This window comes from Limnobacter olei (assembly GCF_029087225.1).
GTDB classification, from domain to species: Bacteria; Pseudomonadota; Gammaproteobacteria; order Burkholderiales; family Burkholderiaceae_B; genus Limnobacter; species Limnobacter olei.
Genome location: NZ_JARFJD010000012.1, coordinates 1 through 57,671, shown reverse-complemented (window position 1 = coordinate 57,671; position 57,671 = coordinate 1). Strand labels below are relative to the sequence as shown.

The following is a 57,671-nucleotide window of genomic DNA, read 5'->3' as shown; positions in this document are numbered from 1 at the left end:
ATGATTCCGGTGTAGGGAGCATGCAACATTTGCTTCGGTGATCTGTGACCGACTGTGTTGCATGCCATTTCCAGAAAGTTCATTTGTTGGAGGGTAATTTGAATGAGTTATGCGTTTGCCTCAAACCACTTGCATATTGTGTCCAAGCCGCCATGGTTGATGCAAAAATCTGTTTTCTCCTGCACCACTGGCTTGGCATGAAAAGCCACGCTGGCACCTGAAATTTCCATCATTTTCAAATCGTTCGATCCATCGCCCACCACAATGGCGCGTGAGGGCTCACAGCCCAATATTGTGCAGGTTTCCAACACGGTTTCGCGTTTTACTTCTGCATCCACAATGGTGCCCAGCACACGGCCTGTCAAATGCCCATCTACAATTTCAAGTGTGTTGGAGCGGGTGTAATCCAGCCCCAATACTTCTTTCATTTTGTCTGTGAAAAATGTGAAGCCACCACTGACCAACAATGTTTTCCAATTGTGGGCTTTTGCGTAGGCGATCAACTGTTCAGCGCCTGGTGACAAACGCAGGCGTTCTTCAAATACGGATTGCAGACAGCTTTCCGGCACGCCCTTGAGCAAGGCCACGCGGCGGTTCAAGCTTTCCGAAAAATCTTTGATCTCGCCGCGCATGGCAGCTTCAGTAATTTCGGATACTTCTTTTTTCTTGCCTGCGAAGTCGGCGATCTCGTCAATGCATTCAATGGTAATCAAGGTGCTGTCCATGTCCATGGCCAACAGCTTGAACTCATTGGCCTGAAACTCGGCTTCCAGAATTGCAAAGTCAAATTGATGTGCACGGCTTAATGGTCGCAAGGTGTCGGTAATTGCAGCTTTGGGCAGGGTGTAGGCTTCTGGAATTTCAATGCAGGCTTGTTGGTTTAGCGTTTCTACACCAAGCGTAGGCAGGTTCAGTGCATCCAGGGCTGTGTGTACTTGTGCTGTGCTTAATGTTTGCGAGGAAAAGAATAGTCGGCTCATGGTGTGCTCTCCGTGGGTTGCGCGGATTCTACCTTGTCAGTTGCAGGAATGTTGCCGGCGGGCTCTTGAAGTTGTGCCAAGAGTTCAATCGAGGGTTTGTGGCCCCGTTGCGCCGCAAGGTTTAACCATTGTAACCCCAGGGACTTGTTGACAGGAAATCGTGTTCCTTCGTAAAGCAGGTTGCCTAGCAGGTGCATGGATTCAAGCACTCCTTGTTGTGCGGCTGTGTTGAGCAGGGCCAGCACGGCAGGGTCTTCGGGTTGCAGGGGCACTTCATTTTTCAATACCAACTCGGCCAATTCATGGCTGGCTTTCGGGTGATTCAAGCGCGCAGCACGCCGCACCCAAAACATGCGGTCTTCACCTTCAAATTTGCTCAACCGGTAGCGCGCGTTGGCGTCGCCTGCATTGGCCAATGTGTAAAGCAGGCGTTTTTTCTGTTCGCAGAATTCGTTGTTGGGGCAGTAAACCTCTTCCTTGCCTTGGTCGAGTCGCTTTAAGGCGTACTGTGTACAGGGAACGTATATTTCTGCGCAGGAAGCAAGATGCTGCTGGGCTTCAATTTTGCTGTGTCCGAACGGGCTCTCCAATTGGCTTTCAAGCACAGTTTGTGAATACAGCAATTGCGATGGGTTGTGTTGGTCTCGCGATGCGCGGCGTAACCAACCCATACCCTCGGTCAACTGTTTGTTCAAATCGCTTTGCTTGGCGTTGAACACATCAAGCAGCAGTAACTGGCCCAAATAATATTGAGCGGGGGTGTGGTTCTGAAGGGCTGCTTTACCCAGCCATACGCGTGCAACTTTCAGGTCGCGTTCTACTACATCGCCGCGTAAGCGCATCAAGCCCAGTGTGGTTTGTACTTCTGCGTCGCCTGCCTCGGCCTTCGGTAAAAGCGCTTTGTACACGGCCATTCCAGCATCGCCAGCCGTCGGGCTTTCCGCTGCTTTGGCGGTGGCTGCATTGAGAAATGCGCAACCAATAAGGGCTGCGCCCAACAAGTGCAACCAAATGTTGTATTTGCCAGCGTTGTGGGTCATGAATTCAAGCCAGTTGTTTGATCAAACCTTTGAGAAACTGTACACGGTCGCTGACTTTCGGGAAACTGCGCGTGATGCGCAAGCGTTCAGCACCAGCCAGTTTCATGTCTTTTTCTTTTTGAATCATCAAGATAATTTTGCCAGCATCCACATTGGGTTGGGCATCAAACTGCACCACTGTTGCGTCGGTTGAACTGTCTATTTTTGCAATGCCCAGTGGTTTGGCCAGAATGCGCAAACGGTGCGTTTCCAATAGTGCTGTTGCTGCATCAGGCAATTTGCCGAAGCGGTCAATCAATTCCTCTTGCACCTCTGAAACAAAGTCCATTTCTTCGGTGCTGGCAAGGCGCTTGTATAGCGTGAGGCGTTCATGCACATCGGGGCAGTAATCTTCGGGTAGCAAGGCAGGCGTATGCAGGTTAATTTCTACCGTGGCGTTCAGTGGTGCGGTTAAATCGGGTTCTTTGCCAGCACGCAAACTGCGCACGGCGTGGTTCAGCATGTCGGTGTACATTTGAAAACCCACCTCGTGCACATTGCCGCTTTGGTTGGCGCCCAGCACTTCACCGGCGCCACGAATTTCAAGGTCGTGCATGGCCAGGTAAAAACCGCTGCCCAGGTCTTCCATCATGGTAATAGCCTCGAGGCGACGCTCTGCGTTTTTACTCAAGCCTTCTTCGTTGTTCACCATCATGTAGGCATAGGCCTGGTGGTGGCTTCGCCCAACCCGGCCGCGCAGCTGGTGCAATTGGGCCAAGCCGAATTTATCTGCACGGTGAATGACAATGGTGTTGGCGGTGGGTACATCAATACCGGTTTCAATGATGGTGGTGCACAACAACACGTTGAAGCGCTGTTGATAAAAATCGCGCATCACACGTTCAAGGTCACGTTCGTTCATTTGCCCGTGGGCAATCCCGATTCGTGCTTCAGGCAATATTTTCTCAAGCGCTTCTCGGCGATTTTCAATGGTGTCCACTTCATTGTGTAGGTAGTACACCTGCCCGCCACGTTTCAATTCACGCAGCACAGCTTCACGAATCACGCTGTCGGTTTCGCGACGCACAAAGGTTTTAATCGACAGGCGGCGTTGCGGTGCAGTGGCAATCACCGAAAAATCGCGAATGCCTTCCATGCTCATGGCCAGGGTGCGTGGAATGGGTGTTGCCGTCAGCGTAAGCACGTCTACTTCAGCACGCAGGTTTTTCAGCGCTTCTTTTTGGCGCACACCAAAACGATGTTCTTCATCAATAATCACCAAGCCAAGGCGTGAAAACTCCACCTCGGAACTCAGCACCTTGTGGGTACCAATAATGATGTCGGCACGCCCACTGTTGATTAATTCAACTGCGTCACGAATTTCTTTGGGCGATTTGAAACGCGACAATTCAACCACCTTCACAGGCCAATCCGAGAAGCGGTCTGAGAATGTTTGAAAATGCTGTTCGGCCAGCAACGTAGTGGGGGCCAGTAGCACAACCTGTTTGCCATCCATTACGCTGACGAAAGCAGCACGCAAGGCCACTTCGGTTTTTCCAAAACCCACGTCGCCGCACACCAGGCGGTCCATGGGGCGGGGGGAAGTCATGTCGGCAATGACAGCGCGAATGGCTGCGGCCTGGTCCGCGGTTTCTTCAAAGCCGAATTTTTCAACAAAGGCTTCGTAGTCTCCAATGCTTAACTTGAATTCATGGCCTTTACGCAGCGCGCGGCGGGCATACAGGTTGAGCAATTCGGCTGCGGTGTCGCGCACCATTTTTGCCGCTTTCTTTTTTGCCTTTTCCCATTGGCCTGAACCCAGGGCATGTACTGGCGCGTTTTCCGGGTCAGCGCCGCTGTAGCGGGCAATCACATGCAGTTGGGCAACCGGCACAAACAGGTTCGAACCATTGGCATATTCAAGGTGCAGGAATTCAGATGCGCCTTCACCAAGGTCCATGCTGATCAGGCCTTTGTAGCGGCCTATGCCATGCTGCTGGTGCACTACCGGGTCGCCAATTTTCAGTTCCGACAAATCGCGAATCATGGATTCAACGTTGCTTTGCCTTTCCTGTTGCCTGCGTGCGCCGCGGCGGCGGGGTGAAAGCGAGAATAATTCTGCTTCCGTGACGAACGCAACTTGCGCTTCCAGCCCGCGGTGTACGCCAAATCCTTGGTCGAGCACTGCGGTGCACAGTACAAAACGTTCGCCACTTTCCAGTGCACCTTGCAGTGTTTCTGTTTGGTGGGGCTTTAGTTTGTGTTCCAGAAAATACTGATTCAGGGTTTCGCGGCGACCATCGCTTGGGGCCACCATGATGACTTGTTTGTAGCTTCCAGCACCCGTTCGTTCGATCAGGTTGCGGAACTTGAAAATTGGGTCGTCAGCTTTGCGATCTGCAGCCAGATCGGGCAGCAGCGCGCCGCTGTATTCCGGTACCAAGGCATTTTTGGATGCCGACAAATTCACGCGTGCAGCATTCTCGAAACTGCTGAAAAATTCAGTGGCATTCAGGTAAATTTCGGAAGGTCGCAGAATTGGGCGTTGAATGTCTTTCGATAGAAAATCGAAACGGCTTTGGGTATCTGCCCAAAATGTTTGCAAGGCTTGGTCGACGTCGCCATGTTGAATAAACACCAGTTCTTTTTTGGGCAGGTAATCAACGAGGCTGGCGGTGTTCTCAAAAAACAGGGGCAGATAATACTCAATGCCTGCGCTGGCCACGCCTGTGCCCATGTCGCGGTATATGGAAATTTTCGAGGGGTCGCCCTCAAACCGTTCACGCCATTTGCTGCGAAACTGCGCGCGGCTTTGTTCATCCATGGGGTATTCGCGGCCAGGCAGCAGGCGCATTTCCCGCACAGGGTACAGGCTGCGTTGGGTGTCTACATCGAATGTTTTGATGGATTCAATTTCATCATCAAACAAATCAATTCGAAACGGCAACGCAGTGCCGGTTGCAAACAAGTCGATAATGCCGCCGCGAATACAGTATTCACCGGGTGTCATGACCTGTGAAACATGGTTATAGCCTGCAATCGTCAGTTGTTCACGCAACTTCTTTTCATTCAGTTTGTCGCCAGTTTTGAAGTAGAAGGTGCTGCCGGCCAAAAATGAAGGGGGTGCCAGCTTCTGGATGGCCGTGCTGGCTGCTGTGATCAGCACGTCCAGATCACCCCGCTGGGTTTGGTAAAGCGTGGCAAGTCGTTCGGATACCAAGTCCTGGTGGGCTGACAAACTGTCGTAGGGCAGGGTTTCCCAGTCTGGCAGGTAATGCACCTTCAGGGTGGGGGCAAACAGGGTGATTTCTTCTTGCAGGCGAGTGGCATCGTGCGGGTTGGCGCAGGTGATCAGGCAAAGCTTGTTTTGCTGCTGGGCCTGTGTGCACAATTGCGCCAGCAAAAAAGCGTCGGCACTTCCGGGCGGGTGCGCCAAGCTGAGCCTGTGGCCGCCGGTTAGCTGAAAAGAAGAAGTAAAATATGAAAGCATAAAGTTCGCCCGCTTGGATACTGCAACCATGCTGGTTTTCCAGTGGGCGTCAAGTTCGGGTTTTGGGTCGGTGAATCAAGGCCCGTATTATACGGCGGCAAGTGCCCGCATAGGAACAGGCTTTCATGGCAAGAATTGCCAAGTACATTGGTTTGGTGCCCGCAGGTGGTGCGGGGCGTCGTTTTGGCGGAAGTCTCCCAAAGCAATACGCCATGCTGGGCGCAAAAACCGTGCTGGAGCGCAGCGTTGAGGCCTTGTTGGCCGATCCACGTGTGGAACGGGTATTTGTGGTGGTGGCCAGTGACGACTCGACCGCCACAGCGCTGTTTCGAGGCAACCCACGGGTGGAATGCTTGCCATTGGGTGGGCAGGAGCGTGTGAACAGCGTTCTCAATGGCCTGAACCATTTGCTTGAAAATTTTCTGGTTAGTGAAACCGATTGGGTTTTAGTGCACGATGCTGCCCGCCCTGGTTTAAGTGCTGCAGCTTTGAAAAGTCTGATTGACCAAGGCAGTGAACACATTGCGGGCGCGTTGTTGGCTGTGCCTGTGGCGGATACCTTGAAGAAAACCAGCTTGGCCCAAGAAGGCGAGGTGATTGCCCAACACACTGTACCCAGAGACCACTTGTGGGCGGCGCAGACGCCGCAAATGTTTCGGGCACAAGCGCTTAGCATGGCTATTTCCGAGTGCTTGTACAAAGGTGCCCAGTTAACCGACGATGCCAGTGCGATTGAAACCCTGGGCATTGGTCCCCTAATCGTTCCGGGGCATGTGGAAAACATGAAAATTACCCAAGCTGAAGATTTGCGGACAGTGGCCAGATTGCTTGGTTTGCATCAGGAGAATTTTGAATGAGTGAAATTGGCCGCTTGAGAGTGGGGCAGGGGTATGACGTACATCGCCTGGTCGAAGGGCGTCGGCTGATTTTGGGAGGAGTACACATTCCTTCCGAGCTCGGTTTGCTGGGTCATTCCGATGCAGATGCCTTGTTGCACGCTATTACTGATGCAATTTTGGGGGCCTGCGCCATGGGCGACATTGGCACCCACTTTTCTGACACGGACCCCCAGTTTGAAGGGGCTGACAGTGGCGTGCTGTTAAAAAACGTGATCGAGAAAGCCAGGCGTAAGGGGTTTACCTTGATTAATATCGATTCCACTTTGATTTGCCAAAGCCCAAAACTTGCCCCCCACATGGCAGCAATGCACTCAAGTTTGAGCAGCCTTTGTGGCTTGCCACTGGATGCAGTCAACATCAAAGCCAAAACCAACGAAAAACTGGGTTACCTTGGGCGCAAGGAAGCCATTGAGGCGCAAGCTGTGGTGTTGATGGTGAAGGGCGAGTGATGGTTTCCCGTTTTATTTTGGCGATTAGTACCAGTTCAGGCGTAGCCAAGGTGGCTGCAGCCACTGAGCCTCTTGAATTAAATGCGCATGCGGCGGACTTGTTCAACTTTGAAATTACTGATTACAAAAGCCAGTCTGCCCAACTATTGCCCTTGATTCAGCATCACCTTGAACTCGGCAATTTAAAGCCTGCCCAGTGTGTAGCAATTGCTGTAGATATTGGCCCTGGTGGTTTTACCAGCTTGCGCACAGCTTGCGGTATTGCCCAAGGCCTGGCTGTGGCCTGGCAAGTGCCCACTGTGCCGTTGAGCAGCTTTGAATGCTTGTTGCCTGCTTGGCAGCAAGAGCTGCCAGTTACGGTTTTGATGGATGCACGTTTGCATGAAATTTACGCAGCCTGCATTCAGCGAACTGCACAGGGCACAGCATGGGTCAAGCCACCCCATTTGTTGGCAATGCACGAATTGCAAAAAATTCAGGGGCCGGCTGTGTGCGATGCACATTTGTATGCGCACCTACACAACCCAGGCCCAGACGTGTTGCTGGGGGCCGTGTGCGCAATTCGCCTGGCACAATTGGCATGGCAAGAATTCCTGGCAGGTCGAGTGGCTGCACCGTTTGATTGTCAGCCTTTGTATGTTCGCGACAAGGTCGCCCAAACCACCACTGAACGATTGGCGTTGAAGCATGGCGCTGTTTAGTATTCGACCCATGACAGAGGCTGATGTGCCTGCTGTAATTCTGGTTGAGAACCAGATTTACGAGTTTCCCTGGACAGACCGGAATTTTCTGGACTCTTTGCGGGCGGGTTATCACATGCACTGCATGTGGTTGGATGAGCAACTTGCAGGTTACATTGTCATGATGCATGTGGTGGATGAATACCACTTGCTGAACATATCTATTCGTGCCGATTTGCAAGGTTTGGGGCACGGTAAGCACTTGTTGCAATGGGGCATTGGCCAGGCCAAACTGGCCAATGCAACCGGCATGTTGCTGGAGGTCAGGCCCAGCAACGTGACTGCAAAAAACCTGTATGAGAAAGAGGGGTTCAAATTGATTGGGGCCCGCAAGAATTATTACCCGTCTCAACTGGGCCGCGAAGACGCCTTGGTGATGTTCAAACGATTTACAGGTTGACCGGAATGACAAGCACTCGAAGTAAAGCCGACTTGTTCAATGCCATGGGTATCGGCCCTGTTTGGGAATTGCGCAACCAAGAAAGCGAGTCAAAGCCGGACACGATCGCAAGTAGCGTGGGGACCAATGCAATTTTGCCGGCAGCACTCACGCTTGAATCATTGCGAGAAAGTGTAGCCACCTGCAAACAATGCGGCTTGTGCGAAACCCGCAAGCAAACCGTATTTGCCGATGGCATACCGCATGCACCCCTGATGGTGGTGGGAGAAGGGCCGGGCGTGGAAGAAGATGCGACAGGCCTGCCATTTGTGGGCAAGTCAGGGCAATTGTTGGATCGCATGTTGAAAGCGATTGGCGCAAGCCGTACAAACAACACCTATATTGCCAATGTGGTGAAGTGCCACCCACCGGGTAATCGCAATCCCGAGCAGGCAGAAATTGACCAATGTTCTCCCTACCTGGTTCAGCAAATCAAGGCCAGTGGGCCCAAAGTGTTGTTGCTGGTTGGGCGCTTTGCAATTCAAACCCTTCTGAACACCAAAAAGCCAGTGGGCGAATTGCGGGGATTGGTTCACCAAGTTAGCCTGGATGGTCTTGATATTCCTGCAGTGGTTACTTACCACCCAGCGTACCTGTTGCGCAGGCCGGAGGAAAAATCAAAAGCGTGGGACGATTTGTTGTTGTTGAAACAGCAAGGTTTAATTTAAGCCGTCTGTCACAGAGGCACGCCCACAGGGCGGTCCTCTCCTATTCGGGCTTCCACGTTGTACAGGCGCTGGTTGCGGCGGTGCCACAGAATTACCATCAGCATGGTGGCCATCACAAAGCCGCCGAACATCAGAATCACATTGTTCACATGCACATCAAAACTGATCAAGATGGCGTAAATGGCAAGCATGGTCAGCACTGAAATATTTTCATTGAAATTTTGAATGGCAATCGATCGGCCAGCGCTCATCAGCACATGGCCCCGGTGTTGCAGCAAAGCGTTCATGGGTACCACGAAAAATCCGCTCAGTGCGCCGATCACGGTAATTAGCAGGTAGGCCATGCCCTGATTGTTCACCAGCACCATGGTCATGCAAACAATGCCCATTAATATACCCATGGGCAGCACCAACATTGATTTTTTCAGCGGGATCATTTTGGCCGCGGCCACAGCACCGGCCGCCACGCCGAATGCGCAAACGCCTTGCAGAATTGCGCCTTTGTCCAAAGGCAGGCCCAAGGCACTTTCTGCCCATTTCAGCACGATAAATTGAAGCGTGGCCCCAGCACCCCAGAACAGCGTGGTAACGGCCAGTGAAATTTGTCCCAGTTTGTCGTTCCACAGTTGCTTTACACAGCCGTAAAACTTGCGGGTCATGATGATTGGGTGATTCAACTGTGGCTCGTATCGAGCGCCTGTGTCTGGGATCTTGAAGTTGAAAATAGCCGCGATCAAATAGCCTGAAGTAATCACAAAGATGGCAGCCTCTGCAGGCGTGTCCATATTGTCGGTCACGCCTGGAATGTGCAGCTGCATCAGGTACTGGCTAGTGCTTGGCGCAATCAATATGCCACCAAGTACGGTGCCCAGAATAATCGATAGCACTGTAAGTCCTTCGATCCAGCCATTGGCCTCTACAAGCCTGTCATGTGGTAACAGCTCGGTCAGGATGCCATATTTCGCGGGTGAGTAGGCTGCAGCGCCCAACCCAACCACCGCGTAAGAAAGCAGGGGGTGTACGCCAAAGAACATCATCAGGCAACCCACAATTTTAATGGAGTTGGTGATCAACATGACCCTGCCTTTCGGCAATGTGTCTGCAAACCCGCCAACGAAGGGGGCCAGCACCACGTACGACACCACGAAGAACAGTTTCAGCAATGGGGTCATCCAGTCAGGCGACTGGATCTGAAACAGCAATGCGATTGCCGCAATCAAAAGTGCATTGTCTGCAAGCGACGAGAAAAACTGCGCCGCCATGATGGTGTAAAAGCCGGGTTTCATTCAACTGTGAATTGAGCGAAATCCATTTAGTGCGATTTCGCCGTTTCGCTGCTCGTTCAACGGTGTTGAGGCGTTATATCATATCCAGACGCTTCGCGTATTAAGCAATGCCTTTTTTATAAAGTTCGAGCCAACCCCTAAACCACCAATTGCCAGCCCATGCCGCGACCCATACGTGCAGTGGTCAGACCCGCCGCCATCTCTGCCAATATCAATAGAATCAAGGAATTGCTGGGCAATGTCGCGGTGATGCCAGTGGTGAAAGCCAATGGCTATGGGCATGGTTTGGAAAGAATTATTGATGGCCTGCGCGAGGCTGACGCCTTGGCCATTTTGGAAATTGAGGGCGCGACCCGCTTGCGCCACCTGGGTTGGAACAAGCCAATTGTGTTACTCGAAGGCTGTTTTGACCAGGCCGATCTGCTCAAGGCCTTGGAGTTACGTTGTGATTGGGTGGTCCACAATGACCAGCAGTTGGATGATCTGGAGGTTCTTGCGAAGCAGGCACCGGCACACAAGCCCAGAATTTTCTTGAAGTTGAACACCGGCATGAATCGCTTGGGGTTTCAGTCTGCTCAAGCGCAAGCTGCCATTCAGCGGCTGGATGAGTTCACCCTGAAATATCAATGGCCCACACCAGTTTTGATGACGCACTTTGCCAATGCAGATGAAGCGGAGCCGCGGGTCCGCTTGCCTTTTGCGCAACATCAGCATCAAGCCTTGATGGGACTGAAGCCTGCCCATTGGCAAAGCAGCCTGGCCAATTCAGCCGGTAGTTTGAATTTTCCGATGTTGGCCGGTGACATTGCCCGCCCTGGCATCGCTATTTATGGCGCCACCCCTGGTCCCGATGCAGCGGCCAACTATGGCCTGAAGCCAGCAATGATTTTCAGCAGCGAAATTATTGCAATTCAAGAGGTAAAACAAGGTGACAGAGTGGGTTATGGTTCGCGTTGGGAAGCGAGCAACAGTGGGCGTATCGCGGTGGTGGCTTGCGGTTACGCCGATGGTTACCCGCGCCACGCACCGGACGGAACGCCCACGTATGTTGAAGGGCATGTTGCGCCAGTCGCAGGCCGCGTGTCGATGGACATGATGACCATCGACGTCAGCCACATCCCGAATGCCAATGTTGGCAGCACAGTTGAATTGTGGGGTGGGCACATTCCTGTCGATGTCGTGGCTGACCGTTGCGGCACCATTGGCTATGAACTGTTGTGCGCAATTGCGCCCCGCGTGCCATTTTTTAAAGCCTAGACCTAAAAGGGACACGCCATTTTGGCCAAAATTAAAAGTCAATATCAGTGCACTGAATGCGGTGCCGTGTTCGCCAAATGGCAGGGGCAATGTACCGATTGCAGCAGCTGGAACACGCTGGTTGAATCGACCGTGAGCACGGCAGCTCCGCCCAAGCACAGTCGCTTTGCGGCTCTGGCTGCGCAAAGCAGCAGTGTAATCAAGCTTTCCGAAATTCAAGCGCAAGACCACCCGCGTTTCAGCAGTGGTGTACCCGAATTTGACCGTGTGCTGGGAGGTGGAATGGTGCCCGGCATGGTGGTGTTGCTGGGTGGCGATCCTGGCATTGGTAAATCCACCTTGCTCTTGCAGTCTATGGTCACCTTGGCCAAAACCACATCGGCTCTGTATGTTAGCGGTGAAGAATCTGCCGGGCAGATTGCCTTGCGCGCCCAACGGCTCGGGTTGGAACATACCAACCTGAATGTACTGACAGAAATTCAGCTGGAGCAAATTGTTGCCCAGCTTGAAACACACAAACCTCAAGTGTTGGTGATTGACTCCATTCAAACCCTTTACACCAGCGAGTTAAGCGCTGCGCCGGGATCGGTCAGCCAGGTGCGCGAATGTGCAAGTCAGCTGACACGGCTTGCAAAGGCCATGGGGATCACCACCATTTTGGTGGGCCATGTCACCAAAGAAGGCACACTGGCCGGGCCACGTGTGCTTGAACACATTGTGGACACGGTGCTGTATTTCGAAGGGGATTCACAATCTTCATTCCGTTTGGTGCGCGCATTTAAAAACCGGTTTGGTGCAGTGAATGAGCTGGGTGTGTTTGCCATGACTGACCGTGGTTTGAAAGGTGTCAACAACCCCTCGGCCCTGTTTTTGTCGCAGACGGCTGAATGGGTGGCTGGTTCCTGTGTAATGTGCACGCAAGAAGGTGCCAGGCCATTGTTGGTTGAAATCCAGGCTTTGGTGGATTCCTCGCATTCACCTTCACCGCGCAGGTTATCGGTTGGGCTTGAACAAAACCGCTTGGCCATGTTGTTGGCGGTGATGCATCGCCACGCGGGCCTTCAGTTTTTTGATCAAGATATTTTTATCAATGCGGTGGGCGGCGTACGAATTTCAGAACCTGCGGCCGACCTCGCGATTGTTTTGGCCATGGTGTCCTCGTTGCGCAACAAACGCTTGCCCAAAGAGTTGGTAGTGTTTGGCGAAATCGGTTTGTCTGGTGAGTTGCGCCCAGCACCGCGTGGGCAGGAAAGGCTGCGAGAAGCTGCAAAACTCGGCTTTACCCATGCGATTGTGCCGGCCAGCAACGCACCCAAGCAGCCGATAGACGGAATTGAAGTGATTGGCGTGGATCGCGTGGAGAAGGCGCTTGCCGCGCTGAGAGACAAGCTGGATTGCTTTTGACTCAATTTTGACTTGACCTGTGATTGATACGACAATTGCGCAGATAACAATAAATTCACTCTACTGAGCGATCCATGTCCAAAAGCCGTTTGTTTTTGCCTGTTGTTTGGGCCGCCGTGGGCTCACTCCTGCTTGCCGCCTGTTCCCGCCCCGAAATTGACACCACTGAAGTCATTCGACCAGTTCGTGTGATTGAGCTGCAAGCCGGTGACAGCACTTTTGAAGAAAGTTTTCCCGGGCAAATTGAACCCCGTTTTCAAGCAAAACTCAGCTTTCAGGTCAGCGGGAAATTGACGGCACGCCTGGTGGACGTTGGAGACAAGGTTACGAAAGGCCAGGTACTTGCAAAAATTGATCCCCGGGATTTGAGTCTTGCCTTGCAGGCGGCCCAGGCGCAATTCGATGCTGCAGCCACTGAGCATGCTCAGTTGAAAACCGATCTGGATCGCGCCAAAACCCTGAAACAACAAAATTTTATCAGCCAGGCCGAGCTGGATCGTCGACAGTTGGCCTTCGATGCCGCGGGCAGTCGTTTGAGTCAGGCTCGCGCCCAGTTGAGCACCCAGGCCAATCAGCGGCAATATGGCGACCTGCGTGCTCCGGGCAGTGGTGTCATTTCCAGCGTGTATGCCGAAGCAGGGCAGGTGTTGGCACCAGGTCAGGCTGTGGTCCAGTGGGCTGATGAGAATGATGTGCAGGTTAGCATGGCTGTGCCCGAGAGCCGGGTCAGTCAGATCAAGCCGGGTCAGGATGCGCGCGTACTGCTCTGGTCTGGTAAACAGTCTTTGGATGCGAAAGTGCGGGAAGTTTCTCCGGTGGCAGACCCGGTAACACGCACGTTTGCGGTGTTACTGGATGTCAACGATCCAACTGCAATTTCCCGTTTTGGAATGAGCGCGACAGTGCAGTTTTCAACTGCCGCCAAGTCGACCGCATTCAAGCTTCCAATTTCAGCCCTGGTGGCCGAACACACTGGTGCTTTTGTGTGGGTATTTGATGAAAAGCAGGGTGTGGTCAACAAACGGGTTGTTCAACCCCATGACGTCTCTGAAAGCGATTTTCTGGTCAAAGACGGCCTAAACAATGGCGAGTTGATTGTCACTGCCGGCACCCATGTTCTGAACGAAGGCCAAAAGGTTCGTCGCTTCATTGAAACAAGCGATCTTTCCAAATGAGAAAAATCAACCTGTCGCGCTGGGCGCTCGAAAACCAGCCATTGGTTCGTTATCTCTTGGCGGTGTTCATTTTCGCCGGAGTCGCAGCATTTTTCTCCTTGGGTCAAGAAGAGGATCCGCCCTTTGTGTTTCGAGGCATGGTGGTGCGTGCTTACTGGCCAGGTGCGACCGCCATGCAAATGGGTCAACAGGTGGCCGACCCGATCGAAAAGGTGATTCAGGAAATTCCTTACGCCTATAAAATTCGCTCGTATTCCAAGCCTGGTGAAACCGTTATTTTTCTTCAACTGGATGACAGCGCACCGCCCAGGCAAGTGGCCGACATTTGGTACACCACTCGAAAACGGGTCAGCGACATGGCTGGAACACTACCGCGTGGAGTAGTGGGGCCATTTTTCAACGATGAGTTTGGCGACACCTTTGGGGTGTTGCTCGCATTCTCTGCAGATGGATTCAAGTACGCTGAGCTAAAGGACTTCGTGACACAGGTACGTCAGGAAATGCTCAAAGTGCCCGATGTGGCCAAGGTGCAGCTATTTGGCGTTCAACCCGAGAAAGTGTTTATCGACATCTCGCATTACAAAATCGCGCAATTGGGTATTTCTGCGCAAGACATCTTCAATCAAATCAACAGCCAGAATGCCGTGACCTCTCAGGGTGTTTTGAGCCTGGATGAACAAAAAGTGTGGTCTAGGGTACAGGGGCAGTTTGAGTCCATTGAAGACCTTGCCAACCTGCCGATTCGGGCGGGAAAAAACACTCTCCTGCTCAAAGACATTGCCCACGTTCATCGCGGCTATCAAGACCCGCCGGTGTCCAAAATGCGCTTCAATGGCAAAGAGGTAATTGGCTTGGGGATTTCCATGGTCAATGGTGGCGACATCATCCGCCTGGGCCAAGAGTTGGAAAAAGTTGAGCGGCGTATACTCGCTGAACTCCCCGTGGGCATTGAGCTTCAGCGCGTTGCGGATCAGCCCAAATCAGTCAGTACCTCGGTCAATGAGTTTGTGAAAGTACTGATTGAAGCGATTGTGATTGTGTTGGCGGTCAGCTTTTTGAGTTTGGGGCTGCACAGCAAACCGTTTCGAATTGATACCCGACCGGGCTTGGTCGTTGCGCTGACCATTCCTCTTGTGTTGGCGCTTACCTTTTTGGCCATGTCGTTTTTCAACATTAACCTGCACAAAATTTCGCTGGGCGCGTTGATTATCGCCCTGGGTTTACTGGTTGACGATGCAATCATTGCGGTTGAAATGATGGTTCGCAAGCTTGAAGAGGGTTATTCGCGCTTCGATGCAGCTATTTTTGCTTACGACTCCACCGCGATTCCCATGCTGACCGGCACCTTGATTACAGCGGCGGGCTTTTTGCCCATTGCCCTAGCGCAGTCGGCGGCTGGTGAATACACCTATTCAATTTTTGCGGTGACTGCCATTGCCTTGGTGTTGTCTTGGTTTGTCGCAGTTATTTTTGTGCCTTACATTGGCTATTGGTTGCTCAAAAAGCCCAAAGAAGGGCAAGGCCACACGGAGGTATTCGACACGCCGTTCTACCAGCGTTTTCGCCGCTGGATTGAGGTGTGCGTTAACCACCGCTGGATCACGATATCGGTCACCGTGCTGGCTTTTATCGGTGGCGGCTATTCTTTCAAATTCATTGAACAGCAGTTTTTCCCCGATTCTAACCGTCTCGAAATCATGGTGAATTTGTGGTTGCCCGAAGGCACCGCATTTGAGGAAACTGAAAAACAGGCGATCAAGCTTGAGCAGTGGTTGGCCAAGCAACCCGAAGTGCAGGGCTATGCCAGTTTTGTGGGTGATGGCGCACCGCGTTTTTACCTGTCGCTGGATCAAAAATTTGTGCAAAGCAATTTGACCGAGCTGATTGTCATTCCCAAAACATTCGAAGACCGGGAAATACTTCGAGGCAAATTGAAAGCGCATCTGGAAGGCAACTTTCCCGACATTCGCCCACGAATTACCCTGTTGCCCAATGGCCCGCCCGTCACTTATCCAGTGCAGTTTGTGGTGCAGGGCCCGGATCCCCGCGTGGTGCGCGTGGTGGCCGACAAGGTGAAAGAGGCGGTTGCCGCCAGCGAATATACCCGTGGCACGCATGACAACTGGAATGAAAACATCAAGGTCATGAAAGTGGAGGTGGACCAGGCTCGCGCCCGTGCCTTGGGAGTCAGCAGCCAAAGCATTGCCGAGTCCTCGCATGTCATATTGTCGGGCGCAACCATTGGGCAGTACCGGGAGAACAATCGCCTGATCGATATTGTGTTTCGCAATCCTGAAAGCGAACGCGACACGCTGGCTGAACTCATGAATGCCAACGTTCCCACGGCAAGCGGTGCTTATGTGCCTTTGTCTCAGGTTGGCAAGGTGAATATGACATTTGAGCCCGGTGTAATCTGGCGCGAAGGCGGCGAATTTGCCATTACAGTGAAAGCCGATGTGGTCTCCGGCATTCAGGGCACCACTGTGGCCTTGGCCATGAACAAGGCACTGGACCCACTTCGTGCTGAATTACCGCTGGGTGTATCAGTGAATCTGGATGGCCTTGCCGCTGATTCTGGCAAGGCCCAGCAGTCGATCATGGCCAATGTGCCTTTGATGCTGTTTATCGTGCTTACCTTGCTGATGTTGCAACTGAAAAGCTTTGGGCGAACCTTGCTGGTTTACTTCACCGGCCCGCTGGGCATTATCGGTGCCGCTTTGGCCTTGATCGTCACCGCACGCCCGTTTGGTTTTGTAGCGCAACTGGGCGTGATTGCCTTGTTCGGCATGATTATTCGAAATTCGGTAATCTTGGTGGACCAAATCGAGCAAGACAGGGCGGCTGGCGTAGATCCCTATGAGGCCATCATTGGTTCGACCATTCGGCGCTCTAGGCCAATTTTACTGACTGCAGCGGCCGCAGTACTGGCCATGATTCCATTGATGCGTTCGCAGTTCTGGGGGCCCATGGCGGTGGCGATTATGGGTGGGTTGATTGTGGCTACCCTGTTAACCCTGTTTTTCCTGCCAGCCCTATACGCGGCGGCTTATCGAATTCGCAAACCCAAGTTGTAAACTGGGGTCGGAAATTACCGCCTCAGTACTTGTGTTGTCCATGCAATGCTGAATTTCTTGAATGGGGTGATGATTTTTTGCTCAGTCAATAAACGGTAACCAGCCGCTTGGTGCACTTTCAGTTCGGCAGCACGCATGCGGAATAGTGCCCGCAGTGGCCTTAAGACAAGGCGCTGGTCTGCAGGCATGTTCCTCCAGGCTGCGTTGGCTTTTTCAAGCAAATGCTCACCTACCTCACTGAACAGGGTTGTACTGGCCTCGCTGTGTTCCCTGCGTTTGATTTGTTCTGCCGTTACCCCATGTTTGGCGAGCAATTCAACAGGCAAGGGCTGAAACCCCTGGTCCAGGTACTTCGCCAGCCTGAGCAACTGGCAAAGGCGGGTGGCTGAAGTCCAGAATTCCAGCAACTGTGTGCAATCCGTGTTTTGATACCCAAAACGGGCCTGAAGCAAGTGGACCCAGGGCTTGGTTTCCAACAGTACGTCGTTGTGCCAATCCGCCATGCTGTTGTAGCGCTTTGGCTCGCATCCGCTGGCCACCCGGTTAATCAATTCGCCCCAGTGCTCTGCCGGTAGTGTGGCAATCACCGGTTGTGATATCGCGGTAATGACCGGGTGAGGGTTGCTGTTGCCCCCGGCGTTGGCGAGGGCGTTTTGCCACCAGCCCAGTTTGACCTGTGTCAAGCCAGCCTCCAGTTGCTTCAGGCAAGCCTGCCGCAACTCGTGGTTCAAGGTAAAGCAGCCAAGCCAAAATGCCTTCAGTTCCTCGGTTTGAAACAGGGTTGCGTAGTGCAGGGAGGCGGTTTCCCCGCTTACTTTCTCGCGGCAGTAGGCAAGCGGGTTTTCTAGAGATACGGCCATGTCACCTTCTAATTGGGGGTAATGCAGTCAATAAATGACATTGTAAGGGCTTCAAAGTTAAAATCGGGCTATAATGCGCGCCTGCATGCGGATGTGGCGAAATTGGTAGACGCACCAGATTTAGGTTCTGGCGTAGCAATACGTGAAGGTTCGAGTCCTTTCATCCGCACCACCCCTCTTGTGCCCCGGGTATATCGCTTCTGGGGCGGTCCAGTTTTACCAAGCCCCCGCCAAAGCAGCTTCATACTTGTGTAAGATATCGGCAATTGTAGAGCCTTTACGCCCATTAACCTCCTCCTTGGTCAACCTTGCCAAGGCAACTAGTTCAAGAGTTCCAAATGACTGAAACAACCACCACTGCCAGCACACTCGAGAAAACCATTTCCTTGAAGCTGTCGGTTGAAAAAATCAATGCTGAAGTTGAGAAGCGCCTGAAAAAGGTTGCTCGTACAGCTCGCATGCCCGGTTTTCGCCCAGGTAAAGTACCCATGAAAATGGTGGTACAGAACTACGGCCCCCAAGTACATTCTGAAGTGTTGAACGATGAAATCGGTCGTACTTTCAGCGAAGAAGTTCAAAAGCAGGATCTGCGAGTGGCTGGTCAGCCCCGCATCGAAGCCGCCAAGGACGCCGCTGACGACGCTTTTGAGTTCAACGCCATTTTTGAAGTGTTCCCCGAAGTGAAGTTTGGTGACTTCGCTACATTGGAAATCGAGAAAACAGTGGTTGAAGTGTCTGACTCTGAAGTGGACAAAACCATTGAAATTCTGCGCAAGCAGCGTGCCAGTTTTGCTGAAGTAGATCGTGGCTCCGCTGAAGAAGACAAGGTTACCCTCGACTTCGTGGGCAAGATCGATGATGTCGCATTCGACGGTGGTACAGCCGAAGACTTCTCGTTTGTAATCGGCAAGGGTCAAATGCTGCCTGAATTTGAAGCTGCGGCAAAAGGCTTGAAAAAAGGCGAAGAGAAAACATTCGACCTGGCTTTCCCGGCCGATTACCACGGCAAGGACGTTGCAGGTAAAACTGCCCAGTTCACAATCACTATCAAGAAAGTGGAAGGCCCCCAGTTGCCCGAACTGAACGAAGAGTTCGCCAAGGCCATGGGCATCGCTGACGGTTCCCTGGAAAAGTTGCGTGAAGACGTGCGCGTGAACCTGAGCCGCGAAGTCAGCAACCGCACCAAAGCGCAAACCAAAGAAGCAGTCATGAATGCACTGTTGAAAGTGACTGAATTCGATGTGCCAAAAGCTCTGATTCAATCTGAAACCACCGAATTGGCCTCCCGTGCACGCCAGGACCTGAAGGCCCGTGGCATGCAAAACGTGGAAGAAATTCAGCTGCCCGAAGACATTTTTGCTGCACAAGCCGAGCGCCGTGTTCGCTTGGGCCTGATCGTGTCAGACTTGGTAAAAGAGAACAGCTTGCAAGCCAAACCCGAGCAGGTGCGTGCCTTCATCGAAGAGCAGGCACAAAGCTACGAAAACCCTGCAGAAGTCATGCAGTGGTATTTCCAGGATCGCGCCCGTTTGGCGGATGTGGAAGCGGTTATTCTGGAAGACAATGTGGTTGAATTCGCTTTGAGCAAATCCAAAGTGGTTGAAAAGAAATTGTCCTTTGACGAACTGATGGGAAATAAATAAATGATGTGGAACCCTCGCTCTATGACTAACAACATGAACAATTCTGGTGCGCTTGAAACCCAGGGCAATATGTACGTGCCCATGGTGATTGAGCAAAGTGGTCGGGGCGAGCGGGCCTATGACATTTATTCGCGCTTGCTAAAAGAGCGCGTTATTTTCCTGGTGGGGCCGATCAACGACCAAATGGCCAACGTCATCGTGGCGCAAATGTTGTTCCTCGAAAGCGAAAACCCCGACAAAGACATCGCGCTGTATATCAACAGCCCCGGTGGTTCTGTGTCAGCGGGCATGGCCATTTACGACACCATGCAGTTCATCAAACCCGATGTTTCAACTCTTTGTACAGGCTTGGCGGCCAGTATGGGCGCGTTCTTGTTGTCTTCTGGTACCAAGGGCAAGCGTTTTTCGCTGCCCAACAGCCGAATCATGATTCACCAGCCTTTGGGTGGCGTGCAGGGTCAGGCATCCGACATTGAAATTCACGCCAAGGAAATCTTGTATCTGCGTGAGAAATTGAACGGAATACTGGCTGAGAACACAGGTAAGACCATCGAAGAGATTGCGCGCGACACAGATCGTGATAACTTTATGGGTGCAGACTCTGCCAAAGAGTATGGCTTGATTGACGACGTGTTGAAGCACCGTGTGCCACCGGCCGACAAGAAGTAACTGCAGTAACATTAAAACCTTGATTTCTTGATTGCCCCTGCGGGGGCTTTCCAGAGGATAAAAGATGTCAGAAAAGAAAGGCTCAAGCGAAAAGCTGCTGTATTGCTCCTTCTGCGGCAAAAGCCAGCATGAGGTAAAAAAATTGATCGCAGGGCCCTCTGTGTTCATCTGTGATGAATGCATTGAGTTGTGCAACGACATCATTCGTGATGAAGCAGCGGAGGCTACGGCCACAGGTGGCGGCGACAAGCTACCCACCCCTCAAGAAATTCGTTCCATTCTCGACCAGTATGTGATTGGGCAGGACAAAGCCAAGCGTGTGCTGGCTGTAGCGGTGTACAACCACTACAAACGCCTGCGCCACATGAGCAAGAAAGACGACATTGAATTGACGAAAAGCAATATTTTGCTGGTTGGTCCAACGGGCTCGGGTAAAACGCTGTTGGCCCAAACCCTGGCCCGTTTGTTGAATGTACCTTTCGTCATTGCCGATGCCACTACGCTGACCGAAGCCGGTTACGTGGGCGAAGATGTGGAAAACATCATTCAGAAACTGCTGCAAAGCTGCAACTATGAAGTGGAAAAAGCGCAGCGCGGCATTGTTTATATTGACGAAATCGACAAGATTTCCCGCAAGTCGGACAACCCGTCCATTACACGCGATGTGTCGGGCGAGGGTGTACAACAAGCCTTGCTGAAATTGATTGAGGGCACTGTGGCCTCTGTTCCTCCACAGGGCGGCCGCAAACACCCCAACCAGGATTTCGTTCAAATTGACACCACCAACGTGCTATTTATCGTGGGTGGTGCATTTGAAGGTTTGGACAAGGTGATTCGTAACCGTTCCGAGCGTTCGGGTATTGGCTTTGGTGCAACCGTGAAAAGCAAGGAAGAGGGCAATGTGGGCACCCTGCTGGCAGAAGTTGAGCCAGAAGACTTGATCAAGTTCGGTATCATTCCTGAATTGGTGGGTCGTTTGCCTGTAATTGCCACCCTCGAAGAACTGGATGAACCCGCTCTGATCGAGATTTTGACCAAGCCGAAAAATGCCATGGTCAAGCAGTTCGAAAAGCTGCTTGAGATGGACGGTGCTGAACTCGAAGTTCGTCCGTCGGCACTTAGCGCAATTGCCAAGAAAGCGATTCAGCGCAAAACAGGTGCGCGTGGTTTGAGAACCATTCTTGAACAGGCTTTGCTCGGCATTATGTATGATCTGCCCGGCGACACCAATGTCAAGAAAGTGGTGATCGATGAAAATACAATCAACGGCACAGGCCAGCCTTTACTGATCTACGAAGACCAGCCCAAAGTGGCCAGCAGCAAGGACAAATCCTGATGCTGAAAACCACACCAAAACAGATTGCAAAATGATTAAAAAAGCCCAACTCCACGGTTGGGCTTTTTCTTTTCAGTGGTATTGTTAAATTGGTCGTGAAATAAAGCTTGAATAAGCGCGTTTTAACCCCACTGTAGGGTTATGCATTTAATAGGTGATTCATATGTCAGCAACTAACGTGCTTCCGGAACAACCCATCGAATTGTCGTTGCTTCCATTGCGAGATGTAGTCGTGTTCCCGCACATGGTCATTCCGCTTTTTGTGGGCCGTCCAAAATCCATCAAAGCGTTGGAAATCGCGATGGAAACAGGCAAGAGTATTCTTCTGGTGGCGCAAAAATCTGCCACCAAAGATGAACCCAGCGACAAAGACATTTACAACATCGGCTGTGTCGCCAATGTACTCCAAATGCTGAAGCTGCCGGACGGCACCGTAAAGGTGTTGGTGGAGGGTGTGCAGCGTGCACGCTTGACCAAGGTAACGGATGAAGGAACACACTTCGCGGCCACGGCTTTGCCCTTGCTGCCCGATCCTTCACAAAGCCCGGAAACCGAGGCCATGAAGCGTGCCGTGATGGCGCAGTTTGATTCCTACGTGAAATTGAACAAGAAAATTCCGCCAGAGATTTTGACATCGCTGGCCAGCATTGAAGACATCGGCCGCTTGGCAGATACCATTGTTAGCCACTTGCCATTGAAGCTGGAGCAGAAGCAATCCATTTTGGAAACTTTCAGCATTGCCCAGCGCTTGGAAGCGTTGCTGTCCCAACTAGAAACCGAGATCGATATTCTTCAGGTTGAAAAGCGCATCCGTGGTCGTGTAAAGCGCCAAATGGAAAAAAGCCAGCGCGAGTACTATTTGAACGAGCAGGTGAAAGCCATTCAGAAAGAACTGGGTGAGGGCGAAGATGGTGCGGACATGGAGGAGCTTGAAAAGCGAATCAAGGCTGCCCGCATGCCCAAGGAAGCCCTGAAAAAAGCTGAAGCCGAGTTGAAAAAGCTGAAGTTGATGTCGCCGATGTCTGCTGAAGCCACAGTGATTCGCAATTACATCGACGTGCTGGTAGGTTTGCCCTGGAAGAAGAAAACCAAAATCAACAACGACCTTGCCAATGCCGAAAAGGTATTGGACGAAGATCATTATGGTTTGGAGAAAGTGAAAGAGCGCATTGTGGAGTACCTCGCGGTGCAGCAGCGCGTCGACAAACTGAAGGCACCAATTCTCTGTTTGGTGGGCCCCCCCGGAGTTGGTAAAACATCACTTGGACAATCTGTGGCCAAGGCAACGAACCGCAAGTTTGTTCGCATGGCCTTGGGTGGCGTGCGTGATGAAGCTGAAATTCGTGGTCACCGCAAAACCTACATTGGTTCCATGCCGGGCAAGGTACTGAACAGCATTACGAAAGTAGGTGTTCGCAATCCGCTGTTTTTGCTGGATGAGATCGACAAGATGGGCCAGGATTTCCGTGGTGACCCAGCGTCGGCTTTGCTGGAGGTGCTTGATCCCGAGCAGAACAGCACCTTTGTAGACCACTACGTGGAAGTGGAATACGACTTGAGCGACGTGATGTTTGTCGCCACTGCGAACTCCTTGAACATTCCTCATGCGCTGCTTGACCGGATGGAAGTGATTCGCCTGAGCGGCTATACCGAAGACGAGAAGGTGAATATCACGCAAAAGTATTTGCTGCCCAAGCAGTTGAAAAACAATGGCGTGAAAGACGAAGAGTTGAGTGTTTCCGAAGCAGCCATTCGCGATGTGATTCGCTTTTACACCCGCGAGGCAGGTGTGCGTGGTCTTGAGCGTGAAATGTCCAAAATTTGCCGCAAGGTTGTGCGCCAAATGGTGCTGGGCAAAAACGAAAAGAAAGTGCAGGTTACACCCAAGAACCTCGATAAGTTTTTGGGTGTTCGTCGCTTCAATTTCGGCATGGCTGAGAAAGAAAACCAGGTCGGTCAAGTCACCGGTTTGGCCTGGACGGAAGTGGGTGGTGAATTACTCACCATTGAAACTGTTTCGATGCCAGGCAAGGGCAATGTCATTCGCACAGGTTCTCTCGGTGATGTGATGAAAGAATCGGTGGAGGCTGCCCGTTCAGTGGTGCGCGCACGCGCGAATCGATTGGGAATTCGCAACGATGCTTTCGAGAAGCGCGACATTCACGTGCATGTACCTGAAGGCGCGACACCGAAAGATGGGCCCTCAGCCGGTATTGCAATGACCACTGCATTGGTGTCGACTTTGACGAACATGCCAGTGCGTTCTGACGTTGCAATGACTGGTGAAATTACTCTTCGTGGCGAAGTTTTGGGTATCGGTGGCTTGAAAGAGAAGCTGCTTGCTGCTCACCGCGGTGGCATTAAAACAGTGCTGATTCCCGAAGAAAACGTGAAGGATTTGGCAGAAATTCCAGCCAATGTGAAGAATAGTTTGGAGATTATTCCGGTGAAATGGATTGATCAAGTGCTGCAACATGCCTTGGAATCGCTACCAGAGCCAGTCTCCGAGCCGGCTGAGGTAATTGCGGGCAAAACGGATGAGGCTACTGCAAACCCAAGTGTAAAGCACTGATATCAATCGGTATTTTGAACAAGCCTCCGCACGAAAATGCGGAGGTTTTTTTTTGTGCATCGCGGAAACCCGCACCAGGCCTTAAAAATAAGGGTTATCCGCCCGCAAAATGTGTTGACAGCTAGGTTTCAGCCATGTCTAAATTAAGAACTGGAAGCAACGTGGTGCCTGTTTTTGGGCACTTTTTATTTGTCACCATGAGGGGGCTTTTTACATGAATAAAACCGAACTGATCGATCAAATTGCTGAGTCAGCAGAAATCTCCAAAGCGGCTGCTGGTCGTGCATTGGATGCAATGATTGCTGCTGTTAAAACTACCTTGAAAAAAGGTGGTTCAGTAACTTTGGTTGGTTTTGGAACCTTTGCCGTTGGCAAGCGTGCTGCACGCAGCGGCCGTAACCCACGCACTGGCGCAACGATCAAAATCAAGGCAGCCAAGGTGCCCAAGTTCCGTCCTGGCAAAGCTCTGAAAGACGCAGTAAATTAAATTTAAATTTTTTTTGACGAAAGGTATTGCAGGCCGAGTTAATTTGTATATAATTGCGGTCTTGGCTGATTCGCAGCAAGACAAACACTAGTAAAACAGTGAGCGTCGGGTGCTTAGCTCAGTTGGTAGAGCGGAGCCCTTACAAGGCTTAGGTCGGGAGTTCGAGCCTCTCAGCACCCACCAATATTGCGAAACAGCAACCAACTCTGGAGTGGTAGTTCAGTTGGTTAGAATACCGGCCTGTCACGCCGGGGGTCGCGGGTTCGAGCCCCGTCCACTCCGCCAAACAAAAAAGGGAATCTTCGGATTCCCTTTTTTCATTTTCACACTCTCATTCATTTCCAACCCCGGCCGCGCCCCACACGGTTTTCCGGTGTTTACCTTCAGGTATAGTATTCGCTTGTTGTTCAACACTAAATCCACCTATAAAACATGTTTGAATTCATCCGAAACAATCAGAAGATCATGCAGTTTGTGCTGCTGCTGTTTATTGCACCCGCATTTGCCTTGTTTGGTCTTGAGGGATATAACACTGTTAGTGCTGACGCAAACGCGTTGGCGATTGTGGGCGATCATCCAATTACCCAGGAAGAGTTCGATCAGGTTAAGCGTGAGCGTATTGAAGAAGCACGTGCACAGTCAGGCGACAACTTTGATCCAAAGGTGTTTGAATCACCAGAAATCAATCGCCAGTTGTTGGATACATTGGTGCTTCAATATTTGCTTCAACAGTCTGTGCAGAAGCAATATTTGACGGCTTCAGACAAAGCCTTGGCTGAAGACATTGCTCGCACTCCCTTGTTTCAGGTGGATGGCAAATTCGATCTTGAAACCTACAAGCGCGAATTGGCTGCACGTGGTTTAACGCCTGCGCAACACGAGGCAAATGTGCGTTTTGGCTTGGCGAGAAACCAGGTGCTCGACCCGGTGCTGCGCGCTTCTTTTTTCACGGAAACACTGAAAACTCAGCTGGATGATGTGCAGTTGGCCGGTCGAGTGGTGCGCGTCAAAAATATTGACTTGGCCCCATACCTGGCCAACGTCAGTATTACGGATGAACAAGTGGCTGCATTTTATGAAGCGAACAAAACCCAATTCATGGCACCTCAAAAAGCCGATGTGGAATATGTGGTGTTGTCGCCTGACACCATCAAATCCAAGATTGCAGTGAGCGATGCAGACATTGCAGCCTACTATGAACAAAACAAGGCCCGTTTTTCTACGCCTGAAGAACGCCGTGCCCGCCACATTTTGCTGAGTGCCGAGAAAGAGGGCGCCTCTGCCGATGAGCTAAAGGCCGCAGCGGAAAAAGTACTGGCCGAGTTGAAAGCCAACCCATCGAAGTTTGCCGAACTTGCCAAGCAATACTCAATTGATCCGGGTTCAGCAAGCCAGGGAGGCGATCTCGGATTCTTCGGCAAAGGCGCGATGGTTCCCGAGTTTGAGCAAGCCGTTTTTTCCCAGAAGAAAGGCGAACTCAGTGGCTTGGTGAAGAGCCAGTTTGGTTATCACATTGTTGAAGTAACCGACATTCGTGGTGGTGCGGTTCAAGCACTTGAAGAAGTGAAAACTCAAATTGCGGATGAAATCAAAAATCAAAAGATGACTGCGCAGTATGCCGATGCACAAGGGCGCTTCGCCGAGTTGGTGTATGAAGGTGGGCAGTCGTTTGAGAACGCCATCAAGGCACTTGGTGTACAGGCACAAACGTTCAATGGTTTGACGCAAGGTGCGGCCAATGCGCCAGAGGTATTGAAAGACGCGAAAGTGATGGCAGAAATTTTTTCGTCAGACTCGATTGAAAATAAGAACAATACCAAGGCGGTGCAAGTGGGTGAATCCATGGTGTCTGCGCGCATTGTGAACTACACGGCCGCAGCAGCACGCCCCTTGGAGGAAATGAAGCCTGTGATTCAGGCTCGCCTGAAGCAGGAGGAAGCTGCAAAAGCTGCATTGAAAGACGCAGATGCTTTGGCTGCCAAGCTGGACAGCGAAAAGCCACAGGCTGGTTCCGATTTATTGACTGGTTTTGCGGATGCAAGAACTGTGTCTGCTTTGAGTGCTGAGGGTTTGCCTGGTTTGGTGGCTCAGTCTGTGCTGAATACAGGTGTGTCTGAACTACCCAAAGCGAAGGTGGTTGGATTGGGCAACAACGGCTACGCCGTGGCTTGGGTTGAAAGCAGCGCACCGTCTTCGGAAGTCAAATCGAAAGCAGACCCGCAGGTGGTTCAGTACTACGAGAATATTGCAGGGCAGGTGTATCAGGAAGCCTTGTTGCTGGCTGCACGCGATGCCATGAAAAAGCGTGTTGAGGTCGAGATCAAGAAGACGTTTTAATCTTGCAGGTATAGTGGATGCTGATGTGGTCGATTTGCAGCGCATCGCACCTCATCCACGATTGGCATGGTTGTAGTCGATTTGCAGCGCGTCACTCATTCTGCCTTGATCAAGTCGAATTCCCCTTTTTGAATCTGGCTCAGGGCATGCGAAACGCGAGCGCGTCTTCGCATCAGATCCTGGCGGATCTGCCCCTCGCTGCGAATCAAAATGGGCGACGTGATCTTGAATCGGCAGAACGATGTAACGCTGCTGCAAATCTTGACTGCGCCGTTAGCGATATTGCACATGCGATATGGGAAAACGCGACCTCGAATACGCTGCCAAGAGTGCATTCACTTCAATGTCGCTGAAAACGTCGGCCAAATATTTTCCAGAATTTTCGGTTGCGCCCCCGCATTTGGATGAATTCCATCTGCTTGAAACGCGGTGGGGTCTAGCGCGAATCCTTCCAGCATGAACGGTACCAAAGGCACTTTCTGTTTTCGTGCCACCTCTGGGAATGTGTCGCCAAAACGGCGTGCATACGCCGGTCCGTAATTCGATGGAATTTGCATGCCAATCAGCACAGCCTGAGCCCCGCTGCGCCGGGCCGTGACCAGCATATTGGTCAAGTTGTCTTTCATCGTGTCCAGGGACAGTCCGCGTAATCCGTCGTTGGCGCCAAGTTCCAGAATCATGTGTGAGGGTTTGTGTTGTTTCAGCAGGGCTGGTAAGCGTGTTTTTCCACCTGCTGTGGTCTCGCCTGATACCGAGGCATTCACCACCTTGCAGTGCGGGAACTTTTCAGCCAAACGGCCCTCCATTAAAGCGACCCAACCTTGTTCTTTGGGCAGGCCGTAAGCAGCCGAAAGGCTGTCGCCCATCACCAGTATTTTGCATTCCTGGCCTGTACTTGCCGCAAAGCTGGATACACTGGTTGATAATCCAAAAGCGATCAGGCCCAATGCGAAGGCGTTTTTAATTTTTTTTGCAGTAAAGGCAAACATGAGTCGTGCAATCCTCGAAGTCGAAGGTTTAAATCAATTGGTTCAGGACGGGCAAAGCAGTTTGTCCATTCTTGAAAACATTTCGTTCACTATAAATCAAGGCGAAGCGGTTGCCATTGTGGGTGCCTCAGGTTCAGGTAAGTCCACATTGTTGGGCATGCTTGCTGGGTTGGACATTCCATCTAGCGGTGCAGTTCGCTTTTTAGGTGAAGACTTAACTCAACTTAACGAAGACCGCCGTGCCAGCCTGCGAGCTGAGCATGTGGGTTTTGTATTTCAGTCATTTCAGTTGCTCGACCACCTGAGTGCGCTTGAGAACGTGATGCTGGCCACTGAACTGACGCCCATGCAAAATCGCGAAAAGGCCTGCAAGGAGATGCTGGACCGGGTGGGTTTGGGTGATCGCCTCAACCACACGCCCAAAACCCTTTCAGGAGGTGAACAGCAACGCGTTGCATTGGCTCGGGCATTCGTACGAAAACCCACGATTGTGTTTGCCGATGAGCCCACTGGCAGCCTGGATTTTGCAACCGGCCAGCGAATAATTGACTTGATGTTTGACCTTCAGAAAGAGCAGGGCACCACTTTGATTCTGGTGACCCACGATGACAAGCTTGCAGCGCGCTGTTCACGGCAATTGACTATTGCGGCGGGCGCTTTGGCTCAGGAGGTGGTTTAACCACGCTTTCATCCGCCTGGCAATTTCGCTCGCATGTGAAACGTACAAACCCTCTCGCTCACCCGCCAGCGGTTCAAGCGACAGCCCATGTAGATACACCGCGAATGATGCGGCTTTGAATTCATCCAGACCTTGCCCCAACATGGCCGCTACTGCGCCGGCAAGTACATCTCCACTGCCTGCGGTCGCCAATGCGGGGCCACCTGTGGTGTTGATCTCAATTTGATTCGAATTGCAGACCAAACTGCCAGTGCCTTTCAACACCACGGTGCAGTCAAATTGAGAGGCCAGGGATTGCGCCGCCTTCACGCGATCAGCCTGAATCATCTCAGTTGTGCTCTGGAGAAGGCGTGCGGCCTCCAGGGGGTGCGGCGTCAACACCAGGCTTTTTGCACGGTGTTTGCACCGGTAGTGCTGTAGCCGCGCACGCAAGGCCGAATTGGCTGCAAGAAGGTTCAGTGCATCGGCGTCCCACACCATATCCAGACCTTTGTCGTGTTCAAGCAGTGCATGAACCATGTTCAAGGCCTCTTCACTTTGCCCCAAGCCTGGTCCGATCACGGCGGTATCCGCAAACTCAAGATTGCTTTCCAGTCCCTTGTTCATGATTTCCGGAAAAATCAGGTCGAGAAAGGGTGATTGGCCTTGACGCTGAACATCGGGCAAGTGCATGTCGGCTTCATGCAGCAGGGTCAAGGCTACTCGCCCGCAGCCCAGCATCAGTGCGGTTCTTGCACTCAGTACGCAGGCTCCTACCATGCCTTGTTGGCCACCGAGCACAGCAATGCTACCAAAGCTGCCTTTGTGGTGCTGATGGCCTCGTTTTGGCAGGTGTTGCAATTGATCAAGCCGGGAAACCGCGTGAACAACCATGCCCAATTCGGCCGTGTGCGGCCCCGTATCAAGCAGGGCGTCGCAATTTAGTGTGTCTATCCACAGCTCACCGCACAAATCTTTGCCTTGTTCACTTAACAGGCCGTGCTTACAGGCCAGGTAGCTGAAAGTGGTGTGCGCCTGGACAGCTGCGCCAGGCGCACTACCCGTATCGCAGTTCAGCCCGCTGGGGCAGTCCAGCGCATAAACCCTGGCCTTGTGGTGGTGGGCATTCACATGTCGAATCAATCGCTCTATTGCACCCTGTGGGGATCTGTCACAGGCTATTCCCAGCAGCCCGTCGATAATCACTGTGCCGGTATCAATGTCAGGCAAGGGCATGTCGGGTTCAAATTCCATGGGTTGAACACCGTGTGCCAAAGCCCACAATACAGCCTGCATGCGGTCTTTCGAGCCTGTTTTTCCATCGCTTACTTGCAGAAGGTTGACTTGCAGGCCTTTGCGTTTCAACTCCCCGGCCACAATGCAGGCATCTCCCCCATTGTTGCCTGGCCCGGCGAGCACCAGGCAAGGCGGTGAATGTGTCTTGCTGTGAACAATTTGATCGACGATTTTCAGGGCCGAGCGTACTCCGGCAGCCTGCATGAGTAAGAAGGAATCGATGTGCGTAAAAGCAGCCTGTTCCAGCGCCCGAATTTGCTCGACTGACAGCACCGGCATTGATTTTTGATCCAACTGTTGCCAGTTGGCATGGTTCAGGTTCTCAGGGTGTAGGTCAATCGGTTCGGGCATGCGTATTCCAAGGAAATTCAGGGTGGTTTATCCGGGCTTTGTGCTCAGTTTTGAGGCTGTAGCACTTATAATTCAAGATTACCTCAACCACCCCCACTGCTGTCATGTCTCTTGCCCTGTCCTCGGCTGATCAATTCGATGTTTCCACCTTCCATGGTGCCTCTGCCTTGTCTGCTTTTCGCGCAGAAGGTTTGCTGAAACGCCTGCAAGCCATTGATTCGAATGTGTCAGCGGTGCGTGCGCATTTCGTTCATTTTGTGGCCACCCGGGGTGTACTGGAAGGGCAGCAGCGCAAGGTGATGGAAGGCTTGCTCGATTACGGCCACGCCGCCCCGGCGTTGGACCGTGTTGACCTTCGCTGCGTGGTTGTTCCCCGCTTGGGTACGGTTAGTCCGTGGGCCTCGAAGGCCACCGACATTGCCCACAATGCTGGCCTTGCCAAGGTGGTGCGCATGGAGCGTGGCATTGAATTTCAGCTGAGCTTCAAGAAAGGCTTGCTGGGTGGCAGCAAACTGCCCGAAGGGGCTGCTTTGCAGGCCTTGAAGGCTGCTTTGTATGACCGCATGACGGAAACAGTTTTGCCCGATAGCTTTGATGTGAAAAGCCTGTTTCTACCTCTGCAGGGCAAAAGCCTGCAAATCGTGGAATTGAGCGAAGGGCGTAATTCCCTGGTGAAAGCCAACAGTGAACTGGGTTTGGCTCTGAGCGAAGATGAAATTGATTATTTGCTGGATGCATACACTGCCATGGGCCGCTCGCCCACCGATGTTGAACTGATGATGTTTGCGCAGGCGAACAGCGAACACTGTCGTCACAAAATTTTCAATGCGACCTGGACCATTGATGGGCAGACGCAGGACGAGACACTGTTCGGAATGATCCGCAATACCCACAAAACCACCCCGCAGGGCACGGTGGTGGCGTATTCCGACAATGCAGCCGTAATTGCTGGTGGCAAGGCTGAGCGCTTTTTTGCTGATGCCGATGGCGTGTATCGACCGCACGAGGAAACCACGCATTTTGTAATCAAGGTGGAAACCCACAACCATCCCACCGCCATTTCGCCATATGCGGGTGCTGCCACGGGTTCAGGTGGCGAAATTCGTGATGAAGGTGCCACTGGTCGTGGCGCCAAGCCCAAAGCTGGCCTGTGTGGTTTTACCACCTCCCATTTGCGTTTTGAAGGTGGCAAGGAAAGCTGGGAAACTGGTCAAGACGCCCTGGTGCCGCTCGAGCAGCGTGCCGAGAAGCCTCAGCCTGTTGGTATTCCCACACGCATTGCCACGCCTGAACAAATCATGATCGATGGCCCAATTGGTGCGGCTGCCTTCAACAATGAATTTGGCCGCCCGAACTTGGGTGGCTATTTCCGCACATTCGAGCAACGTGTGGGTGATCGTGTTTATGGTTATCACAAGCCCATCATGATTGCGGGTGGCCTGGGCAACATTCGGGAAGTGCACACCCACAAGTGCGATTTGCCGGCGGGCAGCTTGTTAATACAGCTGGGTGGCCCTGGCATGCGCATTGGCATGGGCGGTGGTGCAGCTTCGTCGATGAATGCCGGTACCAACACAGAATCACTCGACTTTGATTCTGTACAGCGTGCCAACCCTGAAATGGAACGCCGTGCGCAGGAAGTACTCGACCGCTGCTGGACTCTGGGCGAGGCCAATCCGATTTTGAGCATTCATGATGTGGGCGCGGGCGGTATTTCCAACGCATTCCCCGAACTTGCCGATGCATCGAACAAAGGTGCAGAATTTGATTTGCGCAAAGTGAATCTGGATGAAAGCGGTTTGAGTCCTGCCGAGATTTGGTGCAATGAATCGCAAGAGCGCTATGTGATGGGTATTGCGCCTGAATCGCTTGAACTGTTCACGCAACTGTGTGAGCGCGAGCGTTGCCCCTTCTGTGTGGTGGGTGTTGTAACCGATGAACGGCAGTTGAAAGTGCTGGATGCTGAAAGCACCAGCAACCCCGTTGATATGCCCATGGAAGTTTTGCTGGGCAAGCCACCACGCATGGAGCGCAACGACAACCGTGTTGAAACGGTGAAAGCGGAAATGGATTTGACCCAAACTGAGTTGGGTGAGGCCATTGAACAAGTGTTGAAATTTCCGGCAGTAGCTTCCAAGCGTTTCCTCATTACGATTGGCGATCGCACGGTGGGTGGCTTCACCGCCCGTGACCAAATGGTGGGGCCTTACCAGGTGCCCGTGGCCGATGTGGCAGTGACCATTGATGATTACACCGGCTACGCTGGCCAGGCCATGGCCATGGGTGAGCGCACACCGCTGGCCGTTTTGAACGCACCTGCTTCAGGCCGCATGGCCATTGCAGAAAGTATTACCAACCTGCTGGCTGCACCTGTTGAAAAACTGGAAGACGTGAAACTGAGTGCCAACTGGATGGCCGCTTGCGGCATACCCGGGCAAGATGCGGCTTTGTTCGACACCGTGAAAGCCATTGGTATGGACCTTTGCCCACAGTTGGGCTTGGGCATTCCTGTGGGCAAAGATTCGCTTTCCATGCGCACCCGCTGGAATGAGGGCGATGTGCAGAAGGAAGTGTTGTCGCCTGTCAGCTTGATTGTTTCTGCTTTCTCAAAAATCAACGATGTGCGAGGCACGCTAACGCCTGCGCTGAACACTGCTGAAGACACCGTGCTGGTGCTGGTTGATTTGGCGCGCGGCAAAATGCGCATGGGTGCCAGCGTGTTGGCCCAGGTTACCAACCAGTTGGGCACTGATGTACCCGATGTGGAAGACGCAAGCGACATTAAAAACTTTGCTCAGGCTTTGAATGCCCTGCGCGAAAAAGGCCTTGTGCATGCTTACCACGACCGCTCCGACGGTGGTCTGCTGGCCGCCTTGGCGGAAATGAGTTTTGCAAGCCGCTGCGGTTTGTCGATTAATCTGGATTTGATCACCATCGACCCGTACTCTGCCGATTGGGGTGACTTTAAAATTCGCCCCGAGCAGGTCAGCGTGCAGCGCGGCGAACTGACCCTGAAAGCCTTGTTCAACGAAGAATTGGGTGTGGTGTTGCAGGTGCCCGCCGCTCAAAAAAGCGAGGCCATGCAAGTGTTGCGCGACTTCAATTTGAGCAAACACAGCAACATTATTGGCAAGCCGAATGACCGCGATGTAATCGAGTTTTATCGCGATGCCAAGTGCATTTATTCCGAAAGTCGCGCCAAGCTTCAAGGCATTTGGGACGACACCAGCTATCAAATTGCCAAGCGCCGTGACAACCCGGCTTGCGCTGAAAGTGAACACAAAGCAGCAGCGGAATTGCCCAATGCCTTGGTGTGGAAGCCCAGCTTTGACATTACGGAAAACCCCGCAGCGCCATTCATTGCCACGGGCGCAAGGCCACGTGTTGCTGTGCTGCGCGAACAAGGCGTAAATGGTCAGCTTGAAATGGCAGGCGCATTCACCTTGGCTGGTTTCGAGGCGGTGGATGTACACATGAGCGACCTGTTGAGTGGCAAGCGCAAGCTGGCTGATTTCCAGGGCTTGGCCGCCTGCGGTGGTTTCAGTTATGGCGATGTGTTGGGTGCTGGCGAGGGCTGGGCCAAGACTATTCGCTACAACAGCGCGCTGGCTGACCAGTTCGCCGAGTTCTTTGGCCGCAGCGATGTGTTTGGTTTGGGTGTGTGCAACGGTTGCCAAATGATGGCCACGCTGGCTGATTTGATTCCCGGTGCAACGCATTGGCCAAAGTTGATGCGCAATGAAAGCGAGCAATACGAAGCCCGTTTGGTGAATGTGAAAATCAACAAGACGCCTTCGATTTTGTTGAGTGGAATGGAAGGCTCGGTGGTGCCTGTGGTGGTTGCACACGGTGAAGGTCGCGCCGATTTTTCTCGCCAGGGCAACCACGGCAAATTGAGCTCGGAAGGTTTGGTGGCAGTGCAGTATGTGAATTCGCAAGGCGAGGCCACACAGCAGTACCCATTCAACCCCAACGGTAGCCCGGAAGCTTTGGCAGGTTTCACCACGCCAGATGGTCGTTTCACCATCATGATGCCGCACCCGGAACGCGTATTCCGCAATGTGCAAATGAGCTGGGCGCCCGAAGACGCAGGCGAGTTTTCTCCTTGGATGCGCTTGTTCTACAACGCGCGCAAGGCTTTGGGTTAAATGGGCAGTAAAACCGTGTGGCAACCCCTGGTCATGGATCAGCAATGGCCCACCAGGGTGTTTGATGTGAATTGCATGGAATGCCCGCGTTTGCATGCATTTCATGAACACAATCGCCAAAAATTTCCTGACCATTTCAACGGACCGGTGCCACCCTTTGGCCCGGTAAACGCTGAGTTGTTGATTGTTGGCCTGGCCCCAGGCTTACATGGTGCGAACCGCAGCGGGCGGCCATTCACGGGCGACTATTGCGGCGACTTGCTTTACAGCACTTTGCACAAATATGGCTTTGCCAACAGACCAGTTTCCATGGCTGTGGGCGATGGCATGCAACTGCTGAATGCGCGTGTGAGCAATGCTGTGAAGTGTGTTCCGCCGGAAAACAAGCCAACGCCGGCTGAAATAAATACGTGCAATAAGTTCATTGCCTATGAGTTCAAAGTACACCCACCCAAAGCAGTGCTGGCACTGGGTTTGGTGGGGCACCAAGCGGTGCTGAAAGCCATGGACCAAAAGCAAAGCGCGTTCAAGTTCGGGCATGCTGCCCAACATGATTTGGGCGAGTTTCGTTTGTTCGATAGTTACCACGTGAGCCGTTACAACACACAGACAGGGCGTCTTACCACCCCCATGTTCGAGGCTGTCCTCGAGGCAATCAGCCGTTTCCTGAGAACATGAGGGCATGGCGATGACTGAGGAACAACAAGCGCCCGAAACTCCTTTTGATATTGCGGCGTTTCTGAAGGAATTGACCACAAGGCCCGGTGTGTATCGCATGATTGATGCAAATGGCACCGTGATGTATGTGGGCAAGGCCAAGAACCTGAAAAAACGGGTGTCTTCATACTTCCAGAAAACCCATGCCAGCCCGCGCACCAGCCACATGGTGGAGCGCATTGTGCGGGTGGATGTAACACCGACTCGCACTGAGGCGGAAGCGCTGCTGCTTGAAAACAACCTGATCAAAAGCTTAAGCCCACGCTACAACATTCTGTTTCGCGATGACAAAAGCTACCCCTATTTGCGGCTGACGAATCACAAGTACCCGCGTGTGGCTTATTACCGGGGTGCGGTGGATAAAAAATCACAGTTTTTTGGCCCCTTTCCAAACGCTTGGGCTGTGAAGGAAAGCATTCAGGTTTTACAGCGCGTATTTTTGCTGCGCACCTGTGAAGACACCGTGTTTTCTCATCGCTCACGCCCCTGTTTGCAGGCACAAATTCAGCGGTGTAGTGCGCCTTGTGTGAACTGGATCAGCCCCGAAGATTATGCGAAGGATGTTGAGGCTGCATCGCGTTTCCTGCGGGGCGACCACAAGTCAGTTTTGGCCAATCTGGAAGAGAAAATGCTGGAGGCCAGTGGCTTGCTGGAGTTCGAGAAAGCCGCCATGTATCGCAATCAGTTGGGTGCATTGAGTAGGGTGTTACAAAAGCAGTCGGTGGACACCACCGGCGGTGATGACGATGCAGACATTATTGCTGTAGTCATCAAAGGCGGTGCGGTGTGCGTGAATTTGGCCATGGTGCGAGGTGGGCGGCATTTGGGTGACAAGCCCATGTTCCCAAGTGTGGCGCAGGCCACCGAAGACATCGGCCCTGAGGTGCTGGAAGCTTTCTTGAGCCAAGCCTATGTGGACAGGCCCATTCCCAACCTGTTGATTGTGAACCAGGATCTGGATGCCCCCGAACTGTTGATGGCCTTGAGCCAACAAGCTGGCAAAAAAATCAATCTGATTCGACAGCCGCAAAGCGAGCGGCGCAAGTGGCTGGACATGGCGGTAGACAACGCTGAAATTGCGATTGCAAGGCGAATCGCAGAGCAGGGCTCCGCTCAATTCCGCACGCGTGCGTTGGTTGAAACTCTGGGTCTGGAAACGCGGCTGGAAGAGGCTTTGCAAGCCAGCGAGGCTGACCGCTTGTTAAGTGGTAATGCTACTGGCACCGAGCCCACCGTTGATTCAGCAGCTGAAGAAATTGATTTGCTGGCCACCTTGCGTGTGGAATGTTTCGATATTTCGCACACCGCAGGTGAGGCCACGCAAGCTTCTTGTGTGGTGTTTCACAACCACGATATGCAAAGCCGCGAGTATCGCCGTTACAACATTGAGGGTATTACCCCAGGCGATGATTATGCCGCCATGCGCCAGGCAGTAACACGACGCTATCAACGGGAGGGTAAAACCCCAATCGTGATGCCGCATGTGGTGTTGATCGATGGTGGCAAGGGGCAGATTGAAGTGGCCCGGCAGGTGTTTGAACAACTGGAATTGGACATCGGCCTGATTGTGGGTGTAAAAAAAGGCGAGAACCGCAAGGTGGGGTTGGAAACTTTGGTGTTTCCAGATGGCCGACCCAGCCTTGAGTTGGGGCCAGGCCACCCGGCGTTGATGTTGATCGCACAAATTCGGGATGAGGCTCACCGTTTTGCGATTACCGGCATGCGGGCCAAACGGGCCAAAGCAAGGCAGGCTTCCGAGCTGGATGAAATTGAAGGCATTGGTGCACGCCGCAAGCAAAAATTACTGACCCGTTTTGGCGGTTTGCGCGGCGTGAAAGCGGCCAGTGTTGAAGACTTGCAAACAGTCGAAGGAATCTCCAAAACTCTGGCCGAAGAAATATATCGGCGTTTGCACTGAAGATGTGCGCCTCAACGGGTGTTGTCGCTGATATATTCTGTACCTCTATAGAGTGTATTTTTACTTAACAAAAGAACAACAGCTATGCCAATGAACCTGCCCATGATCCTGACCTGGGTCCGGATTGTACTGATTCCCTTGGTTGTCGGCATTTATTTTCTGCCTGAAACAATCATGTCCATCTCCATGCAAAACTGGGTAGGTGCCTGGGTGTTTGTTTTCGCAGCCATTACCGATTTTGTAGATGGTTACCTAGCACGCCGCTGGAATCAAACCTCGGCTTTTGGTGCATTTCTTGACCCGGTGGCCGACAAGCTGATGGTGGGCGCCGCCCTGATTGTATTGGTTGACCTTGGGCGAATTGGTCCTTTTATTGCGCTGATTATTATTGGCCGCGAAATCACCATTTCTGCGTTGCGGGAATGGATGGCCAGCGTTGGTGCGCGCAACAGTGTGGCTGTGAACAGGCTTGGCAAATTCAAAACCATTGCGCAAATGGTGGCCATTCCCATGCTGTTGGTGAACGAAACCTGGATGGGCATTGACTTCCATGTGTTGGGTACTTTGGGTATTTATGTGGCAGCCGTTTTGACGGTTTGGTCGATGTGCTACTACCTGATGAAAGCCTGGCCAGAACTCCGCAATCGAAGCTGACCGCTTCCCTACATTTCGCCATGAACAAAAGCAACTTGCTGCCCCAGCCTTACCCGTTGCGGCAGGCACTCAATGATGAAGTGCATTCCCGCCCCACCGAGGCCTTGTGGCCGCAGGAAAGGGTGTTTCACATTGCTTTGCTGGTGCAAGGCGATGTAACACCTGAAATCGTTGGGCAATTACAAGCCTTGGTGGACTATTGTGGTTGCAAGCCGGTTTCTGATGAGGAACTGGCTGCACCCCAGGTCAGCCTGAGCCTGTGTGGTGGCGAGTCGGCCTTGCGCCTTCGCCTGGAGCGTCACAATGAATTCATTACACTGACCTTCTTTGAGCGGGCTGACCATGCGATTGTGTTCGATCGCCCTGTGACTCGCCGTTTGCCTCCCAGCTGGATGGCCGCTTTGCCGGGCATCATGCTGGTGGCCATTGAACTGTTTGTTCAAAAAACAGAAAACCCCCGAGAGCCGCGAAGCGTAGCAGGTTACTTTGATGGCAATACCCTGATTGGCGGCATGATTGCCAACGGAGCAGGGCAGGTGTTTTCTGACCTTCGAATTGCAGACCGGGGTGCAAGCCGCATTTTGATTTGTAATTTGAAGATGGGCTCGCGGCAATTGGGCCGAGTGGTTCAGCGCGCCATCGAAATGGAAACCTACCGAATGATGGCCCTGCTGAGTTTTCCGGTTGCACGTGCCACGTTGCCAAAGCTTTCTTCGTATGAAGACCGCTTGGTGAAGCTTGCCACGGAAATGGCTGAAACCAGTAAAACCGAAGACCTGGCCGAGGTAACCAGTGAGGATGTTGAACTGGATCGAAAGCTGTTGAGCCAGCTGACCGACCTGGCCGCACGCGTGGAGCAGTTAAGTGCCGAGAACCGGGTGCGTTTTACCGCTGCTGAAGCGTACACCGACTTGGTGAAAAAGCGCATTGCTGAATTGAAGGAAATCCCCATGGTGGGCATGCAAACTTTTGGTGAGTTCATGGATCGCCGTTTGGGCCCCGCCATGAAAACCTGCACTTGGACAGCTCGCCGGCAAGATGAGTTGGCGGCCCGTATTTCGCGGGTTACACAGCTGTTGCGCACGCGCGTTGAAATTGAGCGGGAAAGCCAGAACCAGCGGTTGCTAACCAGTATGGACAAGCGTGCCAAGGTGCAGTTGCGTTTGCAGGAAACTGTAGAGGGATTGTCGATTGTTGCCATTTCTTACTACGGCGCGAGTTTAGTGGGTTACCTGGCCAAAGGGCTGAAAACCTTGGGAGTGCCGGTCTCACCCGATCTGGCCATTGCCGTGGCAATTCCAACCATTGCAGTGTTGGCTTATGTCAGCATGCAGGCCATGAAAAAACGCATGGGTTTGAAAGGCTGAGGAATATTAGGAAATATTGCCCCGAGAGGTTTCCAAACCAAAGGGTTTGTGGTTATAATTGCGGGCTCGGAAGCTTGGCAGAGCGGTTGAATGCACCGGTCTTGAAAACCGGCGAGGGTGCGAGCCCTCCGTGAGTTCGAATCTCACAGCTTCCGCCAAAAACATCAAAACCCGCCCTTGTGGCGGGTTTTTTGTTTTTGCGACGTGTGAGTAGATTCGAACGAACGGATCTTGAAAAGATGATTGTCAGCGAACAACAAAAAACCGCCTTGAGGGCGGTTTTCTGCATTCACAATCAAGCAAGGTTTTACTCGCTTATCTGTAAAGTACGCCTGGCAACCACATACCAATCTGTGGGAATACATACAGGATGAACATGGCGAAGATCTGGATAAACATGAACGGAATCATACCCATGAAGATCTGATTCAATGTAACCCCGGGTGGCGACACGCCTTTCAGGTAGAACGCTGCCATGGCCACAGGTGGCGACAGGAATGCCGTTTGCAGGTTCAAGGCAACCAGCAAGCCGAAGAACAGTGGGTCTACATCAAAGTAGGGCAGCAAGGGAATAAAGATCGGCATGAAAATCACGATGATCTCAGTCCATTCCAGTGGCCAACCCAGCAAGAAAATAATTACTTGTGATAGCAACAGGAACTCAATGGGTGTCAGGCCCAGAGACAATACCCATTGTTCAACTAACTCTTGCCCACCCAGCAGTGCAAACGCTGCCGAGAAAATGGAAGAACCCACAAACAACCAGCACACCATGGCAGTGGTTTTTGCCGTCAGGAACGACGATTCACGCAGCACGCCGAAGTTTAGCTGCCGGTAGGCTGCTGCCAGCAGCAAGCCGCCGAAAGCACCCACAGCTGCTGCTTCGGAAGGCGTTGCAAAACCAAACACGATACTGCCCAATACCGCAAGAATCAGGAAAGCCAACGGGAAGAATGACGACAACAACATCTTGAACACTTCAAGACGTTCGAAGCTGAGGCGTGAGTAATAGAACAACAGCACGGCCACAACCACAGCCAGTGAAATCCAGAAATTTTTCGATGCTGGTATCGATTCCGCAGGCGTAGCTTCGCTTGCCTGTGAAGTGACTGGTTCAGCAACCGGTGCTGGGTCTACCGGGGCAGGGGCTGCTACTGATTCGCTGGGTTCAGCGCCAGCGGGTTCAGCCAAGCCACTTTCCTCTACCGCAGGTTCGGCGAGATCAAATGAATAACTGTTGCCCTCACTGCTCTGGAATTCGGAGCCGAAACTTACCAAGCCAGATGTGTCAACACCGGGGTCTTTTGGCGCAGTGATCGACGCGTAAACCAAACCAAGAATGAAAGCTGCGAAAAGCGCTGGCAACATCGCGATAAACAACTGGTTGGCAACTTGAGCCGTGCTAAGGTGGCCCTCACGGCGGCCTTTCAGGCCATTCACCAAAGCTGAAACTGCACGGCTGGTACCGTAGGTATTTTTAAGTGACGCCAATACAGGTGTCAATGGAACACGACGGTCTTCTTCAGACAAGGGGGGGGCGCATTTTGGATTGATTTTTGCACGGATAATCACGTACAAAATATACAACCCTGCCAGCATCAAGCCAGGGAAGAATGCACCTGCATACAGCTGAACCACCGACACGCCAGCAGTTGCACCATACACAATTAGAAGCACAGAAGGCGGAATCAAAATACCCAAACAACCGCCAGCCGTAATTACGCCCGCGGCCATTTTTGTGTCGTAACCAGCTTTCATCATGCTGGGCATGGCAAGCAAGCCCATCAAGGTAACCACAGCACCCACAATACCGGTGGCGGTGGCAAAAATTGCGCAGGTTACCAGCGTGGCTACACCAAGTGCACCGGGTAAACGGGCCATAGACAGGTGCAGGGATTTGAACAGCTTTTCAATCAGGTTTGCACGTTCAACCAGATAACCCATGAACACAAACAGGGGCACGGAGATCAGCACATCGTTGGTCATGACCTTGTAGGTGGATTGAACCATGAGGTCGAGTGTGTGCTGAATATTTCCATCGTAGGCTAAGTAGGTGAAGATCACACCCATGCCCATCAGCGTAAATGCAGTGGGGAAGCCCAGCATGATAGCAACCACCACCAGGGATAGCATTAGCAGTCCTAAGTGACCGTTGGTCATTTCCGCTGGCGCTGGCAAGGCAATGGCGACCCCGATCAGGATCATCGCCATAATGGCAAAGCCAAAATAAAGTTCTTTTCTCATTTTGAGTCCTGTTAATTCTTGCCGAGGGAGGCTTTAAGTTTCTCTACGTCCACTTCCTCAACGTCGTCTTCACGTTTAGGCCATTCACCATTCTTGATGCACATCACGCAACGAATGACTTCAACGATCCCTTGCAGCAGCAGGAACAAGCCAGCCAGGGGAATAAAAGTTTTAAACGGATAAATGGGTGGGCCGTCGGCAGTGACTGAGGACATTTCCTTGATTGCCCAGGCCTCTTCTGCGAAGGTGTAGCCTGCGTAGGTCAGCGCGATAATGCCAGGGAAGAAAAATACAAAATACAGAATCAGGTCAAGCGATGCCTGTGTTCGCGGGGTAAAAAAGCCGTACAGAATGTCCCCCCTTACGTGCCCGCCAGTGGCCAGGGTGTACGCACCAGCCATCATGAACAAAATGCCGTAAAGGATGTAAGAGGCATCGAACACCCACGGGTTGGGGTGATTGAATGCATATCGGGTGAAAACTTCGAACACGATCACGGCTGTCAATACAACAATGAGCCACGAGAATAGATGTCCGATTTTAGTCGAAATTTTATCGACCAGATGCAAGAACGTTAACATTGGATGAACCTCAGGTTCCTTTAAAAAAAGCCAACAACCCTCACTGGGTTGCTGGCTTTTCATTGCGTAGAAAATTACTTCTTTTGTGCGTAGAACGCCTGTGCCATCTTGAAGTCGACTGTGGTGTCGGCTTGCCACTTCGCGGCACGTGCAGCGAATGCGCGCTGCGATTCAAACACTTTTTTGAACGTTGGGTTTGAAGCGGCTTTTTCTTTTGTCACTTCGTCCCAAGCCTTCAGCTGAGCCTTCAGAATGCTGTCAGGTGTTTTGAAGAACTTCACGCCCTGCTTGCTTTGCATTTCTGCATAGTCTTTGGAATAGCGATCGACTGCTTTCCAGCTCATGTCAGCAGAAGAGGCTTCAGCAGCATTCGCAATGATTGCCTTGATTTCAGCTGGTAGTTTGTTGTACTTGGTCTTGTTGAACATGATTTCGAACTGTTCAGAAGACTGGTGGAAAGATTGCAACATACATACTTTGGATACGTCGGGGAAGCCCAACAGGCGGTCTGAGGATGCATTGTTGAATTCAGCAGCGTCCAGCAGGCCACGGTCCATCGCTGGAACGATCTCGCCGCCTGGCAGTGCGTTAACTGCTACGCCCATTTTTGTGAAAATGTCTACAGACAGGCCCACGGTGCGGAATTTCAGGCCTTTCAAATCCTCAGGCTTGGTCACTGGCTTTTTGAACCAGCCCAAGGGTTGCGTTGGCATTGGACCGGACATGAATGAAACCACGTCCATGTTCAGGTCGCCGTAAATTTCTTCCAGCAGTTCTTTACCGCCACCGTATTTGTGCCAGGCCAGTAGCATATTGGCATCCATACCAAATGAAGGGCCTGAACCCCACAAGGCTACGGCTGGGTTCTTGCCGTACCAGTAAGCAATCACGCCGTGGCCACCATCCAAAGTACCCTTGCTCACTGCATCCAGCAAGTCGAAAGCTTTTACCACTGAGCCCGCAGGCAGTACTTCAATTTTAAGGCGACCACCAGTCATGCTGTTCACCTTGTCGGCAAAGTCAACCGCATACTCGTGGAAAATGTCTTTCTGGGGCCATGTGCTCTGAAAGCGCATGTTCACTGTTTGGGCAGTGGAAATCATGGGGAACGCCATGGCGCCTGCACCTACTGCAGCCACTGATGTGCCTTTGATAAAATCGCGGCGCTTTTGGTTGTTCACTGAGTCAGTCATTTTGCCTCCTTAAATTGATGTAGCTTTCGACCGTAATTTTTGGTTTTACTTTTCGAACCTGCATTGTGATAGCCACCCACTTGTAACTAAATAGGAGCAAACCCTTATCCGGGCAGCTTTTATGCACCATTTCAGGTCGGGATTTACCCTGTGTTTCCGCTTTTAGAATTTCACTTTATTTTGCAATCGTTGCAAATCCATATAAAACCTCCCAATAACTGTCCGTATTGCTACCACAAAATTGTGAACTAATCGAAAGCCGCCTCTAATCAGTGAATTCGGGCATTGGGCTTGCAATGAAGGGGGATGATTTCAACAAAGAAGGACCCTTTCATGAACACATTGATCAAACTCATTTCGCTTCTTGTGATCGTCGCTTCAGCGGCTTGCAGTTCAGATGAAACAGCTTTCACGGGGGCACCCGGAGGTTCAAGCGGCTCTCCGACCGATCCAGCAGAAGGCGGCGAAGACCCACCAGTAGAAAATCCCGAACCAGAGATTTTTGTGGATAAGTCACTGCGACCACCTGCAGAATTTTTTGAGTTGGTGGAAGCAGACATGCAAATGGTGCATGACACATTTGCTGGTCGAACAAAAATGCGGGATGGAAGCACCTTGACCTGCGAAGCATTGACCAAAATGTACATTGAGCGAATTTTTATGTACAACGACAACCCGCAACCCAATGGTGGTTTGCCGATTAGTGCGGTTTTGGCGATTAATCCGCAAGCGTTGGAAATCGCAAAAGGACTGGATGCACAATACGCCGCTGATGGCGGTGTAGGCGATCGCTATTTGCATTGCATGCCTGTGTTGTTGAAAGACAATTACGACACCGTTGATCACCCGTCCACTTCTGCGTCGTATTCCATGTTGGGTCATCAGGCGGGGGTTGATGCACCCTCTGTGGCCGGTTTGCGCAAGGCTGGCGCCGTTATTTTGGGTAAGGCGCATCAAGACGAATTTGCGTATTTCACCACCGGGTTTTCAGGGCGTACTGTACTGGTAACCAATCCATACAACACACAAGAGAGTTCGGCGGGTTCGTCGTCGGGGTCCGGTGCTGCGCTGGCCTCCAATTTCGCGATTGGAGGCACAGGTAGCGATACTTGTCAGTCTATCCGGCACCCGTCATCGGTCAGTGGACTGGTGGGAATTCGACCCAGTATCGGTGTTATTTCACGCAAGGGAATTTTTCCGCTTTCACATATCCGTGACACCGGCGGGCCAATGACACGTTCAGTGCGAGACTCTGCGTTGATGTTGACGGCAATGGCGAGCATTGATCCTGTGGATGATCCGGACACTGCTTTGTTTAAAGCTGAAGACCGTCCCGACACTTACCTGCGCTTTCTGGACCGTGATACGCATGGGGTGAAAGGCAAGAAAATCGGTGTGTTGCGCCAACTAGGCACCAGCACCACGCCCGCGGGAACAGGTGAGCAGGGTGCTTTGATTGCTCAAGCTGTGGCCAAGATGCGTGAAATGGGTGCCGAGGTCTATGAGGTGTTCCTGCCAAGTTTTCAGAATCGTGGCGGCGGCTCAACGCACTACGACACCAATCGCTATTTCTTTGAGTTTGTTCGCGATGGTGGAAAAAGCCCGCGCAAATGCTTGAGCAGCGCGTTTTTCGCGAGCAATCCCGATGTATTGCCCAATTGTGGTACCACTGAAGGCATTCTTGAAACCTTGCGGGTGGGCCCACGTACTGCCGGGCTTGTTGCTGTAAGCGCTTCTGGTGATCCGGGTGGAAAACCCACACAAGCCCAAATCGATGCCATTGCACTGGAACGCGATTACGTGACCAAGGTGATGAATGGGGAACTGGACGCCTTGGGTGACAAACAGGCCATGGTGCTGGATGCTCAAGGTAATGCAGTCAAGGTCAAGCTTGATGCACTGGTGTTGTCTCCAGGCCCGACGGGTGGGCGCACTTGCGATTTCGGTTCAACCACGCAAATGGGCTCGATCGTGGTACCAGTGGGTTTTGATTCACAGGCAGGAACTCCAAGAGGCATGGAAATTTTCGTGCGGCGTTTTGATGAAGGCACAGGATTGGGCATTGCATTTGATTTTGAGCAGGCTACGTTGCACCGCCGTGCGCCGGACATTGCATCGTCGCCCCTGTATGCAAACCAAACCATTGGTGAATTCAACAGCCGTGCGCAAATGGCCTTGATGAAGGCACAGTTCGAGGCGCCCGAAGATTTGCCTGTGGAAACGTATGTACAGGCTTTGAGGGATTTGACTGGATTGTAATGAATGTAAGCGTCAATAAAAAAACCGCTGTGGTTAATGAAACCACAGCGGTTTTTTATCAGGCGTTAAATCAAGCTGAAGCAGTTTGTTTTTCTCCAGCTTTTTTCTGTTCACGCAGTTTGCCTATGCTTTCTACTTTGCGCTGTTTCTCGTGCAGGAAGCTGAGCACCTCATGGCGATAGTGGTTGTAAGTGGGGTCGTCGGCTAGGGCCAAACGGTCACGAGGGCGGGGCAGGTCGATGTCCAGAATTTGACCAATGGTGGCTGAAGGGCCATTCGTCATCATCACAATACGATCAGACAACAACACGGCCTCGTCCACATCGTGGGTAATCATGACCACGGTGTTCTTCAACTCATTCTGAATTCGCATCACTTCGTCTTGCAGGTGAGCACGCGTCAGCGCATCCAGTGCACCGAAGGGTTCATCCAACAGCAACACCTTGGGTTCCATAGCCAGTGCGCGGGCAATACCCACGCGTTGCTTCATGCCACCCGATATTTCAGAGGGCAAACGATCCAGCGCATGGCTCATGTTCACCATGTCGAGGTTGTGCAAAATCCATTCACGTTGCTCAGCTTTGCTTTTCTTGCCTTTGAATATTTTTTCAACAGCAATTTCCACGTTTTGATACACCGTCAACCAGGGCAGCAGGGAATGGTTTTGGAACACCAAAGCGCGGTCAGGTCCAGGTGCGTTCACTTCCTTGTTGTCGACAATCACCACGCCCTCGCTGGCGGTGAGCAGGCCAGCAATGATGTTAAGCACTGTGGACTTTCCGCAGCCCGAGTGGCCAATCAGTGAAATGTATTCGCCACGATTCACCTCCAGGTTGATGTCCTTCAACACTGGGTTGACAATTCCGTTGCGCTCGAAACGCATTTGTACTTGCGAAATACTCAAGAAACGATCGCTCATTTTTAACTCCTTGTGTTCTGCATTAACCGGCAGATGTGCCGCGCGTAATTTTCTTGCCCACCCAGGCGACGCAGCGGTCGAGGATGAAACCGACGATGCCCACATACACCAGCGCCAAAACGATGTCGCTGATCAGCGAGCTGTTCCAAGCGTCCCAGATGAAGAAGCCGATACCCACACCACCAATCAGCATTTCTGCCGCAACAATTGCCAGCCAACTCAGGCCAACACCGATGCGCAAACCCGAGAAAATATACGGTGCTGCTGCGGGTAACATGATTTTCCAGAAGTACTCAATGCCGTTGTGTTGGATGACTCGTGACACGTTGCGGTAGTCCTCAGGAATATTGCGGATACCCACTGACGTGTTGATGATGATCGGCCAAATGGCTGTGATGAAAATCACGAATATTGCAGACGGGTTTCCATCTTGAAAGCCAGCCAGTGACAAAGGCAGCCAGGCCAGTGGAGGCACTGTGCGCAGTACCTGAAACAGTGGGTCAAGCCCGCGTAAAGCCCATGTGGATTGGCCCACCAACACACCCAGCGCAACACCCACCACCACAGCCAAGCTGTAACCCATGGCTACACGTTCAAGGCTTGCCAGGATTTGCCAAGCCATGCCCACATCGCTTCCGCCGTTGTTGTAGAACGGGTTGGTGATCAATTCCCAAGTGTCGGTAATCACCTTGCTTGGGCCTGGCAAACGGGCACCTTCGCCGCTGCACAGAATTTCCCAGATCAACAGCAAAATGCTCATGATTACGATCGGAGGAACAATCTTGCCCATGCTCTCCTTCAATTGCTTGAAGGCGGCGGTTTCAACAAAGGGTTTGCTTTTTACCTTGGGGGCGGTTTGCAGTCGCTCAAGTGTGTCGGTATTCATCATGATGATGTGTCCTTAGTGCTTAGATGAATCAAGCCTTCAACGCTTTAATGGCCAAGCTGTCGAGGTACGCCTTTGGGTTTTTCGGATCAAACACCTTGCCGTCGAAGAATTTTTCGATGCCGCGAGATGTGCTGGTCGGAATGTCTTTCGTAGCCACACCCAGTTCTTTTGCTGCGCTTCTCCAAATGTCTTCGCGGTTTACTTTCTTGATCAGCGCGTTGGTATCCAGCTTGCTGGGCAGGTAGCCCCAGCGCTGGTTTTCCGTGATGAACCAAAGGTCGTGACTTTGGAATGGATAAGACGCTTGGTTGCTCCAGTACTTCATCAGGTGCTTGCTGTTGTCTTCGATACGGCCAGTGCCATAATCGAATTGACCTTTCATGCGCTCAATAATGTCGCCTACCGGTGCGTTGATCCAGCGTCGCTGTGAACAGATTTTCGCCACTTCATCTTTGTTGGCTGGGTCATCGCAGAACATTTGCGCTTCCATGACCGCTTTCAGAATGGCCTTGGTTGCATTTGGATTGGCCTGCACATAATCGGCACGCAAGCTGAGCGCTTTTTCTGGGTGGTTGTTCCAAAGCTCGCCTGTGGTGACCGCGGTGTAGCCAATTTTCTGGTGAATCAGCTGGAGGTTCCAGGGCTCGCCCACACAGAATGCATCCATGCTGCCCACTTTCATATTGGCGACCATCTGGGGTGGAGGAACCACAATGGTGGATACGCTGTTATTGGGGTCAATGCCCGCAGCAGCCATCCAGTAGCGGATCCACAAGTCGTGCGTACCGCCCGGGAAAGTCATTGCTGCGCTAACAGGTTTGCCGCCGCCTTTTTTGGCTGCCAGTGCTGCCTTGAACTCCGTGGCGTTGGTGCCTACTTTTAGGTCTTTGAATTCATTGCTCACTGAGATCCCTTGGCCGTCTAGGTTCAAGCGGCACAGAATATTCATTGGCACCGGAATATTGTTGGTGGTGATGGCACCAGTGGTGAGCAGGTAGGCCATAGGTGTCAGCAGGTGTGCGCCGTCAATGCCGTTGCCTGCCGAGCCCAGTACCAGGTTGTCGCGGGTGGTGCCCCAAGAAGACTGCTTCAACACTTCAACATCGGTCATGCCGTGTTTTTTGAAGAACCCTTTTTCATCAGCCACAAACAATGGTGCGGCATCGGAAAGCGCGATGAATCCCAACTTGGCTTTTGTGGTTTCCAGTTTGGTGGACTGGGCCATGACGATGGAGGGGGCGCCAAAACCAGCCAGCAGGGTTGAACCCCACACCGCTGCAGATTGTTTGATAAACGTGCGACGTGTCTCCGACAACTCGGTTTTTTTGTCTGTTGGTTTGTTGCTCATGGTGTGCGTCCTTCTAAATTCAACACAAGAAAAAACGGCGCACATCACCACACCTGCCCAAGCAAGTTTGGGATGGACGCCGTTGTCCGGTACTTCAATCACTTCAATGCAATTGACCCGATCCGTCGTTGGTCATGGTCTCAGTACATACTTAGCAGAATGTGTGCCATGCAAAAAAGGGGTGCACGTGTGTGAAATTGAGTTAAATCAGTGCGGGATTTCAGGCTAATTTTGGTGCGCGGAACGAGTTTGGTGCGGCGCACCAAATAAATCGGTGCGCCGGTTTTGATGAATGTGGTGCATGCACCGGTTTGATGTGCGTGTTTCGGTGCTTATTTTTGAAGTGCGCGAATACCCACCCAAGCAAAGAAAAGGGCATAAGCCAAATCGATGAGTCCATAGCTTGAATAGAAAAGCGCGAGCAGTGGTGTTTCCTCACGGATGATTGGCAGCATGTCTGATTTGCTGCTGATCCAGATGACCCAGGTGTAAACGTAGATCGCCTTCTCGAATGCAAATACAAAGCAGATTGCTGGTAATTGATGCGCTTGTCTGGCCACAGCCAAGTACGCCAGACCCCATACCATCACCATGAAAGTACCGAAATCAGAAAAGACTTCGGGTGATAATTTGTGAAAGGCCGTGTTGGTGAAAAACTCGCTGGCGGCGAGCATGCCGAATATATTGGTAAAGCCGGCGGCAATAAAGCCCAGAAAAATGAACCGGTTATTTGCGGTGCTGTTCAAAAGTTGTCTCCGTTTGTTGTTTTGAGTGTTTTTGGATACTACCTGAATACTATATACTTGCGTCCCATGGAGAAGTGCGAGAGCGGCTGAATCGGCCTGACTCGAAATCAGGTAAGGGGGCAACCTCTTCGAGGGTTCGAATCCCTCCTTCTCCGCCAAAAAACAGAAAGCCCCGAAAGGGGCTTTTTGTTTTTGCAGCGGACATGAGCAAAGCCCCTGCGGGCTTTGAGTGAGGGATTCGAAGCTTTTCGCCTATGAGCGAAAAGCCGGGAGAATCGACACACCCAGTGACGCGTGAAGCGGCACGCAGGTGCGGCGTGTCAGCCAGGTAATCCGTCTGTCGGCAATCCGGGCAAACCGCCCAATTCACCGCCCAGTGCATCAGCACCAGATGAAATACCGCTGCTCAGTGTGCCCAGCAAATCGCCTTCCGGAATTTCGGGCAGGCCTGAACCGCCAGCGCCTTGAAGTGCAGATTGCAAGGTGTCTGCGCCGCCCAATATACCGTCGACCAAATCGGCCAGCCCACCCTCAACTTCGGCGGGCAGAGCGGGTGTGCCACCACCCAAGCTATCCAGGTTGGGAACCTCGGTGCCCATTTGGCTCAGTACACCTTCCAGTACATTGTCGATTTCAACAGCAACATCTCTTAAACCCTGCAGCAATTGATCGTAGGGGTCTACCTGTTCGCTGATGGGTTGTGTAATGCCATCGGCTAAATCAACCACGCTGGTGACTAAGCCACCGTCTGTCGGGTCTACATTGGGCAGCGCGGAAATTAGTGTATCCAGGCCAAGGTCGGTATTCACAGCTTCTGAAAGCGGGTTGGTAATCGGGCTTAGTGGTTCGCCCAGTGGTGTTTGGTTAACGCCATCCACCAGTTGTTGTACAAGGCCTGCCTGCGGTGTGCCTTCTCCAGTGGTGGCAACCAAAGCATCATGCACGTTTTCAAGTACACCCAAACCCGTTTGCTCCACTGCAACTGCAATGTTGTCAGGAGTCGATTCAGGGTTGCTCTGGCTGTTTTGTACAGCATCCTGAATTGGCTGAAGAATGCTTTGTTGCAAGTTGTCCTGAGTCAGGTTTTCAGTGGCAAATTCCTCAAGGCTTTGTGGGCTGTCTTGAGAAGAAAACTCACCAGCACCAACGCCCCCAAGGCCACCACTGCCAGCGTTGCTTGTGCCGGTGCTTGTGCCTGTTCCCGCATCGCCGCTTCCAGAGTCGCCAGAACCACCTGCGAGGAATGCGCCTGCTGCCACAGCGCCTGCACCCGCCAAGCCGCCACTGCCTGCACCAAGAAGGCCGGCACCAAACAGGCCAGCCACGGCACCGCCCTCGGCTGCGGCGGAATTCTCGGCCAGTTCGGTGGTGAATTCAAAACATTCACCGTCTTCAAGCACCACGATTTGCTGCTGGCCGTTGGCACCTGTTTGTTCACCCAGTGTCAGCTTGCCATTGGCGGTCATCACACCCGCCGCAGGAATTTGTCCTTCAGTTCCGGGAAACTCGAGCGCCAAACGTCCATTTGCGCCTGTGACCACTTCATCACCCGGAAGCAGGTAATCGCCTGCCTTTACAGCCACAGTTTCACCGTTGCGGCTTACGTTGACTTCGCCTTCAAGGTCTTTGATCAATGCTTGGGGTGCGGCCATGGGTTTGCTCCTGAATTGTTGGATTTGTGTTTAACATCCATCAATTTTGCTAGTACGCCAATTTTTTAATCCTCCAATTAGGGGGAGGGTTCTACCCTCTATTGGTGAATTTGTAATTGACAATGACTGTTGTCAGATATACATTCACACAAGCAAAATTTTTCTGAAAAGGTTCCAGGCATGAGTGAATACACAGTTGTCATCATTGGCAGTGGTTTCGGTGGGCAGTGCGCAGCAATTAACTTGAAAAAGCGAGGCATTGAAGATTTCATCATGCTAGAGCGCCGGGACTTCATGGGGGGAACCTGGTGCCAAAATTCATACCCTGGCGCCGCCGTTGATGTTCAATCGCTGTTGTATTCAATTGAAAGCGAACCTTACGACTGGAGCCAAATGTTTGCTGAAGGTGCAGAGCTTCAGCAATACACCGAGCACGTGATCATCAAGCATGGCCTGCGTGAGAAAACCCGCACAAACAGCAATGTGCAGCGCACCGAGTGGCACGAGAACGAACAACGCTGGTATGTACATTTGCAAACAGGCGAGGTGATCAAGGCGCAGTTTGTGATTAACGCCTCCGGTCCCTTGAGTACACCCGTGATTCCGAACTTCAAGGGTCGCGATACATTCAAAGGTAAAACTTTTCACACCAATGCCTGGGATCAGCAATACGACCACAAAGGCAAGCGGGTGGCCATTATTGGCAGTGGTGCCAGCGCGGCACAGGTTATTCCGGCTATTGCGCCTGAAGTAGGGCATTTGCATGTATTTCAACGTTCACCCCATTGGGTGCTGCCGCGCGCAGACCGTGTTTTCAAGCCTTGGCAGCGCGCTTTGCTGAAAGTGAATCCCATTCGCAAACTGGCCCGGTCAGCAATTTATTGGGGATTGGAAAGCCGTGTTATTGCATTCAAGTACTCAGACTTTGCATTGAAGAATATTGCGCAGCGCGAGGCACTGCACCACATCAAGAAGCAGATTAAAGATCCCGAACTGCGAAAAAAAGTAACACCCGATTTCACCATTGGCTGCAAGCGGATTATTTTGAGCAACACGCTGTACCCCGCTTATTGCCGCCCCAATGTCAGCTTGCACGACAAGACCGACGGCATTGCAGAGATTAATGAAACCGGCATCAAGACACTAAGCGGCGAGCAGATTGAGCTGGACTGCATTGTGTATTCCACGGGTTACGATGCCACTGACGGTGTAATTTCCTACCCGGTGGTGGGCAAGGGCGGCACCAAACTGGCCGATGTGTGGAATGAGTTTCCACGCGCTTATTTGGGTACCACTGTGCCGCAGTTTCCCAACCTGTTTATCGTGACCGGTCCGAATACCGGTATTGGGCATACTTCAGCAATTTTTGTGATTGAGGCGCAGATGCATTACATCATGCGTGCCATTGCTGAAGTGAAAGCGAAAAAAGCTGCTGCCATTGAGGTGAAGCCGCAAGCCGAAGAGCGCTACACCACCCACATTCACAGCGAGATGGAAAAAACCGTTTGGAAACGCGGTGGTTGTACCAGCTGGTACAAAAGCAAAAGCGGCCATGTGGTGGCCATGTTTCCCGGCTTCAGTTACACCTACCTGCGAATGGCTAGGAATTTCAAGATGAATGACCATGTGTTGCAGGCACCTTTGGCACAGCAGCAGCCTTTACACTCCGATGAATCTGCATTGCTTACAGAAGGAGCCGCAGCATGAAGAATTTCAAAAACAAAGTGGTGGTGATTACCGGTGCAGGTTCAGGTATGGGGCGTTCGTACGCGCTGATGTTTGCCAAACTTGGCAGTAAAGTTGCTCTGTGTGATTACGATGAAAAAGGTTTGAAAGAAACCGAGAAACTGGTCATGCAAGCGCCCAATGTGCAGGTGTATGCCGAAACGCTGGATGTGTCGAACAAGGCGGGGGTGTATGCATTTGCCCAAGCGGTGAAAGCAGCGCTGGGCAATGCACATGTGATTATCAACAACGCGGGTGTGAGCGGAGAAGGTCGCCCAGTGTGGGCCTTGAGTGACGACAGCTATGAGCGCGTGATGGGTATTAACTTCTGGGGTGTTGTGCATGGCACGCGCGCATTCTTGCCGCAACTATTGGCCAACGGCGAGGGCGCTGTGGTGAACGTGTCGAGTATTTTTGGTTTGGTGGGGACACCGAGCAATTCAGATTATTGCGCCAGCAAATTTGCAGTGCGTGGGTTTACAGAATCGCTGATGGTTGAGCTTTCAAACAGCAAGGTGCAGGTGCATTTGGTGCACCCAGGCGGCATCAACACCAATATTGCCAGCAAGCCCGAGCATGAAAAATTTGCCAAAAAATTCCTGACCACGCCGCCCGATGAAATTTGTGAGTACGTGCTGAAGTGCATCCAGAAAAACGAGCCGCGCATTGTGTATGGCAACAATGCTGCACGTGTGTGGTTGGGTTCGCGCCTGGTGCCGTTCAAGCGCATGCGCCACATTCTTTGGCAACAAATGGGGCGCACGCTGAACGCTGAAGATTACAAAGGCATACAGATTAAGTAAGCCCAGTCATGTTTACACCACCAGGTAACCGCCATCCACGTTGATGCAGGCCCCTGTGGTGTAGCTTGAGGCCTCGGATGCCAAATAAAGCACTGTTCCGGCCATTTCGCTAGGCTGTGCAACCCGGTTCATCGGCACATGTTGCAGCAGCGCGCTGCGAATGGCATCGTTGTGCACCAAGGCCGATGCGAATTTTGTATCGGTTGCACCCGGTAACAGCGCATTCACACGCACCTTCATGGGCGCGCATTCTTTGGCAAAAGCTTTGGTCATTGAAATGACTGCGGCTTTTGTAATCGAATAAATACCTTGGTAGAGGCCGGGAATAACGCCATTGACAGAAGCCACATTGATAATGCTGCCACCGCCATTCTTGCCCATCAGTTTGCAGCCGTGGCTGCTCATGTAAAAGTAGCCCCGAATGTTCACATCGCAGGTTTTTTGAAAGGCGGCCAGGTCGGTGTCGTAAATTGGCCCGAAGTGTGGGTTGGTCGCCCCGTTGTTCACCAAAATATCCAGCTTCCCGAATTTTGCTTCAATTTGTTGGTACAGCGCCTCAATCTGGTCCATCTCGCCCAAATGGCAGGCCATGGGCACAGCTTTCAGGCCATCTGCTTGAAATTGCGCAGCAATTTGTTCGCAAGCCTCCTGTTTTCTGCTGGAAATAATCACCGTGGCACCCTTGCTTGCCAGCAATTCTGCACAGGCCAGGCCAATTCCTCGGGTCGCGCCCGTGACCAAAGCCACCTTATCTTGTAAATTGAACAAATCAGTTGTTGTTTTCACATCGTCTCCTTGCAGGCATTTTCTAATTGTTTTTCATCTGAAAAGGTAACATCGCATGGGCTCGGAATTTGAGCAAGACGGCAAGCATGTTTTTGTATATGGATCACTGATGTATTTGCCGGTTTGGGGGCAAGTGGTGCGGGGTGTTTATCCCTGTTTGAATGCCATTGCCAAAGGGCATCAACGCCATGCTGTGCCTGGTGAAACTTACCCGGCCATGGTGCCAAACCCGAGCGCGCAAGTGCAGGGTTTGGTGTGGCTGAATGTGTTGCCAGAGGATGTCAAGAATCTTGATGCCTTCGAGGGGCCTGAATATGAGCGCCGAGAAATTGAGGTTGTGCTCAACACCAGTGGCGAAACCTTGAAAGCCGAGACCTACATTTGGTTGAACCGGGATGTATTGACTAATGAGTTGTGGAGTGTAACCCGGTTCGAGGCCGAGGGTATGCAGGCTTTTTTGAACAAACACGTGGGCAACTGGAACAGCACCGGGCAAAGAAAGTAACAACAAGAAAGGAGATGACCGCATGGGTTTTATCTTGGCCCTGGACCAAGGCACCACCAGTTCGCGCGCCATTGTGTTCAATGCGCAGGCGCAAGTGGTGGCCAGTTCCCAGCAAGAGTTTGAGCAAATTTTTCCAAGGGCAGGTTGGGTCGAGCACCGCCCCGAAGACATTTGGAACACGCAGTTGGCTTGTGCCCGAGGCGCGATTGAAAAAGCCGGGCTTAAACCCTCTGACATTGCTGGCATTGGCATTACCAACCAGCGCGAGACCACCGTGGTGTGGAATCGAAAAACCGGCAAACCCGTTTACAACGCCATTGTGTGGCAAGACCGCCGCACGGCTGCATATTGCGACAAGTTGCGCGAGCAGGGCAAGGCTGCCCTGATTCGCCGCAGTACCGGGCTGGAGCTGGATTCCTATTTTTCAGCCACGAAAGTGAACTGGATCTTGAACAATGTACCGGGTGCCCGTGCGCAAGCTGAAGCCGGCGAACTGGCTTTTGGAACTGTGGACAGTTGGCTGATGTGGAACCTGACAGGTGGTGCAGTTCATGCAAGCGATGTCAGCAATGCATCGCGCAGCATGTTGTTGAACATCAAAACACTGAAGTGGGATTCTGAGTTGCTTGAGTTGTTTGACATACCGCCGAGCATGTTGCCACAGGTGTGTGAATCAAGCGGTGAAATTGCGCGATGTGATCCCGCGGTGTTGGGCGCAGCCATTCCAATCGCAGGTGTTGCCGGTGATCAGCAGGCAGCCACGTTTGGGCAAACTGCGTTCAAACCTGGTGAAGCCAAAAATACATATGGCACTGGCTGCTTTATGTTGATGAACACCGGCACTGAAGTGGTTGAAAGCCACAACCGCCTGCTGACCACGGTGGGTTGGCAGGTGAATGGCCGAACCAGTTACATGCTGGAAGGCAGTGTATTCATGGGTGGTGCGGTGGTGCAGTGGCTGCGCGATGGTTTGGGCATTATCGAAAAATCGGCCGATGTTCAGGCGCTAGCCGCCAGTGTGCCAAGCACAGATGGCGTGTGCATGGTGCCGGCATTTGCAGGCCTGGGCGCTCCCCACTGGGACCCGTATGCTCGTGGCACCCTGGTGGGCATGACCCGCGGCACTAACAAGGCGCACATCGCACGCGCGGCACTGGAAAGCATTGCCCTGCAAACAGTGGATTTGGTTCAGGCCATGCAGCGCGATGGCGCAAAACCGCTCAGTGAACTGCGTGTGGATGGTGGTGCGTCGAACAACAATTTATTGATGCAAATTCAGGCCGATTTGTTGGGTGTACCGGTGGTGCGCCCCACAGTAACTGAAACCACCGCTTTGGGTGCTGCTTATTTGGCAGGCCTTGCTGTGGGTGTGTTTGACACGGAGGAAAGCTTGTTGGCCAACTGGAAAGTGGATGCACGGTTTGAACCCAAAATGAGTATTGATGAACGCGGTGCACTGCTTGATCGCTGGCACCGCGCGGTAGAACGTTCCAAAGGATGGGCAGATGCTTAGTCGCAAGAAGCACCTTGAAACACTGAAACTCAAGGCACAAGCGCAGTATGAATGGGACGTAATTGTAATTGGCGGTGGTGCTACAGGCTTGGGCAGCGCAGTGGATGCTGCCAGCCGTGGTCTGAAAGTACTATTGCTAGAAGGCCATGACTTTGCCAAGGGCACCAGCTCAAGAGCCACCAAGTTGGCCCATGGCGGCGTGCGTTACCTGGCGCAGGGTAATTTCAGTTTGGTGAAAGAGGCCCTTGAAGAACGTGGCCGCATGTTGGTGAATGCTCCCAACCTGGTTAAGCCCTTGGCTTTTGTCATTCCAGTGCGCAATGTATTCCAGAAATTTTTTTACTGGATAGGCCTGAAAATGTACGACATGCTGGCGGGCAAGTTGGGTGTTGGCCCCACCACCATGATGAAGAAAAATGAGGTATTGCGTGCAGTACCCACTATTTCTCAGCAGAAATTGCACGGGGGAGTGCGCTATTTTGATGCGCAATTTGATGATGCGCGCTTGGCTATTGCCTTGATGAAAACGCTGCACAAGTTGGGTGGCCTCGCGATTAACTACATGCCAGTCACTGGCTTTGTGAAAACTGCTGAGAAAATTAATGCTGTGCAAGCCCGAGATGAATTCAGCAGCGAGTCTTTTACTTTTAAAGCAAAAGCAGTAATTAATGCCACTGGTGTGTGGGTGGACGACATTCGTAGATTGGACTTGCCAGATTCAAAACCCATGTTGAGCCCCAGCCAAGGTGTACATGTGGTGGTTGATCAGCACTTTTATCCCGCCAAGGAAGCCTTGCTGGTGCCCAAAACCAGCGATGGTCGAGTACTTTTTGTGGTGCCTTGGTTGGGCAAAACCCTGATTGGCACCACAGACACGCCCCGAAAAGATTCTCCGTGGGAACCCGACGCATTGCCTGAAGAGGTCGATTTTATTTTGAGAACGGCGGGCCAATATCTGGCCAACGCGCCCACGCGCGCCGATGTTCGCAGCGTGTTTGTCGGGTTACGACCATTGGTCAGCGCGGGGGGCGAGAAGCAAAATACCAAGAGCATTTCTCGTGAGCACACAGTGATTACCGCGCCTAGCGGATTGGTGACGATCACTGGTGGCAAATGGACCACTTATCGCAGTATGGCGGAGGAGGTGGTTGATTTGGTGTGTGAACAACAGGGCTGGGTTAACAAGCCAACCCGTACCCGCTACTTGCGTCTTGAAGACGACCTCCCCCTGCGAAAGCCTGGTTCTGCGATTCATGAAAATCTTGATTTGAATGAAGCCGAAATTGCACAGGCTGTGCTAGAAGAAATGGCAGTGACCATTGAAGATGTGCTGGCGCGCAGAAGCAGGGCGCTTTTTCTGGACAGCCAGGCTGCCCTGGCCTGTATGAATGAGGTGCGGTTTGTGTTGCAAAACGAGTTGCGTTATAGCGATGAGGAGCTTGACCGTCAGGAGGATGAATTCCGTGGGCTGGTGGCCCAATACAGCCTGCGCGCAGATTGTTAAAGTTTTTTTTAAAAAGAGCAGACATGCCCTTGCACAACGGTATTGTTTGGGGCATAATCTCGCTTCTTCACAGCGGCTGTAGCTCAGTTGGATAGAGTACTTGGCTACGAACCAAGGGGTCG

General features: G+C 52.2%; 44 protein-coding genes and 5 tRNA genes (1 of these 49 running past the window's edge). 32 read left to right on the top strand and 17 right to left on the bottom strand.

All coding sequences use genetic code 11. The features are described 5' to 3' along the window. The 4 genes from PY990_RS08665 to mfd all read right to left on the bottom strand — a co-directional run. Positions 1 to 22: the 5' end (the start) of a type I secretion system permease/ATPase gene (locus PY990_RS08665; protein ID WP_275271275.1), read on the bottom strand. Its footprint begins 1,697 nt before the window's first position; 22 of the gene's 1,719 nt are visible here — the first part of the coding sequence; it begins with the start codon at positions 20 to 22; its stop codon lies beyond the left edge, outside the window. A gap of 85 nt (positions 23 to 107) precedes the next feature. Further along, positions 108 to 980, bottom strand: a complete 873-nt coding sequence (serB, locus tag PY990_RS08660) for a phosphoserine phosphatase SerB (protein WP_275271274.1) — start codon at positions 978 to 980, stop codon at positions 108 to 110. Further along, complete coding sequence (locus PY990_RS08655) at positions 977 to 2,020, bottom strand: tetratricopeptide repeat protein (protein ID WP_275271273.1); 1,044 nt, start codon at positions 2,018 to 2,020, stop codon at positions 977 to 979. The genes serB and PY990_RS08655 overlap by 4 nt, the downstream gene beginning before the upstream one ends. Before the next feature lie 4 nt (positions 2,021 to 2,024). Next, entirely contained in the window at positions 2,025 to 5,489 is a 3,465-nt protein-coding gene (gene mfd, locus PY990_RS08650; RefSeq protein ID WP_275271272.1) for a transcription-repair coupling factor, read from the bottom strand. 125 nt (positions 5,490 to 5,614) lie between these two features. Between mfd and ispD the strand changes: the two genes are divergently transcribed. The 5 genes from ispD to PY990_RS08625 are packed head-to-tail and all read left to right on the top strand — an operon-like array spanning position 5,615 to position 8,684. Then, entirely contained in the window at positions 5,615 to 6,346 is a 732-nt protein-coding gene (gene ispD / locus PY990_RS08645; RefSeq protein ID WP_275271271.1) for a 2-C-methyl-D-erythritol 4-phosphate cytidylyltransferase, read from the top strand. After that, complete coding sequence (ispF, locus tag PY990_RS08640; protein WP_171099480.1) at positions 6,343 to 6,837, top strand: 2-C-methyl-D-erythritol 2,4-cyclodiphosphate synthase; 495 nt, start codon at positions 6,343 to 6,345, stop codon at positions 6,835 to 6,837. The genes ispD and ispF overlap by 4 nt, the downstream gene beginning before the upstream one ends. Then, positions 6,837 to 7,538 carry a tRNA (adenosine(37)-N6)-threonylcarbamoyltransferase complex dimerization subunit type 1 TsaB gene (gene tsaB / locus PY990_RS08635; RefSeq protein ID WP_275271270.1) on the top strand — a complete coding sequence of 234 codons (702 nt, stop codon included), beginning with the start codon at positions 6,837 to 6,839 and terminating at the stop codon, positions 7,536 to 7,538. The genes ispF and tsaB overlap by 1 nt, the downstream gene beginning before the upstream one ends. Beyond that, positions 7,525 to 7,977, top strand: coding sequence for a ribosomal protein S18-alanine N-acetyltransferase (gene rimI, locus PY990_RS08630; RefSeq protein WP_105029314.1), 453 nt, complete (start codon positions 7,525 to 7,527; stop codon positions 7,975 to 7,977). The genes tsaB and rimI overlap by 14 nt, the downstream gene beginning before the upstream one ends. Positions 7,978 to 7,982: 5 nt before the next feature. Further along, positions 7,983 to 8,684, top strand: coding sequence for a uracil-DNA glycosylase (locus tag PY990_RS08625; protein ID WP_275271269.1), 702 nt, complete (start codon positions 7,983 to 7,985; stop codon positions 8,682 to 8,684). Positions 8,685 to 8,692: 8 nt separating this feature from the next. On the opposite strand, the gene lplT is transcribed toward PY990_RS08625, so the two are convergent. After that, positions 8,693 to 9,970, bottom strand: a complete 1,278-nt coding sequence (gene lplT, locus PY990_RS08620; protein ID WP_275271268.1) for a lysophospholipid transporter LplT — start codon at positions 9,968 to 9,970, stop codon at positions 8,693 to 8,695. Between the two features lie 159 nt (positions 9,971 to 10,129). Here lplT and alr point away from each other — a divergent pair, with 159 nt between their 5' ends. From alr to PY990_RS08600, 4 genes are all read left to right on the top strand, one after another. Next, positions 10,130 to 11,227, top strand: coding sequence for an alanine racemase (gene alr / locus PY990_RS08615; RefSeq protein WP_275271267.1), 1,098 nt, complete (start codon positions 10,130 to 10,132; stop codon positions 11,225 to 11,227). 21 nt (positions 11,228 to 11,248) lie between these two features. Continuing rightward, entirely contained in the window at positions 11,249 to 12,631 is a 1,383-nt protein-coding gene (gene radA, locus PY990_RS08610; RefSeq protein WP_275271266.1) for a DNA repair protein RadA, read from the top strand. 74 nt (positions 12,632 to 12,705) lie between these two features. Further along, the gene (locus PY990_RS08605) at positions 12,706 to 13,806 is read left to right on the top strand and encodes an efflux RND transporter periplasmic adaptor subunit (protein WP_275271265.1); all 1,101 of its coding nucleotides are present in this window, start codon (positions 12,706 to 12,708) and stop codon (positions 13,804 to 13,806) included. After that, complete coding sequence (locus tag PY990_RS08600; protein WP_275271264.1) at positions 13,803 to 16,880, top strand: efflux RND transporter permease subunit; 3,078 nt, start codon at positions 13,803 to 13,805, stop codon at positions 16,878 to 16,880. The genes PY990_RS08605 and PY990_RS08600 overlap by 4 nt, the downstream gene beginning before the upstream one ends. Before the next feature lie 14 nt (positions 16,881 to 16,894). On the opposite strand, the gene PY990_RS08595 is transcribed toward PY990_RS08600, so the two are convergent. Then, positions 16,895 to 17,740 carry a squalene/phytoene synthase family protein gene (locus PY990_RS08595; RefSeq protein WP_275271263.1) on the bottom strand — a complete coding sequence of 282 codons (846 nt, stop codon included), beginning with the start codon at positions 17,738 to 17,740 and terminating at the stop codon, positions 16,895 to 16,897. Between the two features lie 87 nt (positions 17,741 to 17,827). On the opposite strand from PY990_RS08595, the gene PY990_RS08590 reads away from it, so the two are divergent. The 9 genes from PY990_RS08590 (at position 17,828) to PY990_RS08550 (ending at position 26,784) form a co-directional block, all read left to right on the top strand. Further along, positions 17,828 to 17,912 (top strand) — tRNA-Leu (locus tag PY990_RS08590). Positions 17,913 to 18,078: 166 nt separating this feature from the next. Then, entirely contained in the window at positions 18,079 to 19,383 is a 1,305-nt protein-coding gene (gene tig / locus PY990_RS08585; RefSeq protein WP_275271262.1) for a trigger factor, read from the top strand. Positions 19,384 to 19,404: 21 nt separating this feature from the next. Further along, complete coding sequence (clpP, locus tag PY990_RS08580) at positions 19,405 to 20,052, top strand: ATP-dependent Clp endopeptidase proteolytic subunit ClpP (protein WP_105029305.1); 648 nt, start codon at positions 19,405 to 19,407, stop codon at positions 20,050 to 20,052. A gap of 64 nt (positions 20,053 to 20,116) precedes the next feature. After that, complete coding sequence (clpX, locus tag PY990_RS08575; RefSeq protein ID WP_008248422.1) at positions 20,117 to 21,388, top strand: ATP-dependent Clp protease ATP-binding subunit ClpX; 1,272 nt, start codon at positions 20,117 to 20,119, stop codon at positions 21,386 to 21,388. Positions 21,389 to 21,551: 163 nt separating this feature from the next. Further along, positions 21,552 to 23,960 carry an endopeptidase La gene (gene lon / locus PY990_RS08570; RefSeq protein WP_275271261.1) on the top strand — a complete coding sequence of 803 codons (2,409 nt, stop codon included), beginning with the start codon at positions 21,552 to 21,554 and terminating at the stop codon, positions 23,958 to 23,960. 214 nt (positions 23,961 to 24,174) lie between these two features. Beyond that, positions 24,175 to 24,447, top strand: a complete 273-nt coding sequence (locus tag PY990_RS08565) for an HU family DNA-binding protein (protein ID WP_105029303.1) — start codon at positions 24,175 to 24,177, stop codon at positions 24,445 to 24,447. Positions 24,448 to 24,554: 107 nt separating this feature from the next. Then, positions 24,555 to 24,630, top strand: a tRNA-Val gene (locus PY990_RS08560). Between the two features lie 25 nt (positions 24,631 to 24,655). Beyond that, positions 24,656 to 24,732, top strand: a tRNA-Asp gene (locus tag PY990_RS08555). Between the two features lie 147 nt (positions 24,733 to 24,879). Further along, positions 24,880 to 26,784 (top strand): SurA N-terminal domain-containing protein, encoded by a 1,905-nt coding sequence (locus tag PY990_RS08550; protein WP_275271260.1) that lies wholly within the window; start codon positions 24,880 to 24,882, stop codon positions 26,782 to 26,784. A gap of 335 nt (positions 26,785 to 27,119) precedes the next feature. On the opposite strand, the gene PY990_RS08545 is transcribed toward PY990_RS08550, so the two are convergent. Further along, positions 27,120 to 27,773: an arylesterase gene (locus tag PY990_RS08545; protein ID WP_275271259.1), complete on the bottom strand. Its 654-nt coding sequence runs from the start codon at positions 27,771 to 27,773 to the stop codon at positions 27,120 to 27,122. On the opposite strand from PY990_RS08545, the gene PY990_RS08540 reads away from it, so the two are divergent. Continuing rightward, the gene (locus PY990_RS08540; protein ID WP_105029300.1) at positions 27,772 to 28,452 is read left to right on the top strand and encodes an ABC transporter ATP-binding protein; all 681 of its coding nucleotides are present in this window, start codon (positions 27,772 to 27,774) and stop codon (positions 28,450 to 28,452) included. The two genes, PY990_RS08545 and PY990_RS08540, sit on opposite strands and share 2 nt — an antisense overlap. Here PY990_RS08540 and PY990_RS08535 read toward each other — a convergent pair. Further along, positions 28,402 to 30,078: an NAD(P)H-hydrate dehydratase gene (locus PY990_RS08535; protein ID WP_275271258.1), complete on the bottom strand. Its 1,677-nt coding sequence runs from the start codon at positions 30,076 to 30,078 to the stop codon at positions 28,402 to 28,404. The genes PY990_RS08540 and PY990_RS08535 overlap by 51 nt on opposite strands. A 104-nt stretch (positions 30,079 to 30,182) precedes the next feature. Here PY990_RS08535 and purL point away from each other — a divergent pair, with 104 nt between their 5' ends. From purL to PY990_RS08505, 6 genes are all read left to right on the top strand, one after another. After that, the gene (gene purL / locus PY990_RS08530; RefSeq protein WP_275271257.1) at positions 30,183 to 34,226 is read left to right on the top strand and encodes a phosphoribosylformylglycinamidine synthase; all 4,044 of its coding nucleotides are present in this window, start codon (positions 30,183 to 30,185) and stop codon (positions 34,224 to 34,226) included. Next, the gene (locus PY990_RS08525) at positions 34,227 to 34,904 is read left to right on the top strand and encodes a uracil-DNA glycosylase (protein WP_275271256.1); all 678 of its coding nucleotides are present in this window, start codon (positions 34,227 to 34,229) and stop codon (positions 34,902 to 34,904) included. It begins immediately after the preceding gene. A gap of 10 nt (positions 34,905 to 34,914) precedes the next feature. After that, positions 34,915 to 36,861 (top strand): excinuclease ABC subunit UvrC, encoded by a 1,947-nt coding sequence (uvrC, locus tag PY990_RS08520; RefSeq protein WP_275271255.1) that lies wholly within the window; start codon positions 34,915 to 34,917, stop codon positions 36,859 to 36,861. Positions 36,862 to 36,945: 84 nt separating this feature from the next. Next, positions 36,946 to 37,515, top strand: a complete 570-nt coding sequence (pgsA, locus tag PY990_RS08515) for a CDP-diacylglycerol--glycerol-3-phosphate 3-phosphatidyltransferase (protein WP_105029296.1) — start codon at positions 36,946 to 36,948, stop codon at positions 37,513 to 37,515. Positions 37,516 to 37,535: 20 nt separating this feature from the next. Continuing rightward, positions 37,536 to 38,882 (top strand): DUF3422 family protein, encoded by a 1,347-nt coding sequence (locus PY990_RS08510; RefSeq protein ID WP_275271254.1) that lies wholly within the window; start codon positions 37,536 to 37,538, stop codon positions 38,880 to 38,882. Between the two features lie 68 nt (positions 38,883 to 38,950). Next, a tRNA-Ser gene (locus PY990_RS08505) sits at positions 38,951 to 39,040 on the top strand. A gap of 157 nt (positions 39,041 to 39,197) precedes the next feature. Here PY990_RS08505 and PY990_RS08500 read toward each other — a convergent pair. From PY990_RS08500 to PY990_RS08490, 3 genes are all read right to left on the bottom strand, one after another. Beyond that, positions 39,198 to 41,126, bottom strand: coding sequence for a TRAP transporter large permease (locus tag PY990_RS08500; RefSeq protein WP_275271253.1), 1,929 nt, complete (start codon positions 41,124 to 41,126; stop codon positions 39,198 to 39,200). An 11-nt stretch (positions 41,127 to 41,137) separates the two neighbouring features. Further along, entirely contained in the window at positions 41,138 to 41,617 is a 480-nt protein-coding gene (locus PY990_RS08495) for a TRAP transporter small permease subunit (RefSeq protein ID WP_343075072.1), read from the bottom strand. Between the two features lie 164 nt (positions 41,618 to 41,781). Then, a complete protein-coding gene (locus PY990_RS08490) occupies positions 41,782 to 42,900 on the bottom strand; it encodes a TRAP transporter substrate-binding protein (protein ID WP_275271251.1) in 1,119 nt (372 codons plus the stop codon). A gap of 333 nt (positions 42,901 to 43,233) precedes the next feature. Here PY990_RS08490 and PY990_RS08485 point away from each other — a divergent pair, with 333 nt between their 5' ends. Next, a complete protein-coding gene (locus PY990_RS08485; RefSeq protein WP_275271250.1) occupies positions 43,234 to 45,159 on the top strand; it encodes an amidase family protein in 1,926 nt (641 codons plus the stop codon). A gap of 70 nt (positions 45,160 to 45,229) precedes the next feature. On the opposite strand, the gene PY990_RS08480 is transcribed toward PY990_RS08485, so the two are convergent. From PY990_RS08480 to PY990_RS08465, 4 genes are all read right to left on the bottom strand, one after another. Beyond that, the gene (locus tag PY990_RS08480) at positions 45,230 to 46,078 is read right to left on the bottom strand and encodes an ABC transporter ATP-binding protein (protein WP_275271249.1); all 849 of its coding nucleotides are present in this window, start codon (positions 46,076 to 46,078) and stop codon (positions 45,230 to 45,232) included. A gap of 22 nt (positions 46,079 to 46,100) precedes the next feature. Next, entirely contained in the window at positions 46,101 to 46,967 is an 867-nt protein-coding gene (gene ntrB, locus PY990_RS08475; RefSeq protein ID WP_105029289.1) for a nitrate ABC transporter permease, read from the bottom strand. A 28-nt stretch (positions 46,968 to 46,995) separates the two neighbouring features. Next, positions 46,996 to 48,315, bottom strand: coding sequence for a CmpA/NrtA family ABC transporter substrate-binding protein (locus PY990_RS08470; RefSeq protein WP_275271248.1), 1,320 nt, complete (start codon positions 48,313 to 48,315; stop codon positions 46,996 to 46,998). 332 nt (positions 48,316 to 48,647) lie between these two features. After that, complete coding sequence (locus PY990_RS08465; RefSeq protein ID WP_275271247.1) at positions 48,648 to 49,061, bottom strand: hypothetical protein; 414 nt, start codon at positions 49,059 to 49,061, stop codon at positions 48,648 to 48,650. A 68-nt stretch (positions 49,062 to 49,129) separates the two neighbouring features. Between PY990_RS08465 and PY990_RS08460 the strand changes: the two genes are divergently transcribed. Then, positions 49,130 to 49,219, top strand: a tRNA-Ser gene (locus PY990_RS08460). A 162-nt stretch (positions 49,220 to 49,381) separates the two neighbouring features. Here PY990_RS08460 and PY990_RS08455 read toward each other — a convergent pair. After that, positions 49,382 to 50,713 (bottom strand): FecR family protein, encoded by a 1,332-nt coding sequence (locus PY990_RS08455; protein WP_275271246.1) that lies wholly within the window; start codon positions 50,711 to 50,713, stop codon positions 49,382 to 49,384. Positions 50,714 to 50,893: 180 nt separating this feature from the next. On the opposite strand from PY990_RS08455, the gene PY990_RS08450 reads away from it, so the two are divergent. Further along, positions 50,894 to 52,420 (top strand): flavin-containing monooxygenase, encoded by a 1,527-nt coding sequence (locus tag PY990_RS08450; RefSeq protein WP_275271245.1) that lies wholly within the window; start codon positions 50,894 to 50,896, stop codon positions 52,418 to 52,420. Continuing rightward, positions 52,417 to 53,241 (top strand): SDR family NAD(P)-dependent oxidoreductase, encoded by an 825-nt coding sequence (locus tag PY990_RS08445; RefSeq protein ID WP_275271244.1) that lies wholly within the window; start codon positions 52,417 to 52,419, stop codon positions 53,239 to 53,241. The genes PY990_RS08450 and PY990_RS08445 overlap by 4 nt, the downstream gene beginning before the upstream one ends. Before the next feature lie 12 nt (positions 53,242 to 53,253). On the opposite strand, the gene PY990_RS08440 is transcribed toward PY990_RS08445, so the two are convergent. Then, positions 53,254 to 54,027, bottom strand: a complete 774-nt coding sequence (locus PY990_RS08440; RefSeq protein WP_105029282.1) for an SDR family oxidoreductase — start codon at positions 54,025 to 54,027, stop codon at positions 53,254 to 53,256. Between the two features lie 55 nt (positions 54,028 to 54,082). On the opposite strand from PY990_RS08440, the gene PY990_RS08435 reads away from it, so the two are divergent. Genes PY990_RS08435 through PY990_RS08425 form a run of 3 tightly spaced genes read left to right on the top strand, consistent with a single transcriptional unit; the run spans position 54,083 to position 57,549 of the window. Next, positions 54,083 to 54,532 (top strand): gamma-glutamylcyclotransferase family protein, encoded by a 450-nt coding sequence (locus tag PY990_RS08435; RefSeq protein WP_275271243.1) that lies wholly within the window; start codon positions 54,083 to 54,085, stop codon positions 54,530 to 54,532. A 22-nt stretch (positions 54,533 to 54,554) separates the two neighbouring features. Next, the gene (gene glpK / locus PY990_RS08430; RefSeq protein ID WP_275271242.1) at positions 54,555 to 56,045 is read left to right on the top strand and encodes a glycerol kinase GlpK; all 1,491 of its coding nucleotides are present in this window, start codon (positions 54,555 to 54,557) and stop codon (positions 56,043 to 56,045) included. Beyond that, positions 56,038 to 57,549, top strand: a complete 1,512-nt coding sequence (locus tag PY990_RS08425) for a glycerol-3-phosphate dehydrogenase/oxidase (protein WP_275271241.1) — start codon at positions 56,038 to 56,040, stop codon at positions 57,547 to 57,549. The genes glpK and PY990_RS08425 overlap by 8 nt, the downstream gene beginning before the upstream one ends. The last annotated feature ends 122 nt before the right edge of the window (positions 57,550 to 57,671 follow it).

Excerpts from the sequence above, each read along its gene's own strand:
- serB (WP_275271274.1), bottom strand. The coding sequence starts at position 980 with ATGAGCCGACTATTCTTTTCCTCGCAAACATTAAGCACAGCACAAGTA.
- PY990_RS08655 (WP_275271273.1), bottom strand. The coding sequence starts at position 2,020 with ATGACCCACAACGCTGGCAAATACAACATTTGGTTGCACTTGTTGGGC.
- mfd (WP_275271272.1), bottom strand. The coding sequence starts at position 5,489 with ATGCTTTCATATTTTACTTCTTCTTTTCAGCTAACCGGCGGCCACAGG.
- ispD (WP_275271271.1), top strand. The coding sequence starts at position 5,615 with ATGGCAAGAATTGCCAAGTACATTGGTTTGGTGCCCGCAGGTGGTGCG.
- ispF (WP_171099480.1), top strand. The coding sequence starts at position 6,343 with ATGAGTGAAATTGGCCGCTTGAGAGTGGGGCAGGGGTATGACGTACAT.
- tsaB (WP_275271270.1), top strand. The coding sequence starts at position 6,837 with ATGGTTTCCCGTTTTATTTTGGCGATTAGTACCAGTTCAGGCGTAGCC.
- rimI (WP_105029314.1), top strand. The coding sequence starts at position 7,525 with ATGGCGCTGTTTAGTATTCGACCCATGACAGAGGCTGATGTGCCTGCT.
- PY990_RS08625 (WP_275271269.1), top strand. The coding sequence starts at position 7,983 with ATGACAAGCACTCGAAGTAAAGCCGACTTGTTCAATGCCATGGGTATC.
- lplT (WP_275271268.1), bottom strand. The coding sequence starts at position 9,970 with ATGAAACCCGGCTTTTACACCATCATGGCGGCGCAGTTTTTCTCGTCG.
- alr (WP_275271267.1), top strand. The coding sequence starts at position 10,130 with ATGCCGCGACCCATACGTGCAGTGGTCAGACCCGCCGCCATCTCTGCC.
- PY990_RS08605 (WP_275271265.1), top strand. The coding sequence starts at position 12,706 with ATGTCCAAAAGCCGTTTGTTTTTGCCTGTTGTTTGGGCCGCCGTGGGC.
- PY990_RS08600 (WP_275271264.1), top strand. The coding sequence starts at position 13,803 with ATGAGAAAAATCAACCTGTCGCGCTGGGCGCTCGAAAACCAGCCATTG.
- PY990_RS08595 (WP_275271263.1), bottom strand. The coding sequence starts at position 17,740 with ATGGCCGTATCTCTAGAAAACCCGCTTGCCTACTGCCGCGAGAAAGTA.
- tig (WP_275271262.1), top strand. The coding sequence starts at position 18,079 with ATGACTGAAACAACCACCACTGCCAGCACACTCGAGAAAACCATTTCC.
- clpP (WP_105029305.1), top strand. The coding sequence starts at position 19,405 with ATGACTAACAACATGAACAATTCTGGTGCGCTTGAAACCCAGGGCAAT.
- clpX (WP_008248422.1), top strand. The coding sequence starts at position 20,117 with ATGTCAGAAAAGAAAGGCTCAAGCGAAAAGCTGCTGTATTGCTCCTTC.
- lon (WP_275271261.1), top strand. The coding sequence starts at position 21,552 with ATGTCAGCAACTAACGTGCTTCCGGAACAACCCATCGAATTGTCGTTG.
- PY990_RS08565 (WP_105029303.1), top strand. The coding sequence starts at position 24,175 with ATGAATAAAACCGAACTGATCGATCAAATTGCTGAGTCAGCAGAAATC.
- PY990_RS08550 (WP_275271260.1), top strand. The coding sequence starts at position 24,880 with ATGTTTGAATTCATCCGAAACAATCAGAAGATCATGCAGTTTGTGCTG.
- PY990_RS08540 (WP_105029300.1), top strand. The coding sequence starts at position 27,772 with ATGAGTCGTGCAATCCTCGAAGTCGAAGGTTTAAATCAATTGGTTCAG.
- PY990_RS08545 (WP_275271259.1), bottom strand. The coding sequence starts at position 27,773 with ATGTTTGCCTTTACTGCAAAAAAAATTAAAAACGCCTTCGCATTGGGC.
- PY990_RS08535 (WP_275271258.1), bottom strand. The coding sequence starts at position 30,078 with ATGCCCGAACCGATTGACCTACACCCTGAGAACCTGAACCATGCCAAC.
- purL (WP_275271257.1), top strand. The coding sequence starts at position 30,183 with ATGTCTCTTGCCCTGTCCTCGGCTGATCAATTCGATGTTTCCACCTTC.
- PY990_RS08525 (WP_275271256.1), top strand. The coding sequence starts at position 34,227 with ATGGGCAGTAAAACCGTGTGGCAACCCCTGGTCATGGATCAGCAATGG.
- uvrC (WP_275271255.1), top strand. The coding sequence starts at position 34,915 with ATGACTGAGGAACAACAAGCGCCCGAAACTCCTTTTGATATTGCGGCG.
- pgsA (WP_105029296.1), top strand. The coding sequence starts at position 36,946 with ATGCCAATGAACCTGCCCATGATCCTGACCTGGGTCCGGATTGTACTG.
- PY990_RS08510 (WP_275271254.1), top strand. The coding sequence starts at position 37,536 with ATGAACAAAAGCAACTTGCTGCCCCAGCCTTACCCGTTGCGGCAGGCA.
- PY990_RS08500 (WP_275271253.1), bottom strand. The coding sequence starts at position 41,126 with ATGAGAAAAGAACTTTATTTTGGCTTTGCCATTATGGCGATGATCCTG.
- PY990_RS08490 (WP_275271251.1), bottom strand. The coding sequence starts at position 42,900 with ATGACTGACTCAGTGAACAACCAAAAGCGCCGCGATTTTATCAAAGGC.
- PY990_RS08485 (WP_275271250.1), top strand. The coding sequence starts at position 43,234 with ATGAACACATTGATCAAACTCATTTCGCTTCTTGTGATCGTCGCTTCA.
- PY990_RS08480 (WP_275271249.1), bottom strand. The coding sequence starts at position 46,078 with ATGAGCGATCGTTTCTTGAGTATTTCGCAAGTACAAATGCGTTTCGAG.
- ntrB (WP_105029289.1), bottom strand. The coding sequence starts at position 46,967 with ATGATGAATACCGACACACTTGAGCGACTGCAAACCGCCCCCAAGGTA.
- PY990_RS08470 (WP_275271248.1), bottom strand. The coding sequence starts at position 48,315 with ATGAGCAACAAACCAACAGACAAAAAAACCGAGTTGTCGGAGACACGT.
- PY990_RS08455 (WP_275271246.1), bottom strand. The coding sequence starts at position 50,713 with ATGGCCGCACCCCAAGCATTGATCAAAGACCTTGAAGGCGAAGTCAAC.
- PY990_RS08450 (WP_275271245.1), top strand. The coding sequence starts at position 50,894 with ATGAGTGAATACACAGTTGTCATCATTGGCAGTGGTTTCGGTGGGCAG.
- PY990_RS08445 (WP_275271244.1), top strand. The coding sequence starts at position 52,417 with ATGAAGAATTTCAAAAACAAAGTGGTGGTGATTACCGGTGCAGGTTCA.
- PY990_RS08435 (WP_275271243.1), top strand. The coding sequence starts at position 54,083 with ATGGGCTCGGAATTTGAGCAAGACGGCAAGCATGTTTTTGTATATGGA.
- glpK (WP_275271242.1), top strand. The coding sequence starts at position 54,555 with ATGGGTTTTATCTTGGCCCTGGACCAAGGCACCACCAGTTCGCGCGCC.
- PY990_RS08425 (WP_275271241.1), top strand. The coding sequence starts at position 56,038 with ATGCTTAGTCGCAAGAAGCACCTTGAAACACTGAAACTCAAGGCACAA.